This window comes from Iningainema tapete BLCC-T55, from assembly GCF_014698965.1.
GTDB lineage: Bacteria > Cyanobacteriota > Cyanobacteriia > Cyanobacteriales > Nostocaceae > Iningainema > Iningainema tapete.
The window spans coordinates 1-49690 of sequence record NZ_JACXAE010000125.1 but is presented as its reverse complement, the minus strand read 5'-3'; the positions used below and the strand labels follow the sequence as shown (position 1 = coordinate 49690).

Here is a 49690-nt window from a genome sequence, read left to right as displayed (position 1 = left end):
TTTATGTCATGAAGACATAGGAGATTTTGACAAGAATTTTATTCGAGTTATCAAAAGGCTAAACAATCCTAATGGTGCAAGAGCAAAGGGTGAAGAAAGAGTTATTCCTGTACCGAACGAACTATTGCGATTGTATAACGATTACTTAATTTATGAATATCCAGAAGTTGAATCAGATTATGTATTTGTGAATATTTGGGAGGGAAACATAGGTGCGTCAATGAATCCTAAAGTTCTAAATACAATGTTCAGTAGATTAACCGAAAAAACAGGAATTAAAGTTTATCCACACCTATTTCGTCATACTTATGCGTCTCGTCTTTTAAGAGCTAAGTATCCAATAGATAGGGTAAAAAATTTGTTGGGACATGCATCAGTTCAAACAACTTTGGATATTTATAGTCATATTATTAGTGAAGCTGACTTATCAGAAGTCGTTAATCAAGAGGAAGAAGATAATGAGTGAATTCAATTTGTCATCAAATTATCAAAGCCTATTGTATAACCAAGCAGCACAAGCACTTTTACAGAATCCACTTATTGCAAAAGATGTTTGGGATATGAAAAGCGATTTAGGGTTAGAAGTTCCCTTACATCAAAGTGAATTGATTTTAAATTTTGAACCTTTAGATCAAGAATGGCTAAAATTGCTAGCGAAACTTTATATTTTAATCAAGCATAAGTTACTTAAAAGTACAACTCTTACTAGACATTTATCTACAATTAGAGTATTCTGTTTATTTTTAAAAGAAGCGAGCATTGATAATCCGGAAAGTATTAACAATCAAGTATTTGAAGATTTTGATTATTACTTGCGTTCTCTTCGTCAAAAGTTATCAGAACGTACAATCACTATTCACTACATCTATCTTAGTAGTTTTTTTAATACTTGTCGGTTTGAAGGATGGCTTAATGTTAATACTTATTGGTTTAAAGGAAGGTATGTCGTCAGTAAACCAAAACTTGATCAGATTGATTATATTCCTGAAGAGGTTTGGAATCAACTTCAAGAAAATCTACATCTTTTACCCGAACAGTTGCAAAGAATGGTATTAGTGATTAGAGCAACAGGTTTGAGAATTGGGGAGTTACTTAATTTACCAATTGACTGTCTTAGAAACAGAAACGAGCAATGGCGGTTAAGACTTAAAGAAACTGAAAAATATCAAATATCAGACGAATTACCAATAGAAGCATTGGAATTAGTAATGGTAATTCAAGAACAACAAAACTATATAAAACAATTATTTGGTGAGAGTTATAAATCTTTATTCTGTAGTAACGTTAGTAAAGTAATTAAAAAAGATGAGGGATGGGAATTTAGACAACCAGTCCCAAAAGTTATGAAAACAGTAACTTTTAACAGATGGCTTAATATCTTAGCCATCAAAGCTAATATTTGTGACAAATCAGGTAAACTTTGGCACTTTACATCACACCAATTTAGAAGGACTTTAGCAACTGTTCTTACTAATGCTGGTATTCGAGATTTAATTATTCAAAAATATTTAAGACATCGCTCTCCAGATATGCAACGTTATTACAAACATCTTCTAAAGCAAGTAATATCAGAAGAATACTCAGAACTAATTAAGGTTCATAAGTATGTAGATATAACTGGTAAGGTAGTTGCCACCGTTCAACCTAGTAATCCGATAACTGAATTGATGCGACGCAAGATGCATCAAATTACTACTCAGTATGGAGAATGCCATCGTCCAAATATTAAATCACCATGCCAAACTATTAATGCTTGTGGAAAATGCGAGCATTGGCGTGTTACAAATGATGATTTACCTTATCTAAAAGAAGATTTGCAGCGAGTCGAAGAAGAATTAAAAATTGCTCAAGAATTAGGAATGATTAGGCAACAGCAAGGTTTGTCCTGCGACCGGAAAAATCTCCAAAATTGCATAAAAGGGTTAGAGGATAGTAATCATGGAAATTGATTGGAGTCAAGATTACAATAATGAATTTATTTGTCCTAAATGTGAGTTAGGATGGTTAAATTTGTATGCGAGAGCAAAGACTATAATATTTAGATGTGGTAGTTGCTTAAGAAAAACTAATAACTTGTGTCAAGTGAAAAAATGCCAACCATATATTGACTTAGATACTAATACAACTTGGTTTCATGGACAAAGAGTTGATGATTTTATTTGTCCTGAATGCGGTGTACAACATATTGTTTTTGATAGGAGCAGACTAGGTAAGAAACATTTCTTCTGCAAAAATTGCCAAAAAACTACTTTAGATTCTATTAATCTATCGCGGATAATTGTCAGTAGATATAGTCAGCAAAAGATGAGTGTTAAAAGATTTACATTTGAAGATGATATTTGGGATTTGAGGGCAATTCATTCTTTAATTGATGAGCAAAATTATAAATATATTATTTACTTTCAATCGATTAAGTCACAATGGTTTAAATCTTTAGTTAAGCGGTATATTCATCATTTGTGTAAGCTTGATACGCCGTTGAACACGATTGACCAACACATGACAAGTTTTCGTTTTTTATCTCGCTACCTTGTGGAAATGGATATTAGTAGCATAAACCAAATAAATCGTAGTGTTATTCTTGATTTTATTAGTCACCAATCAACTGAGGATGCGGTCAAGTCAAGATTATGGACTTTGAGAGATTTTTTTACTATAGGACAACTTCTTCATTGGTTCAATATTGACCAAGATCTTGTCCGTGATGATGACTATCCAAAAGTAAAATTACGGAATCCAGACCCCCTAATTGACATAGTTCGCGAGCAAATAGAGAAGAAATTACATTTATTACCTGACCCGATCGCCCGAATGTGGATTATTGCCTTTTTTACAGCAATGCGTTCATCCGAACTAGCCTTATTGAAAAAAGATTGTTTAGTGCAGTCAGGAGCTAATTGGAAAATTATCTGGAATCGCAAAAAAGGGAAAGACCAGCATGAAGTTCCGATTACAAGGATAATTGCTAAAGTTATACAAGAGCAGCAAGAGTATATTAATAGTTTATGGGGGGAGGATTGGAATTACTTATTCTGCCATTATCAAGGTATTTCTAGAACCGACCTTACCCAACCGAATATAAAACCAGTTAAAAAGGTAATTCCTGTAGTAGATTCTCCACTTCAAATAGCTATTCGCTGTCTTATTAAAGTGGAAAATATTCGGGATTTAAATGGAGAGCTAGCAACCTTTAGTCCTCGTTTAATTAGACCAACTCGTTTAACTCAACTTTTTGAACAAGGACATGACCTCGCTGTTGTGAGTGCGTGGGCGGGACATAAACTGTTATCAACAACGAGCCTCCATTATACAAAAGTTAGTTGCGAACTAATAGGAAAAGAGGCAGGACATATTCAAAAAGCACTTTTGAATATAGATGGTAAGCCTTTACATTATGAATCAATGCCCAAATCTTTTTGGCAAAATCCTCGCGCTCATGAATTAAATATTCCCAGCGACCATATAAATACTCCAATCTACGGTTATTGTGGACTTCCACTAGATGAAGATTGTAATAAGTTTCGTGCTTGCCTAACTTGCGGTTGTTTTGCTGCCATACCTGAAAAATTACCTCTTTACATTAAAAATCGGGATGAGCTAAGAGCAAAAGAATCAAGAGCTAGAGTTAACGGACATGATGTATTAGTTGAACAATTTTCACGACAAGCTGACCAATTAGATAAAATTATTGCTAGTTTAACTGGAGGTGGAGAATGAGTAATTCCGAACGGAAAGAAGCTCGGATTAAAACCCTTATAGACACCCAAGCGACAAGAAAACAACAGACAAGTGAGAAAGTTCATCTCGCCATTGAGCGTCTACAAAAAATCGGGGCAAAAATTAACTTTCAAACTATTGCCAAAGAAGCGAATGTTAGTGTTCCGTATTTGTACAAATATCCGGAACTAAAAGCACATATTGTACAATTGCGTAACCAACAATCATCAATGCCTTCCGCATCAGTGGTACAACCGTCTGTGACAGCGCTCGCTCACTCTCAAGTAGTGGAACGTCTGAAAAAACGCATCCATGAATTAGAAGCGGATTTGAGCGAGCTTAGACGTAAAAATGAAGCATTAGCAGGGCAAGTTTATAGAGTTCATTCTTTAATTGAGCAAGTTGAACGTCAAAAAGAAATTATAGAAACCTTAGAAAATCGTTTAAAATCAGCTAGTCAACAAACAACTGATAATAAAGTTATTCCCCTAACTAAAAAATCACCTATTGTCAGTGACCGTATATTAGATGAACTAGATAAACTGGGAATACAACTTAATGACAATTTAACCTTAATAATTAAAGCAGCAACAGAATCAGATGTTTTAGCAGCTATTGAATATTATAAATATGAACAAGAGCGAACAAATATTGATAATCCTGGTGGGTGGTTAGCTCGTGCAATAAAAGGTTGTTGGAAGAAACCTGATAACTTACAACAAAGCTTTAAACCTGAAAAATCATCACCCGAACTAAAAATATTTTCATCACCCACACTATGTGATAGAGATTTAGCATCTTTAGAAGAACTGGCGAATCTTAGCACTATATTTGACGCTAAATTAGATGACTGATAAAATCCCTCCACAAAACATAGAAGCAGAAGAAAGTATACTTGGTGGTTGCTTGTTAGACCCAGATGCTATAAGCAGAATAGCTGATATTTTGACACCAGAAGCATTCTACTTTTCTGCTTACAAACAAATTTATACAGCAATATTAGAGTTGTACCGTCACTCGTTACCAACAGATTTATTAACAGTAACTAGCTGGCTATCTGACCAGAAATTGTTAACTAAAGTTGGTGGCAGAAGTCAGCTAGCTAAGTTAGTGGATAAAACAGTATCGGCAGTAAATATAGACCTTCTAGCACTTTTAGTTTTAGATAAATACCAACGTCGCCAGCTAATTAGTGCTGGCAACGAAATTATTGAGTTGGGATATGATGCAACAAAAGAAATACAATTCGTATTAGAACAATCAGAGAGCAAGATTTTTAATTTAACAGCAAGAGCCGCCGACAAATTTAAACCACAAGTAATAAGTGTTTGCCTTCATGAAGTATTTCAAGAGTTAAAACAAGGATATACTCCTGGATTTTCTACTGGTTTAACTGATTTAGACGCATTGATAGGAGGATTAAATAAGCAGGATTTAATTGTAATTGCAGCTAGAGCATCAATGGGGAAAACTTGGCTTGGCTGTCACTTGGCAAATTATATTGCTATGCAGCAACAACTACCTGTTATTTTCTTCTCTGCCGAAATGTCGAAATCACAATTAACTAAAAGATTTTTAGCAATGCATTCGGGTATTGATTCTAGTAGGCTAATGAGCCATCAAATATATCGAGACGAAATAGAAAACTTAAAACAAGCTTTGGTTACTTTAAACAAATTAACTATTATTATTGATGATACACCTGCTAGTATTCAAAATCCTGGACGTATATCTTCTGTACTGCGAAAAGTTAAGTCATCCCGAGGTAATTTAGGTTTAGTAGTCATGGACTATATTCAAAAGTTAGGTGATAGAGCAGCTGGGAATCGAGCGCAAGCTATTGGTAAATTTTCTGGTGCATTTAAAGACATTGCTAAAGAATTTGAGGTCCCATTTATTGCGTTAGCGCAAATTAATAGAGGTGTTGAAAACCAAACAAATAAACGTCCTTCAATGGCTGATATTAAAGACTCAGGAGATATAGAACAAGATATGGATATAGGGTTACTTCTTTATCGAGATGAATATTATAATCCCGACACACAAGATAAAGGAGTTATGGAAATTAATGTAGCAAAAAATCGTAACGGTACTACAGGAATTTGCAAAGTATTATTTTCTCCTTCTGTTGGAACATTTTGTAATACTGCAGTTTCTCAAGACTAATAACTGCACTTGGTAAAAGGATTCATTTTATGTTGTATAAAACATCAACAACAATGAAAGCATTATCTAACTTGTGTTGTATACGTTGTGTATTACATAATATAGATGAAGATGGAGTGCTTCTTATTGATGAGCTGCGCCTGGGGAGAGATCCTTTTCATTATGAATCGCCATCTAAGAAGCAACAGAATCAATCTGTTATAGCAAAAAAAACTGATATTGAGTTGTAGTTTCTTTGGCTATGTAGGGTTTAGTACTGTGCCATTCGCTTGTAGTGCTTGTGGTGTTATTTTATAGTTTAATATTTGGACTGGGGATAGATTGCGAGTGTGAAGAAACTAGTTGCTGCCAGTACTGTGTACCGCTTATCTTTTGGTATGAGGGTTGCACCTATGACAGTATTATTTTCCAAGTCATAGAGTGCAATCTCTCTTCTGGAAGCCCTATTTACTACAGCAAGAGTTTGACTGTTGAATGGTTTCGTTTTCTTATGATATCAAAGCTTTACTCAGATTGATTTGGGTGCTATGGCAGCAGGACAAATCAACACCATATTTTTCTTGGGCATAGGCTAATGCCTTATCCTTCGGAACATGACCGCGCAACTCATAATATTCACCGGGATTACTCCAACATTGGTCGTGGTAGAAGAAATGTAACGTCACGGTTTTAGTGTTTGCGCGATATACCTGATACCAGACTCCGCGATATAACACCCAGTCGCCCTTTTTGACATTATCTTTGGAGTACTGAATGCCGCCACTCACGTCAATCAACTCTTGCCAAGTTTGAACTTGCTCTTCGTATTGCGTTTTGAGAAGCAACAGTCTTTCTAGTTGTTTTCCTTCAGCCTTTTTGAAACCGCTACGGCTGCTCGTACCTTCGATATCTGCAATTACACCTCTTAAATTAGTTTTAGCTTCTTCCAGTCTGTTTCCCAAGTATGTGAGATTATACTCGCCGCTTGCTTTTTCTCGGTTTAACTCTGCCCTTTCTCGTAAATGTTTGGCGTAGTTAGATTCATCAATATATGAGCGCATATTTCGATGAATTGTAGCTAGGTCACGCCTGTGCCTTCTTTCTGAGTGGTGTCCGATTAGAATCGGTTGACCGAGCGGGATGGAGTCGGCAATTTGCTTCTGAGTTTTATATGCAGTATCAGCAATTTTTTCGTGTTTGTCAGCACGTTTGTCGAGTCGATCTGCTCTTTGTGCGGCTCGTTCTTGCTTTACTTCTAACTGCTCTTTAAAGGATAAGGCTCCCTCGGATTGAATGCGCTCTACCAACTCCTCAGTTGGATCTTCAAAACAACTGAGGGTACCGTGCCACTTCTTAACTTTTACGCTCAAATCATAAATAATATGTTCGTAAGGTTTAGTATTGCCCAGAATATTCCAAACAGGAATTGGTTTCTTTCCAGGTTTTGTGGGTTTGGTTTGACTCTCAACAATTTTGATTCCGACTGATGCTAGGGTGAATTGTTTTTCTTGCTGTTCTGACATTTTGTTACTAAGATTGATTGGGAGTTATAGTAAGTAAAGTGAAGTTATAAGCCTGGGTCAAATATTGTGAATTGGAGCCTAAGTTATTACGCATCGACCTGCACAAAATTTAGTAGAGGCGCTTAATTGGGAATAGGGAATAAGGTAAGCGATCGCTTCTGTTTTATCGTTGGTGACTTCACGATAGTGCAGTGTAGCGCTATCTTCATTTTTGTGCTGTGCCTTAGTGTGGAGTGGCAAGCAATTGCCACTCGGATGGTTACATATGCTTAAGTTTGATGTTGCTTTAGCATTTTGCTGATGTACTGCCGCCATGCGTTGGTAACACGCACGGCTAGTGTTTCAGGGTTCTCTGCTTTAATTTCTTGGGGTTCAGTGTCAAATTGGTCATCAAAATCAATGCGGCAATGGTATTCCATGCCATCGTGGTAGATGCTAAAACTTGGTGTGATTTGGAAATCTTGTAGCTTCATGATGTGTGTTCCTGTTGTTGCGCCTGGAAGAGATTGCCAGCTTTAAACGAAGTGGCGGATGATGTAAGTGCCTTCGTTGAAACCGTGTCAAGGTACTGAGTAGCGGACAAAGAAGTTGAATTTGGTTTTGGGAATGTTTTTCATAGTTAAGGTTCGAGATAAAGTTTTGAACCTGCGATTAAGTCGATGCCATCATCAAACCATTCAGGTTCGTAACTGTAGTTTTCTAAAATCATGGTTTTGAATTCTTTTCTTAGTAATGGCAAATCGCGGAAGAGTTTGTTTGTGGGGTAGCAAAATGCACTTATCTTGACGGCTGTAGAACCAAATGAGTTGCTGAATACCGTATTGATCGTCGTAATCAAGTAAAACATAGCTGATTTGTTGATAAAAGTTTTCCAGTGTGAAGGGACAACGTTTTACAGTTGTTCTGATGTCAATAAGCGCATCACCGCATACTAAGCAGTCTGCACCACCAATGTAGTTTGACAAAGTGAAGGTGGCGTGAGGAATGATTTTACCTTGAACTTTGTCGTCTACAACATGCCAGGAGTGTGGAACTGACTCTATGATTGCAGACACGTCCCGAATAGTTGGCAACCATTTCTTGAAGTACTTAGTTTCGAGGTTTAGCTGATTTTGACCTTGCAAAAATGGTTGCAATATTTCGTGTTTTATGCCCGAACGTTTGTATCTTTCTAAACTACCTAGAAGTATGCATTTTAGCGCTTCAGAGTCGAGAGCATTGTCGCCTGTGGCGCAGTATTCAATTATGTGTTCTACGTTGAGCATTTTAGCTCCAGCGTAAGCAAGAGTGTTATATATCCAGTTTTCATCCTTTGTTTTGAGAGAAAGATACTTCTTCAGGAAATAAGAGACTGCGTGACCGCACAAGGCAAAGTCTACTTCTTTAAGTGAAGGAAGTATGCGTGGTTGTTGTGCCATGATTTGGTTGTGGTTAGCTAAGAGCTTGGCGATTGTGCTGTTGAATTTACTCTCAAACCATTTTCTGATAGCTGAATTTTTGTTGTTGATTTCGGACGTGAGGCTCATGTATGTTGTTATTAATTTAGTCAGGCAACTTTTGCATAAGCACTTGTTGTTGTCTTAACTGGGACTTTAGGTTTATCATTGCCATGATTTTTGAACTTATGCTTATTTCCTTTTGTTCTCCTTGTTCTAATTTGTCCCAATTTTCAGCTAAAAATATTATTTCAAAAACCTTGAGGTTGAAAATTTGAGCGTATTTTTGGATGAATTGTAAGGTTGGTGATTTTTTGCCTGATTCTATTTCTGATAAATACGATTTAGAACAAAGGAGTTGCAATGCTAATTCTGATTGTTTCAGGTCGTGAAAAACTCTTAACGTTTTCAATACTTTTTCTATTTTCATGTTTTCCTAATTGCTGATATTTGCCTCTATTTTGATGGCTAATGAATGCGTAGCATAGTCGTTGTATGTTCTCATTGCCGAGAATAGTTTTGACATGAAAAAGGGGTCAAGATGCAACTGTTCTGACCCCATAATTGCTATTCCAATGTCTGTTGGTATGCAAGAAGCAGTGTCGTTTGCGATTTCATTATTTGAGAGTAGCAAGCTTGTTGCCCGTGTAGAAATGTGCGAGGATATTCTGCTAAAGAATTGCAGCGCCAGTTAGTAACCGAAGAAACCCGACTGCTCAAACCACAAGGGAAGCAACCCATTACCTCCAAGCTTGAAATTGGCGGGATTGTACTGCCAAACTACTTAGAAAATCTGTCATTCGGCTTTTTTGGCGCTCCCGGTTCGGGCAAATCCCAATCCATCTTACAAGTACTACACACCCTACGCCAAAGGGATGACTGGAGGGTGATAGTACTGGATCGCAACGGCGAATTGATGGAGAAGCTTTACTAAGGCGACATCATCTTTAATCCGAGGGATGCACGCAGTGTTGGGTGGAGCCATCGCTCGGAAGGCACACAGTTTAGCACAATTGCAGCAGGATTGATACCAGACGACCCCAAAGAAAGATTCTTCAGCGATGCAGCCAAGAATCTCATAGCCGATGTATACGAGCGCACTTATTCTAATACTGAGGTATGGGAAGTCTTGACCCGCTTCAGTTTGGAGCAACTGAAGGATTTCTTGGCTGGCACGGTATCCATGCGTTATTTCGAGGGCGAGTCGGGCAACACCGCAGGTAGCGTACTGGCGACGGCAATCAACCAACTCCGCTTCTACCAGTCCTTAACTAAATCCCCAGCACCAGCAGAATTTAGTTTTAGCAAATGGGGTAGGGATGACGTAAGCCGCTGGATATTCCTCCCGCTGTTTGAGGATGACGCGGAAGCTTTCAAGCCACCGATCACCACTTGCTTTGAGTTGATGCTCAGGGGCTTGCTCAGCAATGAGAACCGACGATTAAAGACAGCCCTGGTGATTGACGAACTGGGAGCTTTGAGTCAATTGAAGAGTTTGCCCCGGCTACTATCAGAAAGCAGGAAGTTTGGCGGTAGTGCCTTCATTGGGAGGCAGACGACTGCCCAGATGGAGGAGATTTATGGGGAAAGGGGAGCCAGGATTATTCTTCAAGGTGTGGCCACCAAGCTAATTCTCATTATATGGAATATACAAAAAGAACAACAACAACAGCATGAACCATTACTGTTCTTTGACTTCACATTGTTTACATGACATCAATGTATCCTCCACAGTAATTACATAAATTGAAATTGTTCATAACGTCAACAAAGAAAGACACTGCTTTGTAGATACTTTCTATAACGTAGATTATCTTCTGGTGCTTTCAAGCAAGTATTCTAACGTCCAACCTTTTTCTAGCATAGCTTCAAATGGTGTCCATTCTCCCGTAGGTTCGAGAACTATGATACCTTTTTTAGTACCTTGACTGGCTTGCACAATCCCCTCTTCTTTAGCTAATTTATACCACTCAGAAAAAGTATCTTTGGTTTGACTAATAACCCGTTCAGAGTCAGTTAAATTAGGTGTCCATGCTTCCTCCAATGCTTTTCTCAGTAATCCAGCTTTAGACGTAATCTTTTTTCCAGTAGCAAGATATTCTTCAACTGCGGATACTGCATTTTGTACTTGTTCCTTTTGAAGCGATTCTATTAATTCGTTGATTTTTTTATTAAGTCTAACCCCAAGAGCTTTAATCCGAGGTTTAATAGTATCGAGCATTGAATCGCTACTGATTAATTCTTCCTTCTTATGCTCCAGCACAATTAAGTTAGGTTTACTACTATCTTTACTTTGCTGATATTCATCAAGTTTTGCTCTTGCTAGATTCAAATCTATTTGAAGTTGTTCGATTTGTTGATTTGCTTGTTTGAGCTTCTGATTTTCGGATTCCAGGCTTTGAATACGCTCTGATAGCTCTTGTTCAACCTTATTGTCATTACCCTTTATTCTCTCTTTTAAAACTTCATTTTCTTGTTGGAGAATTTTTACTTTTTCTGCTAACTGAGGAGCAGCCATGCCATAGACAACCTCTAGGTGATTTCTCAAGGCATAATTCTCAGTTTCTAATTTTTTGATTTGAGTTTTCAATTCATTTATTTGCTCTGAGTCTATTCTTTTATTATTTAATGTATTCTCATCATTCTTTTGGCGACGCTCTTTACTTATTTGCTGGGTTTTTATCTGATTAATTTTCTCTTTAATCTCTAGTTCTTTATAGAGCCAAGTTCTAGATACCCCAGACTCTTCTGACACAGTTTTAAAATTAACTGGTTTGTTTTCTTGGATTAGTTTAGTAATAGCTTCTCCTACTCTCTCTAATGCTGATTCTCGCTTTTGTTGAGCATGAGCTTCTAACCCTGATGTATTCCTTTTAAGCATTCTTTCTTTCCTCCTCTAACTGTTTGGGAGTTTGACCTGATGGAGTGGGAACATTGGCTAATTTTTGTTTGAGTTTAGTAAGTGTTTCTATTCCCTCGGTTACTGCCAGTTGTTCTTCTTCAGTTAGAGGTATTTCTTGAAGCATTCGCTCTAAATTACCTTTGGCTTCTATTATTTGTGCTTTACTAGAATTTTTAGGGATATAGAAGCCACACCCAGCACAAGCCATTCTATGTTTACATTGTGAAAAGAAGTCATAAGTGCATAAGCCATGCCCTAAATCATAATATTTCCAAGGTTCTCCATTTGTAACTGCACCAGTAGTAATTGCGTCTTGGTCAATTAAGACTTCGATATTTCGCAAATTGCGTTTAAAATATTCGGCATCCTGATAAGATTTAGCTAATTTTGTAGGAGTTACTTTGGCGTAGTTTATTGTAGAATTAATATCAGAATGACCAAGCCATTCTTTCAATTCAAATAGAGTCATTGGGTCTTTGGCTGTAGATAATTGAGTAGCAATAGTTGACCTAGCTCTATGACTTGTAATCTTACCTTTAACGTCTTTGCTTGCTATTCCTGCTTTTTTACATAGAAGCGGAATAATTGAATCATTGATAAATAAATTTCCAATTTTTCTGCCCCGGTACATAAATAGAAAATCAACCAATCTACCATCTTTCTTATCTATTAAAGGCGATTGTGCTGGACGTACTCTTTTCCAAGCTTCAATTGCTTCTCCTAATACCCTATCAACTGGCTTTGTATAACCTGGACTTGTTTTATTTACTGGAATTTCTAGATAACAAATTGCGTCTTTAGATACTATTTCATTAGTACCTGAAATAATTACATCGTCTTTTTGCCAACGAATACAACCTACTCTCAAACGAATTATTTCATTGTTACGTATTCCTGCCAACAACCAAGTAATAGTTACCGCTTGAACTAATGCAAGAGGATAAGGATACTTACTTATTCCAGTAAGAGGCAAATCTTCTTCTTTTAAATTTAATCCAGCCCACAATAATTTCGCCCAGATATCATCAGCAATAACTCTAGGGTTGGGTTTAATTAAAGCTCTAATAGAACGCGGAGTAACTAATGCTCTGTCTGGACTAAATTTTCTTGATATCCAGTCCCATTCTTGACAATCTTGAAAAAACCTTCTTACACTACTAATGAAGCCACTTTTTGTTACTGGAGTTAAAGGCTTACCCTGTTGATCGCAGTTTCGATTAATGTTTTCTACATAATCTCCTATCTTCATTTGATTGACTTCTGCTATAAACTCAATAGCTAATTGACGAGTCCACTGCTCAGGGGAATTTATTTCAGGATGTTTATGAGTTAGCCAACGTCCTACTTTAAGCACGTCATAATAAGTCTTCTGCTGAGTTCTGAGTGAAAGAGTGGAAGTATTGTACCAACGTTGACACCATTTAAACCATTCAGGAGAAACATTTTTCCTTGCGTCTTCATTACCAAAAAATTCTCCATCTTTAATCACGACATTAAGAGGTTCACTGATAATTCCCATGTTTAATAAAACAAGAGATATTGAGCTCAACTCTGTTTTAATATAGGATGGTATATTTTGGTTTTCTCTTAAATCTTGAAGAATGTCAATTGTTATGTCTTCAATATATGGACTACGATTTGCCAATAATAAATCTGAAATAGCTGCTCTTATTTTTTTTTCTTGCTTTGTTTTGCTATAGCCAAGAGCTAAGTAAGCTCTTGTAATTTTCTCACAAGCTTGTTGGATTAGTTCTTTTCCAAATACTTTTGTTGCCACTAAATAAGAAGGAAGCCTACAATCATCTGTACAATGAAAATCCAACTCAAATAATAAATAAATAACGGCTGCTAAATTTACTTGGATACCGCTATACACCCCATATTTTTTATTAAAAATACTATTAGGACAATCAATTATTTCCGCCCAGTCTTCTTCTTTCCAGTCCCAATAAGTAGTCTGTCTTTTATTTATTTCTTTTAAAAGAACTCGAATTATAGGGCTTCGTCTTGCAATATCTGGATTAAATATATCTATAGCATCATTAAGTGGTTGCAGTAACCTGTCTAATATTTTACATGTTTTCTGATGCCAATTTGTTGTCTTCTTGATAACAAGTCTTATTTCTTCTTTTTCAGTTTTAGTTAAATAAGGACTCCGATTATACTTGCTAATATCTATAGGCGACTGCCATTTTTCTTTTTTTGGTTCAACTACTTTTACTTTTCTTGCTGCTTTCATTTTAAGAGTTCCGTCATCATTGCTATGCGCCAAGCATGAATCTGATTCATACCTTTCTCCAATTTCTCTGCTAAATCTTTACCACTGAGATGAATGTATATTTTGGTAGTTTCTAAACTTCTATGACCAGCAAACAGAGCTATTTCATGTAAGTCCCATCCTGCTTTTGCTAAATCAGTCAAACAAAGATGCCGTGGTGTATGAGTTGTCAACTGTTTTACTCCAGAATTTATAGCAATTCTTTCCACTACCTTTGACCAAGTAGAAAGGCTTATGGGACTACTTTTATTCCTTTTAGATTCAGATAAGAATATTCCTCCTTTTTCTCTACTTAAAGTTTGTCGATGACTTAAATAACTGGCATACAAAACTCCAGTAGATTCTGAATAAGGAACAACTCTAGATTGTCTGTTCTTAGTCATCTCTGCTCTAATCGTTATTAATCTAAAAGCAGGATCAATATCATTAATTTCTATCGAGCATAATTCTTCACGTCTTAAAGCAGCATCATAAGACATTGCCAACATGAATCGATTCCTCAATGATTCTGATTTAGTAGCTTCTAAAATCGCTTGCCACTGTTCGTTATTAGGAATCCAAGGTAACTTTCTATAACGTGGGATTAATGCCCTATCTCGATGTCCAGCAAAGCCTTTTCCTGGTGTATATTTTCCTCTTCCTACTGGATTGTCTTGTCTAATGTTTTCTTCTATTAAATGGTCATAGAATAGCCTGATAGCCGTAATTTTTAGCTGCATAGTAGCATTAGCAAGACCTACCCCAGAATCAAGAGTAATTACGTTTTTTCCGCGAGGATTAGGGCGGTTGCTTAGGTATCTGACGTAAGTAGCTATATCTGCTTTTCGAGCTGTTTCTGGAATAACCTTGTAAATCTTACAGAACAGTAAGTAATCCTCTAAGCTTTTGCCATAGGCTTGTATAGTATTTTCAGCGAAACTTAAATCAGCCTGAATTTGTAACCATTTTCGAGGCTGTTCTTGTTCTGCTAGTAGTGGAAAGAATTCCCATCTTGGTTCGACCATCTGTACTTTGTTAACACTCAACCACTATGAGAACAGTTTACAGGAGTTCTTCAACAATGTCAAATGCCTGTACAGTCTTTTTTTGTTGTTGTTTACATGTATGTTTATTCTAAATAACTTATAATATTAGGGATGGAGCCACGGCAGAACAATTCTCCAAAATGATTGGGGTGCAGGAGCGGATCGATGTCAATCTCTCGAAAAACTACAGCCAGAGTAATGACGGTGGGATCAGCCAAAGTGAGCAGATTAGGGAGACAGCAGCAGTATTGCCCAGTGAACTGTCATGACGGGATGCCTTACCAAAATACCTTGAAAGCTTAGGTAATGAACTGAGGTATTTAGAGTTAGTAATTCTGATTTATCACTATATATTTACCATTACCATAAATTTTAACACATCGTGACCGAATAATTACTAATTCGTAAATTATGCTCATCGAGAATAATGTATTAAATCATACATTATAATACCTGGTTACTGAGGCTAGCAGTTAATTTTCATAGTATATTTTGACGCTATTGATTATACCCGTACTTGCAATACACACAGCAGTACCCTCACGGGTACTATTATTGCCACTAATTTTATAAGTTACATAAATTACAAATTTTCTTTGAGAAAATCAAAAAAATCTTCCGGGTTTTTCCGGAGCGAAGAAGATACGAGACGTAGGTAAGCTATAGCAAATAATATATTACTTACTTTATTTATGTGTGGTAATTATATTCAGTAGTTAGATAAGTACCAAAAAACGCTTGGTAATAGACCAGCCAGAAGTCAGCAAGCTCATTCGTACCTTGCTTTTCACGCTTGCTAACACAAGAAAAGTTTGCAGCATTTGTTGGTGTTACCTATGCCAGAATCAACCGATGGGAAAATGGACGCGCCAAGCCAAGTACTGAAGAACCTAATTAGATAAGAGGAAGGTTGAAATCATGAAAACGGTTAGACTGATTGGTGCTGAAGGTTTAGATGAGTTTGCTCAATTTGCCTTGAATGAAGCGACTTTGATTGTACAAAACTATTTGAGCGAGAGCATAATAGACGGAAGTTTATTAACAACAGTTAATTTATCCTTTGGCAACCTTTTTGATGCTGAGAAGTTAGAAAACTTGCGTCAGCAATGGGCAACTGGCAACTTTGAAGGACTTCCAGCGATTGAAATCCGCCCAGCCGCAGAAATTAACGGGGCTAACGGGGCTTTTGCTGAAGCGACCAACAAAATTTATCTATCTCGGGAATACATCATCCAGAATACTTCTTATCCCCAAGCAATTACTAATGTTTTATTAGAAGAAATTGGGCATTTTGTTGATGCACAAATTAATGCATCAGATGCACCTGGGGATGAAGGGGCTATTTTCTCGGCACTGGTTCGGGGGGAAACGGTGGATGAAGGGCGGTTGCAGCAGTTAAAAGCAGAGGATGATACAGCGACTATCACTTTAGATGGACAAGTCATTCAGGTAGAGCAGGCAGATGATGAGGTCACAATTTCTGGAACCATTCTTTGGACGGATAGTGCTGGTTACCAACATCCGGTTCGTGAAGCAACCGTAGAAGTCTGGGATGCTGAGGACTTATATACTAACTACGAGCTTGTTACGACTGTAAGGACTAATACTGATGGAGTTTACTCTGCCATTTTCAACAATGATCGCAGTGGTGGAGGCAAGCGAAATATCTATATAAAAGTGTTAGCCGATGGACCAGCACACTTTGTGGAGAAATTAAATTCAATTGTTGATGAGACCTATTCACAAAGAACTAACACTATTGACGAAATTTCTGATGGCGCTCACACCATAAATCTTACAATTGGCAACGGTACTGATGCAGAGCGTGCGTTTTCAATTAGCGATGCATTGTATGTAGGGGAAGTTTATGCAAAAGCTGTACGTGGAGAACTGCCAAGGAGACTGGAGGTAAACTTTCCAAACAATACCAATAACAATACTTCGTATTTTGATAACTTCTTTATTGCTAAAGATCTCAACATCACTTCACGTCGCGCTTGGGCTTGGGATGTGATTCTCCACGAGTATGGTCACTTTTTAGCAGATTTGGATGATTTAGACGATTCTCCTGGTGGCGATCACAGTAGTGGGAAGAGCAACATCCCTAAATATGGGAAGGATAAAGGTGTTCGACTTGCATGGGGTGAGGGACTTGCAACTTATTTGGGGATTGCTGCTCAGCATGTCGCCAATGATGCATGGCTGTTGCAAAACGTTCCAACCGTGGGTAACACGTTTTACGAAGCTACAGATGCAGATAAAACAAGCCAAACATACATTGAATATGATCTAAGATATGACTTAGAAACAAAAGATGGTGCAGGAAACGTGGGTGAAGGTGACGAGGCATCAGTGATTCGGATTTTGTGGGATCTTGCAGATGACAATAAAGACACTTTCGCCAGCGGATTGAAAGATGAAATCGCATTAGGACACAAGGATCTCTACGACATCCTCAACAACAAAATATCTGATTTGGATCAACTCGATGATGTTTGGGATTACTTCTTCGATATTACACAAAACAACTATGCTGAACGCGTGAAGTTTGGAGCTATCTTTGAGGAATACGGTGTATCACCAGAACCTATAAAGGGAGCGATTAAACCAACTTATGGCGCAAAAAGTCCCCCCCCAACTTTTAAGTGGCTTGAAAAAAACAATAACGCCAACGATACATTCAACGTCCTTGTCTTCAACAGTGACTTCTCAAAGATCGAGCTGGCAAGCTCGGTGCTGGGGAGCATAACAGAATGGACACCCACCCCAGACGAATGGATGCTGGTTACAAACACTCTGGGGAAGCATCACTTCATTGTCGCTGGCACTGACACTAGCGACTTTCTGACTGGTGAATATTGGAGCGGTGCCCGTACTTTTTCTGTAAGTCCTAGCATAGGTCTTCAACCCTTGAAGGATGGTTTAGGTAAGACACTGTCTGCCATTCAAAATGCTGTGACTGAGAAGATTTTTAGGGCAACGGGTTTCCAAAACCTTGGTAACTTAAAAGACTTACCTTTGCTGGGCGACACACTCAAAACTGCTACCGGGGCGCTGTTCATACAGGATTTATCCACTCAAATTAGTGAAAAATTTAGTCAAAAGTTTGCTAGTGCGAGAGATGCATCTGTTGATGAAATTCAGGAAGCTTTCTTTGAATTGTTTGAGCCGACTGGTTTGCTCAAAGACTCTGATGATGTTGGAAATGAAATTACTAAAGAAGACATTATATATAGCGGAGAGGGTTCCTTAGTTAAATTTAACTTTAAACTAGGCGGTACGAAGAAATTTGAAACTTCGCTGCCGTCCGAAATTGGCTTTGGCTTGTCACAGCTCGGCTTAAAACTCGGTGAAAACGCCAAGGCATCTGTTGACCTTGACTATACATTCGATTTTGGTTTCGGTATTGACACTGCTACCAATGAGTTCTTCTTCGACACCTCTCCTAATAAAGACTTAAGCATCTCACTCAAACCATCACTGCCAAAGGCAACAGCCACACTTGGGTTCCTCCAAGTTGATGCAAAAGATGTTGGTAGCCAACTTGACTTTTCGCTCAACTTAGAGGATGGCAACGACAACCAGTTAACAATTGGCGAACTGAACAGTAACAGTTTTACAGTTACGCCAAAGGGATCTGCTGACATTAAGCTTAATCTTCTCTCTAGCGTTAACGGCTCAAAGGGGTTACCCCAACTTGGTGCAGATTTGGTTGTAAACTGGGATTTTGTTGAGAATCTAGCACCTACAGTTGCCTTCAACGATGTTGAGTTAGACGTTGGCTCGTTTTTAAGCAACTTTGCTGGTCCAGTTTTGGAAGATGTTCAAAAAATAACTAAGCCAGTACAACCAGTTATCGACATTCTGACCAAAGAGATTGATCTCAAGGTTGTTAAGCTTAGCCTCTTGGATGTAGTGAAGAAAGCTGGGTATGATACCAAATTCATAGATTCAGTTGCCACAATTGTCACAATTGTCAATAGTATTCCAAATATTTCTAAAGATAGTAATATCAAAATCGACCTAGGTAGCTTCAATCTGGGTGACGCAGACATCCGTAAGTCAGGTTTCCAGCTAATTAACGAAAACCCAAATATTACTAGGAAGGCTGATTTTGTTAAAAACCAAATCGCTGCCTTTGACGACAAAAACGCCAAGAAAGAAAAAGAAATCATTACTAGCTTCCTCACAATACCCGGTGGAGGACTGCAATTCCCCTTCCTGACCGAACCAAAGGAGGTTTTCAACTTACTGCTGGGTAAAGAGATCAATCTCTTCACCTACGATCTACCGAAGCTGGACTTCGGTTTTACATACAGCCAGTTCTTCCCCATCGTGGGACCGTTCGGAGTTCGACTCGGAGGAAACATCGGTGTAGAGATAGATTTCGCGTTTGGGTACGACACCAAGGGGTTTAGGGATTTCAGTGATTCCAAAAACGCAGCGGATATTTTCAACGGTTTATATGTTAGCGATCGCGCCAACGCTAATGGAACCGGAGATGATATTTCGGAAGTCAAGCTCAATGTCGGTCTTGAAGCCTCTGCTGAGTTGAACGTAGGAGTCGCTTCAGGTGGGGTCGGCGGCGGAATTTACGGCAATATTGACTTCAACCTTAACGACCCCAACAAGGACGGTAAAGTTTACTTTGACGAGATAGCATATCTAATTAATAAAAATCCCCTTTACTTATTCGACACCTCTGGTAAAGTAACTGCTGGTCTGAACGCTTATTTCAAAATTGGGTTTAAGCCTTTTCAAATCAAAAAGCGCTACGACAGCCCCAGGAGAACCCTAGCCGAATTCAATAGTAAGTACGACGACAGCCATAACGGTGGCGGCGGTACACCACAAAATGTGCCGATATTGGCAACAGATATTGGCAGCGGCGTTCTCCGGTTGAACATGGGACTAAATGCGGCAGCTCGCACATACGGTAATATAACCGATGATGCTGAAATCTTTACGATTGAGCATCAATCGGGGTCATCTGGTAATGAGAAAGTCTTGATTTCCGCATTTGGCACCAGCAAGGAGTACAACGGCGTTAGTAAGATTGTTGCTAACGGGGGAGAAAAAAACGACATCATCCAACTAACAGATAACGTCCTAACATCGGCAGAACTGGTAGGTGGTAACGGTGACGATCTGGTTCTGGGCGGTAGTGGTAATGATTCTCTAGAGGGCGGTAGTGGCTTCGACCTACTAGATGGTGGCAACGGCAATGATACATTGCGTGGCGGTGATGATGATGACTTGCTAGTTGGGGGAGCAGGTGCTGATGTTCTCGATGGCGGTCTTGGTGACGATACAGCCAGCTATGAGACTGCCGCAACAGGCATTTTGCTCAATCTGGCTACTCTTGAGGCTACGGGGGATGCACAGGGAGATGTGTTTGTGTCAATCGAGCAATATGAGGGTTCCTCGTATGATGACACTTTAGTAGGCGATGCTACTAACAATATACTAGGGGGACTGGGTGGCAATGACTTGCTCTCTGGAGGAGAAGGAAATGATTTCCTAGACGGTGGCGATGGAAATGACACGTTGCGTGGCGATGCTGGTGATGACTTGCTAGTTGGGGGAGCTGGCGCCGATGTTCTCGATGGCGGTTCTGGTATCGATAAAGCTAGCTATAGGACTGCCAAAACAGGCATATTGCTTAATCTAGCCACTCTTGAGGCTACGGGGGATGCACAGGGAGATGTGTTCGTGTCAATTGAGCAATATGAGGGTTCTCCGTATAATGATACCTTGATCGGAACAGACGGCGATGACGTTCTCATTGGTGGCGGTGGTGCTGATATCCTGCGGGGGGGATTGGGGAATGATACTTATGAGCTAGACGCTAATACAACTTATGAGCTAAACGCTGAGACAACTATTCAGGGTCCTGCCCGCGCTGCGGGCAGCCGAATTCAGGATACCAATGGCACTAATGATACCCTCAATCTCTTAAACATTAACCTCTCCTTATCAGCTCCTGTTTCCGGTCAAGCAGGACTGGCGCGATTTGGCAGCACGCTAATAATAGACATCAACAAAAACGGAGTTGCTTCCCAGGCTGAAGACCTATCTATTGAAAACTTCTTTTTACCCCGAGAGTTCTCCATTAATGATGTCACTCTCACCGAAGGCAATAGCGGCACCACCAACGCTTTATTCACTGTCAAAGGTCTAGCTGGGACTGGTGGTGCTGGCTTCATCGAAACGGTAGACAACCTTTCAGGCACTGATATTCTCAACTTCCTATCGACGGTGACGGTGGACTACGCCACTGTTGATGGTACAGCCACAACTGGTACAGATTATAATCCCACTAGCGGTCAACTAACCTTTACCCAAAACGAGACGGAAAAAATCGTTAGCGTACAGATCATCGCTGACACCAAAGTAGAGCCTGACGAGACTTTCTTTGTCAACCTAAGTACGGCAAGCAATACAGATATTGCTGACCTCCAGGGCGTTGGAACAATCCTCAATGATGATCTTCCTTCACCATCTACCAATGTCTCCTTTAGCAATGCCCCCAACTCTCCCTTTAGTGTGGGAAGTTCTCCCCGTTCCATTGCGCTAGGAGACTTCAACAGAGACGGCAACCAGGACCTAGCTGTGGCGAACGAAGTCTCTGACAATGTCTCAATACTGTTGGGAGATGGCAAAGGCAGCTTTGGCATTGCCACCAACTTTAATGCGGGAGACTATCCCACGGACATTGCTGTGAGTGACCTGAACGCAGACGGCAACCAGGATCTAGCTGTAACGAACTTCAATGGGAGCAACATCTCAGTGCTGTTGGGAGATGGCAAAGGCAGCTTTAGTACTGCCACCAACTTTAAAGTGAGGTCATTTGCCAATTCTATTGCTGTAAGTGACCTAAATGCAGATGGTTTTCCCGATCTAGCCATGACGAACAATACCTTTGACGATATTTCAGTACTGTTGGGAGATGGCAAAGGCAGCTTTGGCACTGCCACCAACTTTAACGTAGGATCATATCCCAGTTCCGTCACTGTGAGTTACCTGAACACAGATAACTTCCCCGACCTTGTTGTGGCGAACTATTTCTCTAACAATGTCTCAGTGCTGTTAGGAGATGGTAAAGGCAACTTTAGCACTGCCACTAACTTTAACGTAGGAAGGAATCCCAATTCTCTTGCTATAAGTGATTTGAATTCAGACGGTTTCCTCGACTTAGCTGTAGCGAACCAAGCCTCTGACAACATTTCAGTGCTGTTGGGAGATGGCACAGGTCGCTTTGGCACTGCCACAAACTTTAACGTGGGGTCATATCCCTCTGACGTTGCTGTGGAGGACCTGAACGCAGATGGCTTAAGCGACCTACTAGCCAGAACATCTCCCAGCGGCAACATTTCAGTACTGTTTGGGGATGGCACAGGCAGCTTTGGCGCTGCCAACTTTTACGTGGGGTCAGGTGGCGGTTCCGTTGCTTTCGGGGACTTCAACAAAGACGGTAAACCGGATCTGGCAACGGCGAACTATAGCTTTAATAACGTCTCAGTATTTCTTAATACCACCACGGTCAATGCAGCAATTGGGGGAGATAGTAGCGCTACTTTGACTGGCAGCAGTAGCAATGACACCTTCAACAGTAGTATAGGCAGAAATACGATCATCGGCAGTAACGGTGACGATATTCTAGTGAGTGGCAAGAGCGGTGACATTATCACAGGCGGTGCAGGCAATGAACCGATTTTTCTATGAAAGTTATAGGGATTTCGGCGACACAATCACTGACTTTGACCCTACTAGCAATGTCCTCGACTTGAACCAAATCTTTGCTCCTCCAAGTTATAGTAGCTCGATCCCACTCGATGACTATGTGCAACTTACTCAAATTGACTCAAGTACTGCTGTCCAAATCGACCCGAACGGCGCTCCTGCTCGCAATATTTTCAGGACGCTAGTCATGGAAAACGTTGTAGCTACTAACTTCAGTACCAGTACCAACCAAAATGGTGACTCTACCGGGGTTGGTGGAATTGGTCAACTTTTGTGGTAAGCGGAAAAAGGTTGCTGGTATTGTCGATTTATATCAAGTTCGGGGTTGCCAAGACAACCTCGGCTATCTGCCTTGCCTCACTGTTTTGTGAAGATGGTGCAACCTTGGTCATTGACACTGACCCCAATCGCGTAAGCTTCGACCTGGGCAAGACCTAGGGGATTACCGTTTCAGGTTTGTGGGGAAAAGGAAGCAGCAAAACTGATGCGATCGCCTCCGGTGGGCGCTTTGCGTCATCGCACTCAATTGGGAAGGTCGATTGTATGTGGCGGTAATGATTGATATTTTCATCGTTCAATATCTCCCGATTGTTGGTTATCTAGCTGTTGGTTGCTTATTTGTCTTGAGGCTTCAATTTGCTGCCATCGGGCAACATCCTCTGCCGTTAGTTCTCTGGCAGTTACTAATAATTTGTCATTACTTTATCTTTACTAAAAATATTAATGTAAATCAAAAAAATGCTTGCACTAACTTCTTGGTGCAAGCGATTACTGCATATTTTCTTTTTGGTAGTTATCTACTGTGCGGATGGTGCGGATGCAAAGTTTATGTTGATTATTGAGCCTGACTTGAGCTTGAGTTTGCCCACTGCTGTATGGGCGGGAAGTTCTATCAATTTGTCAACTTCTTGGATGGAATTATAAAAAGGACACTGGTCCTTGCAAGTCGGGACATTTTCAATGATCTTGACTACGTTGTTGTTGCGTACAAACACCATGTCGAGCGGAAAGCGTACATCTTTCGTCCATATCTGGATGGGTTGTGCCTTCCCTGGAATAACAAACAGCATTCCTTGATTCGCAACTAATTCTGAGCGAAACTTCAGACCCTTTGCAATCTCATGGGGTTTGCGTGCTACCTCTAGTTTAACAGTTTGATTGTTAGCATTGAGCGTGGCACCAATTGGTAGTTTTTGAGGATGGTGGTACAAGCCTATATAAACTAGAGGTGATATTGCTGCCACAAATCCTGCTATTGGTCCTACAATTTTCAGTAAATTTAAGAGAGTTTTTCCAATGACAACATTACTTTGTTTTTGAATTTGATTGTTTTGTGCTGTAATTGTCATGTCTTTAAACCTTGTAGATTAGATTGGAATGTTTAAGTTAAGTACAAAATATCGACTAGTCCAAAATCTAGTTATTAGTGACTAAATTTCACCTCCTGTTATCAAGGTGTAAAAGCTTCAAAGTTCAACCCCTCCCGATTTGGCTTTAGGTGCTGCTGCTGCGGTGGTGACAGTTTGCCGTTGGGGAAAGGGTATATTTTCAGTGGGGGTATACTGCTGCAAGATTTCTTCCCCTCTCCACTGTTGAAGGTCTTGCATAATGTCTTTGAGGGGTACAAACTCCATAGTGTTTTCCCCTTGCTTTTCGGCAACGGTAGCTTTGTAAGTCATAACTTTGAAGTACATTTCCCGCTGGTCGGCAATTGGTAACTTGCCGGAGTTGTCTTTTATCCGCAGGAGAATTTCTTCATTACCTTGGTTCATTGCTCCCCCCCAGTCAGGACCGCCATGCTTGACCATGTTTGCCCATTCCTCAGCAATATAAGGGTGAACTTTGACGGGGATATCGCCTGCCGTTTGTATTGGTTGTTCCTTGGGAGGTGCTGCGGAAGCTGTAGGTTGTTCGTTACCGAAGATTTGCTCCAAGTTGAGTTTTTGGGCATTTTGGGCAATAAATTTGACTTGGTTGATATCGTAGTCAGAGATATTCATCTTACTGACTTCTTTAGTGATGCCAGCTTCGGTTTTAGTCAGATCAAACCGGACAAGTTCTTGGGTTCCCTTTTCTTCAGTGGTTTTAAACAATTGCAGGCTTGCTCGATTGTTTTCGGGGTCACGCGATCGCTTGATGGTAAATTCACCAACCGTAAGTTCTTCCTTATCTGCCTGGATGAGGACGTTGTTAAGGGTGAGCAATATCTCGTTTTGTTTAAATACTTCCAAGGTTTTAATTGTCCCTGCTGGTGCTAAACTCCCTAATGAATTTGCGACATCGCGAATATCGGCACTGCTAAGATCGGGGAGTTTGCCATTATCATTTAGATGTTCTGCCACCATGAGAAATTCCTGACGTTCTACAGGTAACATCTGGGTGGGCTTTTTCGTTATTTTAGGTTCTTCCTTTTTATTAAGTTTAAACTCCATCAAGGAGTTTTCCCATCCAGATAGTTCATCACTGCGGCGGTGAATGCCGATGGTATCTCCCTCAAGCCGAATTACAAACGCATCGCTACGGTAAATACGCGATCCATCTTGCTCAACGGTGCCGTATTTTTTTAAGATTGCCGTCGCGGTTTCAGCAATGTTCTTATTTTCCCCCTTGTAGCGTTCCTCCCGTGCTTGTTTGTTGTTAATCTGGTAGATGGGTACTTCTACCTGACGCGCCCACTGCTGCGCTGCTGGCTCTACCCCTTGGGAGTTGGCTACCTCTTGGTAGGTATATTGAGGTGCGTAGGTAGTTTCTAACTCTTCTTCTGGCGTGAAGAATTGATTGCGAGTAGAGTTTTCTTCAACTTCTTCAACCTTTTTTTGAGATAGCTTGTTATTAGAAACTTCTTCAACTTCAACTTCCTTTTGAGTACGGGGAGTTTGTTCTACTGATGGAGTTTCTTGTTCTAAATTATCAGTTGCTTGATTTTCAGCTTTTACGAATACTGCTTCAAAATCGACTGTTTCGACAAGTTCGTTTGTTTCTGCTGACTCTACAGATTGAACTTGATTAACTTCTTCTGACGTAACAGATACAGCTGATGAGGAATTTTGTTCTGCATAAGCCCGGTAATTAAACTCTTCATAATTATCTGGTGGCAAATCGACATCAGGAGGGTTACTGATATCTATATCATCTAAAAACCCTACAGTATATTCATCTGACTCGTAATAACTAACTGCTTCGGGTTCAACTTCAGGTTTAACTTGATTGTTATTTTCATTCAACAGTTCTGACAACATATTGTCGGCAACTGCTGACAGATTTTCTTCTATCTGTCTGGTTTGATTTTCAATAGTATTATCTGTTTCAGTAGTCAGGTTTTCACTATTCAATAATTCTTGCCGCCCTTCAGAATTTTTAATTATTTCAGCAGAAGGAGGTAGTAGCTTTACGAGTGGTTCGCTTGCTATCTTCATAATTTCATCTTGAGTAAGCGTTTCAGTTACAAGATTAGTTGTACACTTACCTTCGCTATTTTGCTCGTAGATGACGATTTGCTTGTCCGAACCTTCTGACTCTATATAAGCAGTAATTCTGAGAGGGCTTTCACCTGACTGCTGGTAATTATTCCCTAAATCTGGTACATCTTCCACTAACCTAGCACCAATAGTTTGAGCTTGATAGTCAGTTAGTTCGGCACTAACTCCATCATTAATTACTTTTGGTTCCAGGGGGTTGGTTAAATCTACCTTCTCCCATTTATACGCCCTTGGTGTAGATTCATCGGGTACGAGATTGTAAGTATCCTGACCAACTTCAACAGCTATTTTACTAGCTGAGTGAGCTTCTTTGAGTCTATCAAGAATTTCTTTTGTTATTTCGGTAACAGCATAAACGAAAGCTTTGCTTATACTTAAGAGCGCTTTTTCTGTACTACTAAGTGTCGCTAAATACGATTCTTGAATTTGGGTTTGTCTAGGGTCAAACATAGTAAATTTAATATTTATTAAGGAGTTTTAAGTTTTAAATTATAGTTAACTTTCCTAAACCATTGGGTGACAACAAAGAAAAATATCCAACTTTAAGGATGGATAATATTGACTTACAGTTCAATGTCGTTACGGTTAGGTTATTCGACTTGAGATTGTTGGCTTCTTGAGAGCCAGTACTGTTTATCTTGTGCGGTAGGATTGGCGGCAATGACGATACTTTCTGCTAAGTCATAAGATGCAACTGTCCGATTGTCACCAACTGATGAAATGGTAAGAGTTTCGTTGTTGCGGTTTAGCTGCAACTGATAGTTATTCTCTCGTACAAGTTCGATTCCCCTACTTGGGTTTTCTACTCGGTTTTCAAGTCGTTCAACTTGGAGGATATTACTGGCGATCGGCAATATACTTTCAGCCCATTGTTGATTTTCCTGGGTGGGTTGTACCGTAGCTACCACGTTACCATCCCGATAGGCAATCCTGATATTGTCCCCCGATTCAAACTCACCCTTAACGATACTACGGTCGTGAAGTATTCGCCTATCCCCTGTTTGCTGCACAATATAGTTGTCGGTGGTTTGGCTAACCGTCCCCACGTACTTCCCACTGTCAATATTGGCTGGTGTGGTAGGATTGGTTGCAATTTGAGAGCGATCGCTTGCTCTTTGTTCTAGTTTCGTGAGTGTGGTTTGTACCCAGGTAGGTATTTCTTCTAACTGGTAGGTAATTTGACCATTTTCGATAATGACAGCTTGTTGGGGAATGGTGCTGTTGTCATATATGCGAACCCGGTCTGCTATTTCAACTGCTGCGGGCAATAATTCAATAGTACGATTGTACCTTTCTCGAATTTTGTCAGCAGGAACATCGTGTCCACCCTCTGCTACGCGCTGTCTCACCCTATTAATATTAATTTCTGGGTCTTTTGTAGCAACAAACACTAATTCCACCTGGTAGCCAGATATGAGAGCTTGTTTCATTAGTTCTAACTTGCTTGGGTGAGACATCACTGTCTCAAAGGCGAACGATTCCCTTTGATCGATATAACTTTGGCGTTGCTCTTCCGCGATGATAGCGGCTTGGTATGCTTTGCGATTGGGGTTATTTTCGGTTAGGGTGAGTGCGATTTCATCTGGGTTAATGTAATTGGCAGGGAAACTTGCTGTTTCTCGAAGGGTGTTCGTAATGGTAGATTTTCCACTGCCATTGGGACCTGCAAAGACGACTAGTTTAGGTTGATTGTTCGGTTGTCTCATCTTCCTGGTTGATTGTAATTGGTGTTAGCGTTCCGTCTGGGTGACGATGGTGTAGTTGACCATCATTATCAACTTCGACTGTAGGTATTCCTCCTTTGTGCATTCGTGCGATCGCATCTCTCACTGCTTGTTGGGCTAGTGCTTCATGTTCTTGGGGAGTTAGCTCGAAATAATCTTTTTGGGAAATATTGTTGTTACTGTTAGTATTGCTCATAATTGAAAGTCTCAGGTTTACAGGTAGGTCTATGCGTCTATTTTACCAACCTCCCTCGATGAGCATTTGCTGCTGTGGTGATTTCATCCGCCGATACTAGAGATTTATTCCTAATTATCATAGTGCTGTTGGTAATCTATCAAGTAGTACATTATGTAGGTATTTGACAAAGACTAGCTGATTATCAAATCGAATGATAATAAGTTGGGGATAGGCACCATCTGGATAAAACTTATCGCAGTAAATATTATCTGGATTTGTGCGCTCGTAATGGTAGACGAGAATGTTATCGAAATAATGTTTTTCAACGTAGGGAGGAAACAGGTGATTCCAACGCGGGAAGGTTTTGTATTTATTGATTTCTGCTATAAGATGAGGTGATATCATTAGAAGAATTCCTTGTACGAATCAACGGGTAAAGGTGCATTACCTGCTTGTACGGGTGCTTGCGGGATTGGGAAACGCTTATCTACTTCTTGTACCCTGAGATCTAAATCTTCTTGGGTTGGTCTTTTTTGTGTACTTTTACGAGCGAGTTGCTTGATGAGTTTATCCCAATTATTCCCATTTTCTGACTCTAGTCCGATGAGATATTTTGGAACTTTAATATTCTTTAATAGGGGAACTGAACCCTCATTTTTATTGCTATAAGCAGGGTTAATAAATAAACATTTACCTGGTGGTAATTTGAGGAATTGGGCAGGCTCGAATAATTTTCGAGTGCGTTCTTGCTCAGAGATACTTGTACTAGCTTTCCCCCCTCCCGTTGACCGAGATTTTTGTTTATATTTAATTTCTTCTTCACCGAGGTAAGCAGAAAATAATCGTGCAGATTCTTCTTCACCAGGATTAAATACAAACTTTGTACCGCACGCACCAAGAATTGCTTTGGAGATTTCTTTACCGTAAATTTTCTCCAACTGTCCCATGTTTTGCCATCCAAGGATACCGCAGAATCCTTCACTTCGGGATTCGTTTAACCATTTGAATAGGTCAGGTAGGAAGATTGAGGGTAATTCGTCAACGCTAACTACCAGCGGACCAGTCTCAAACCGCTTTTTAGCAATACTTCTAGCGACAGTCATGTGCATTATAGAGGTCATCAAGGGACCGACTGCATCGCGGCGTTCGCGATCGAGTCCGAAGATAATCATTTGTTTCTTGTTTACCTCTAGGGGTAAGGTAGTCTTACCGACAAAGCAACCTAGAGTGTTTTTCGCCATGAAGCGGGTAAACATGAGCGAGGCGGTCCCAGCGATACCCGCTACAGTTTTTTCAGAGCCGGATGAGCTGAATAACTGACCAAAGGCAATTTTAATCCACGGATTAAGACTGGCAGCCATTAAGCGTTCGACCATCTTTTCACTTGATAAAATTGCCGCAGCAGTCATAATATCTGCTAGTTCACCGAATTCCTTGGTGAGCATGAGGATTGCCTGAGTTAACTGGTCGCCTGCAGGACCAAAGAATGCATCTTCGCTACCCCCTCCAAGCAAGCGGAAATTTTTGTTAATGACTGTAGCCAACTGTCGCGCTGTTTCAGCATCGCTACTATCGCGCAAGAAATCGATTGGATTGCATACCTCAGATTCAGGAAATCCCGGTGCAAATACGTGTACTTCGTAACCTTTAGACTTTGCGTAACTGGCTATCTTAGCCTGTGACGGGTACTTAAAATCATACAGGCAAATCCCAAACCCCTGGTCAATTGCCGAATAGAGCATGGGGTTGATAGCCGAGAATGATTTACCGCTACCTGGTGCGCCAATTACGGCAGTTCCACGTTGAACATCGGGTACGTAAACTGGGACTCCCCCACTTCCCTTGGGTAATTTTTGACCTTTGTATCTGTGTACTCCAATATACAAGCTGGCGCTATCGCACTTAGGAGAGGTAATTTGTTTCAAGGCTTTTTTCTTGGCTTGGGCAGTTTCCTTTGCTCCGCCCCAATAGCTGGTAGCAAGTTTGCCCTTCTTCCCCCCAGATAACATTTGCAGGAGAAATAGTGCTAATATCCCTCCTGCGAGTGCTAGTCCTTGAGGGGACATCAGTTGCTTGGTATACTTGCTGAAATCTAAGCTTGAAGTAGAGGGTTGAGCTTCTTGGGTTTGTTTAACTCGGACGGTTTTAGCTGTAGCAAAGTATAAATTATTCATAAAAGTTGGTGAGAAGAAAGAGTGTTGCTAGTACGGTTCAGATAAGAAGTAGAAGGAGTGAAGGTAAGCAGAGGAGCGGAGGGGCTTCAGGTGCAGAGGAGCCCAAGAGCAGATTCTTCCTTCTCAAGAGCACCCCTGCACAAGAGCACCTCTGCTGTCTCAACGAATAGACGTTTTAACCGAACGGTATTGCTTAAGGAGCTACTTTTTTAGGTACACTCAGAGGTGTACCAAGGATGATGGGGTCCATTTCTTTGTACGTAAAAAATGGCACAGGACCAATGAAGTAGGGCGAGCATCCCAAATCAATAAAGCCGCCGCGCTTGCAGATGCGGAAGAACATAGCTGTAGTAATGCTACCGGATGCTTCGTTAATGTCCCAGATTACTTGCTTGAAAGCTTTGCCAAAGGGGTGGCGACCAGTAGGTTCTTTGCCGCCGTTGAGGTTGCCAAGTATCCCGAAGCCCCCCTTAACTTTTTGGAACTTGCCGGACATCCACTGCGCCCCGGTGAGGTTATCACTGCCTGCAACTTCTATGTGAGCGCAATTTTTGGTACAGGGTACATTGAATCCTTCCTGGTAGCTGCCCGAAATTGACTTCCATCGGTTGGCTTCTACTTCCCGCAATGGTAGGTCAACCTTGCCAACAAAGCTCATGTCGGGGATGAGAATGCCGGGGAATTGATCAAAAGGCACATCAGCTAAACCCGGAACTAGACCAATTGTTGTATTCTGCCAGTTGTAAAATTTTTTGAGAGGGGCTGACTCGATGCCGGGGATGTCTGTGAGATTGTAATCGGAAAGTTTGATGTATTTGCCCAGTTCTGCTTGTTCCAGTTCGGGAAAAGTTTCAATTGCACTGCTGATTGTGCCGGAATATGGGCTTCCTGTTATTTCTTGGATGGCATCGTTAATAGGTGGGAAATCGCTGACAAGCATATCGCCCAAGTCTGGAATGGAATCACTCAAGTTGGCGATAGTTTGCCAGTTGGTTAATTCCAGGCTATCTAATTTTAACTCTTTAAGGTCGATGCCAGTAATTTTTGCAATGTCTTTAAGAGATAGCTCCTCTATTTTGAATTCGGTAGCTTCAAAATCACCAAGTTCCATAACATCAGCCAAGCTTTGTCCTGCTTCCCAACTGCGTGTTTCCTTCATGCCTGGGTTTTTGATGTTGGGGAATTCGACGCTACCAGCTTCCCCAAATTTCATGTCTTTGAATGTTATGTTGGTCCAATCAGGGGTTGGTGTGCCGCCGTTAACGTATTTGGTAGCGAAGGGTTGTTTTTTCTGATTGGCTGTTTCAGCAACTGCGCGATCGCCAAATATAAAACTGAGGATACTGCCATGAGCGGCAATGCTTCCTTGCGCTAGGTGTCTGATGTCAACACTCCCAATATTGTAGCTACCTCCAAACCGGATTAGTCCGTGTAAGGCGAGTCCTGCAACAAGTCCTGCTGCCATTAGGTAGCGATATGTGTTTAATTTTTTTATTCGATACTGAAGCGCTCGGTTGGGGACACCTGTGGTAATAGGCTGATTTAAAGATGCGACTGGTACTATTGCAGTTACTTCGGTTACTTCTGAAATTGAATTCAAGTTATCCATAGTTAGTTACTTAAAATTTTGATTTGAAATAAAGTCTGTTTCGGCTGTGGTTGGTGTTGTAGGTGGGTTATCGCGTCTTGCTGGTGGTAGTTCCAATCTTGCTTTTCCACCCAGTGACATGAGTTTTTCAACCAATTGCATTGATACTCCGGCGGTGCTGGCGGCGACGACAAGTTCCTCTCCAGAGGAACGTAACTCAACAAGTTGATTTAGCCGTTTCCAAAGCTTGCTATCAGTAGTAATCCACTGTTTTGAAACGGCAACTTGCATTCCTTTGGAAATATACTTGCTGTCGGATCTCGCTGCGTAATCAACTTTTGGTCTGACAATTTCTTCTTTAACTGCAGTATCATTAATAATTTTTAGTTCGCTGTATTCTGGTGTGCCGTTACCCAGTACTATGCGAAAATGATAGGTTTTTCTTTGCGACCCAGATTCTGTTATTACCGTCATGTGTGCGCCGTAGGGACTCTCAGGCAGACCTGGAATTTTTACTTTCTCAATTTGCCGGATATGAATGAGTCCTGCGCCAGTGTTGTTCTCTGAACACCTGCCTAACCCTTCGAGACATCCATCTACGTCAAAAACAAACCTTGACGGGTCATCTAACCAAATTTTTTTGATAATTTCTCTGGTGCTCAAGAACGAGATAGATACTCCATGTCCGGGCCACACCTTCACTGAAAGCAATTGAGCAGTTTCTCCCGATACCTGAGAAGCAGCGATTTGACGGACAGTATTTGCCAACACAGCTTGGTTTGGTGTAGCGAGTTGTGCGATCGCGCAAGGGATGATTAGACCGAAACAAACTATATATTTAGATTTCACAGTTTTAACGACCTATCGACTTTGACGGTGATTTTGGTATTTTTAGGAACAAACCAGACTACAGTCCGGTTCATAATTTCATCAGTGGCACGCTCTGTACGCTTGCCAATTGTTTCGCCTAGTTTGCCGAATGCGCCTTGAACAAAAGCAGCGCCAATGTTACGTCTGTTATTACTGCTGCGTGTTACTGTTCCACCAAAAGGTATGTATTGTGTTACCTGTTCATCTGGCTTGTTGATGATTTCTCCTACCTTGGCAATTCCTGCTATTGCACCAAGAGTGGTATCGTACTTTGCGATTTCTGGTCCTTTGTCCTTATAAGGTCTGGCGATCAGGGGTGAACCACCTTCACCCAGGACAGAAATAGTTCCAGGAGATACTGGATATTCAGTTTCATCTTTGATAATCGCTGTAACTTCAGCGTTGACACTGGACGAGCCATCTACTGAAGTTATGGTTACGGTAAGAAGCGTACCTTTCTCAAGTGCGATTTCATCAGTATTGCTGTAAATTGGTTCGTCAAGTTGAGCGACAAAGCGCTGTGAAAGTTGTTGACGGTTGCCTGCTAATGTCTGGGGTAGTACTAAGGGGGTAATTAACGTAGCACGGGCGAAAGAACCAATTACTAGATATTGTGCTTTCTTCTCCTCTAAAATTTGGGATTCTTCGGAGAGGTAATTATGTGCTACTTGCTGTCTGCCCTGATTTTCAGCTTGGCTTGTTGGTTGCCAACGGGGACGCAACTCTTCTACTTGATTGCTTGTATCGTTGCCGTTGTTAATATTTTCCTGGTTAAAAGAGCTATTTCGGCGGCGACGGAGGGAGGGAGATGAGGGAGATGAGGGGGGGAGAGAAGTACTAGTATCATCTTGTGCAACAGTTCTTTCAGTTGTTGAAGAAGCAGTAGTTGGTGTTACTTCTGTATTTTTAGTGCTTACATATTGTACTCTACCCACACTGCCGAGATTACGCAGGCGTTCAATTTCTGCCAGTGGGTCTAATGCCACCTGAAGATTTTTTGTTAATTGAGGGTTTATTGTAGAAGCGACAAGTCTATTAGAACGGTTGCTGACATTACTTGCTGGTTGAGGACGCTCTTGTTGAATTGGTCGAAATGTCACCTGACCGTGCCTGGGGGAAGTAGCTATGGCAGGTTCTCGGTAGATGGTGCGTTGCTGTCTTGGTGGTGGTTCTGTGACTTTCGCGACGACAACGCGCTGGGAGGCTTCTCTTGGGGGAGCCGAATTTTTAGTTGTTTCTCTGGTTGGGTTATCTTTTCCTTTAACAGTAGATTTTTCTGTTGGTAATTCCTGTTCTGGCTTCTTCTCTTCTTTATTTTTTTCCTTACCATTGAGAGCCTCTAATTCTTCTTGTTGTTTAGCAAGAGCCAATTTAGCGTAGACATCCCCATCTTTTTGCTCAAAGGTGGTACTGGTGGGAGTGGGAGTGGGGGTAGCTTCTGGTTTTTTGGCGGTTTGATTACCGCCGTTCATCATGCCGTTGAGGACAATGAACACGACTAGGAATGCTACTCCAAATGCGCCACCAATGATTCCTAAACGCGACCAAGGTGAAGTAACAAAATCGTGTTTATTGTTAACTGTTGCGGGGTCTTCTTCAGTTTCTAACTCTGATACATCGGGATTTTCAGTATTTTTTAAATTTTCTTCTTGCTGTACAAAAGTACTATTTATAGGTAATAATTCATCAACGGATTGAACTTTATGTTCGTTATGATTATTGCCATTGCCATTACCATTATTTTCTAAAAGTTGTGACATGGTATGAATATTTATAGAGGATAAAATTATTTTCTATTTTTCCCAAGGTCTAGCTCGACTATTTGGGTAATTTCCAATCCAGACTCTCTAGCAGAGTAAATTTTTTCTGCTAGCTCGGTTGTTTTTGGTGGTGATTGGGGAGTATCGATCGCTTCAACAGTAATCGTTTTATTAAAAGTAACGCCCCCACCTTGATTTTTATCGCGGTCAAATGTAACTAACGTAGCGATGAAATCTACTTCCCATTTACCATCACTAATTTTTCTTGGTTCAGACATGTGTCTGGGTATAAGAGATACTTGCGCGTTCCCATTAAATATTCCTTCTGGTACCATTAGAGCAAGCTTTTTGAGGAAGCTAGCGCGAAAGTCTTGACGTTCGGATAATGCAAATGCTGCTGACCAAGTTAGAGTTGGAATTCTTTTCCTAACGCCTTTATCAGTTTGAATCTCGATACCTTTATCAGGTTTTGTGAGAATTTCACCATTTTCTTTTGTTTCAATAAGTCCATTCCAATTGAAGATTTTTATCAGGCTGCCAGAGACAAATGTTTTAATTGTTTTGTCCGTGCGTTCGTTAGGACCAAGTGACGTAGCTCTTCTAGTAGAACCGTCTTCTAGTTGTACAAAAGTCATTCCTTTGACATAACGGTTAATGCTAGATATCATTCCGAAGTTGATAATTAGTATTAAAAAAGTTAAAATTTGGGCTGATAGTAATCCAACAATTGCAATAGCAACTAGTGCAGGAACTGTCTCACCGTAACTAAGAAGTCGTGCAGGTTGGGATTTAGATCTTGATTTGAGCATAATAACTATTTATTTTTTAAGACTTTTAATGGCATCGACTATTTGTTGGGTTTGTGCGGTTTGAGTGGCTTGTGCGGCTTGAGCTTGTCTAGCGTTTACGTATGAGCTTGCAGTGGCGCTAAGTGTGTTGGCAGTGAAAATAGCTGTTGCAGCAGCTGCTTTACCTAGTCCAGTCCAAACAGCGAGTCCACCACCTGCAGCTAATGCGGATGCAAGGATGGGGGATACCAACCCAACAAAAAGGAGAAATATCATCGGTTGGTTTTCTTGGGAATTAGCAATTAACTGCCCGCACAAACCGACAATAATGTTGAAGCAGAGTTTTGCCATTCCGACTGAGAAATAGCCAGTTAACCAAGCGAAAATAGGTTTAGCTCCGAAGGGGAGTAGGGAACCGCCGACTGCCAGGGGACCAAGTAGGGCAGTTAGCAGCATGGTGAATTCTATTCCCCACTGGTAGGCGTTATTGAGGGCAAGTAACAGCGCGGCTACAAACCCGGTTATCATTGCACCGATCGCACTGGTGATAGAATTACCTATTTTTTCGGCGATTTGACCGGGGGAAAGATTTGAGAGCGATCCTGCTGCATCTGATAGACTTTTGAGGGGGTCAAACTCCCAACTGTCGCTACCGGGTGCTTCTCCCTTAAATAGTTTAGGTGCAGAGGATTTGAGTTCGGCTTCTGCTTTCTGCAAGCACGTTATTGAGTCATTTGTGCTACCTGGAATTGAGCGGCATCTTTCCATTGCTGCTCCAACTTGCTGTTGGAGGGCAATATTGCCAACTGCTCGATTGAATGCAACTTCTAGGTTTGCGCCTGCTGCAGTAAATTCTAAAACATCATTATTGATAGTATTGATGTATCCTCGTATGGCAAGTGTTCCACTCCTGAGTAAAGTGCCATTGTTAGCTAGTAGCCCGATAACTATGATGGGCCATATCCAACTGGATAGGGCTTTCATGTCCTCTTGATTGATCCAGTTTTTACCTAACTCAACCATAAAAAGGGTGAGTGTGGCGATCGCAAAGAACTGACCAACTTTACACATCGAGCCATACAAGTTGCCGTTGAGCGTTTGATCCCAGAGATTGTTAAATCCTTCAGCTGTTAATTGCGCTCCGGCAGCGGCATTTTCTAAAATGTCTTGTCCAAAAAAGGGGTCGGTTGCAATTACGAGATGTTCTAACATGGCACTTTGGTTAACAGGCGTGGAGAATTGGTCATCTCAACTACAGAGATGACCTACCGATTAGAGCGAATTATTTACCTGCGGTAGTTTTGAGAGAGCTAAAGCCAGCAATTTCCATATACTGGGCAGTTATACCGTCCATCATTAGGTTTTGACGGCGGCGATCGCTTGCTCCTTGTTCTGCAATTTGACTTAGCATCAAGTTAGTCTGCTGCGCGTCGTGTCGTTGTTGCAGTCCATCAGTACGCGATTGCCCAAGCATCGAGACAATTTGGGCGTTTTGGGCGGCAATTACCTTAAGGATGTTTTGCGAAGCATCCATGTCTTGAGCGCCTTTAGCTAAGTCTTGTGCATCAGCTACTGTTTGTTGGGTTGCTTCAATTTCATTTTTGGTACGTTCCTGACCTGCTTCTCCCAAGATGCTTTCAACTGTAGCCCGAGTGGTTTCGCGTTCCAGTTTGTTACCTGCAGCTACCGCACCCTCAACAGTATTGCTTTCGTTCCAACTACCCTTGTCTTTAAGTTGGTCTTTTAGTAGGTCTGCACCGCTAACGGGGTCTGGTAAACCCATAGTTCCGGTCGAGGTGTTAGTAGCAGTTTTAGCTTCGTTTTTTAGTCCTCCCCACTTTTCATTTATTGCTGCGGTAAGTTCGCTTTTGGTTTCTTCAAAGTAACTGTTGAACTTGTTTAATACAGAGTTAAAGAAGCTGTTGATATTAAGCGAAATGGCATAACTAGGGGTTGCACCCAGTAGGGAAACCAGGACAATTGTTGACCCGATTATTACTCCCTTTTTTGGTTTAAATTTGAACAATGATTTCATACTTTTATCTGGATAAATTAACCAATGTGGCAATTGAAAATAAGCCACTTATTTATGAATTATTGATAGTTGTCATGTTGATACTTTACTTTTTGTTAATATTCCTTCTTTACTAGGTACTAGTTTTAATTGCTTATTGTTATTTTTATCCAGTAGTTCTTTAGCTTCTTCGCTTAGTTCATCCCCTCGAATCATCTGTACGTAGCTTTCTGAAAATCTCACCATTCCCAGCATTAAATTAGCAGCATATTTATTGAGGAACAGAGTGCGTAATTCTTGCTCGTTCGGGTTGTTTGCTACTGCGGCAAGTAAGCAATAAGCAGGGTAATACCTACAGAAAGTGAGCTTGCCATTGTCATCAAGCAACCACTGAGAGTAGATACTTTCGCGTTTGGGGAAAAATGCTTCGGTTGAGTTGCGTGAGATAATTTCATAGGGATACTTAAATCTAGCTACAAATGGGTCAACTGCTGATGTTTGAATTCGACCAATAAGTCGAGTGGTGAGGTTAGCAAATATTTTGGGAGCAGACTTACTTTGGAAAATACTTTCAGGTTCTTGAGCAGATAAAATCACACGAATACCAGCTTTAGCACCGTTAGCGCAAAGTCTTCCAATTAGCTCGGCTATACTCTCGAAAGAAAAGAGAATCGGTGCTTCATCCAGGAAGAAGATACTTACTTTAGATGACAATGCTCTACGTAAAGCTGCTGCATAGGCGCTTAGTGCGAGAACTGCTGCATCGGCTTCGCTACCAAGTGAACGTAGAGCAAATACGAGTAGTCGAGCATCAGTTCTAAAACTAGAAGGACGGGCGATTGATTGCCCTACTCGTGAGTTTAACCAGAACTTTAATCGTAAACGTATTTGGTCTAATGCGTCAAGAATCTCTTTACTATTATTTGCAATTGAATCAAGCTTGATAAATCCAGGTGAACAGTAGTTGTAAAAATCTTTGAGTGTTGGGATATCGTTCCACTCGCTTGTACCTACACCATTTTCTAGGGCAAGTTTGTATCTGAGTTTGATGTCCGAGTCGTTAAAGAAAGTCTCTATGGTTATAGTGATAATACTTTCGATATTTGAGATCATTATGGGACTAACACCAATTGGATTAGTGCCTAGTACCATCGTCATAAGAGTAGATTTTAAGAATTCCTTAAAATCTGTCATTCTTTCCTTAATAACTTCTGGTTCATACCCCCTTAAATCAGGTAACTCAAATAGGTTATTCGACTCTTTTGAAATATCAAAATACGCCCCTTCAGATCCCATAAATTTGGTATAGTCGGTAAATGTGGAACTACCATCAGGTTTGGGATAATCGAGCGCAATCACGGGAATACCCTGAGCAAGAGCTGGTGTTAATAAACCAGCTACCAGTACAGATTTACCAGCCCTAGTTGTACCAAATACGGCTAGGTTTTTATGTTGGTTGTAGAGGTCGATATGTACGGGGGTACCACCTTCTTTTGCAATGAGTTCAAACCCGTGTTTATCTCCTGTTGCTGTTCGTACTAGGGGCGCAAGTCCTGGTACTTCAGATGAGAAATAGGGAAGCCTGCGATTGAAGGGTTTAGTAAGCAAGTTTTCCCAGAAAATAGGAGTAGTTTGCAACCAAGTTTTCCAGGCGTATTCGAGTTCTCTATCAACAACGGCGGGGCGTAAGAAGCAGCTAGAAAGATATTTGCAAGCTTCGTCAAGTGAGGATCGGCTATCTCGGTGTATGCAAAAAACGACGGCGGTGTGGATGGGGATGTTACCTCTGAGGATGGTTTCTTGAGCACGCACTGCTTCCGAGATGTTCATGTTAGCCTTTACATCAATGCTGCCTTTATCACTGGACATGGCGCTTGATGTAATTGACTGTTTGGTGATGCGCTGGAGGGCAGTTTTGGCAAGTGCCTGGTTAGCTTTTGTAAGTTGGCAGATGATTTCGGTGTCGGAAATTTTCTCTTTGGATATTACTTCCCAGAGATAGCGTAGCTGGGCATATTCATCTACCCAGCCTTGAGGCTTCTCGCTAAATTGGAGTACGCCGATATACTTGTCTTGTAGCTTTACCCAATTGCGATGAAGAAAGGGAATAGATTTTTCGTTCAAGAGCATCAAATGACGAATGTGGAAATCGCTAGTTTGAATTTCTCGAAGCCCCTCTTCATCTAATACTAGAGGGTTAGGAACTTTGGGCGCGTCGCTACGGTTAAACTGATTCCAAAGAATTGACCATATTTCCTCACTTGTGACTGGTTGTACTGAAAGTCCCATTGAGTTGGTAAAAAGTTGCTCCCACCTTTGGAACCCAGAGGTAAAACTATCTCGTAGGATTGTTTCGATTCGTTTTTGCCGGACATCGTGAATTTGACCTGTAAACTGGAACCATGCGTTTTGCAACTGTTTGATAGTTTTTTCAATCGCGTCATTTGAGCGACTGTCCTCAGAGGCAAGAACGCTATAGGTACACCAGAAGCGTAAGAACTTATTTTTACGGGTTCCTGCTTTGGTGAGTTCTTTTGCTCGCAGGCGTTCCGCTCGCACTAGCAGGGTTAGTTGCTCTAGGTCACATTTATCTTCTATTTTCTTGAGTTCTTGCTGGCGGAGGAAGTCATCAGTAAACGAGCCAAGGTGAATTGTCAAGGTTTCGCGTTCGGGTAACTCCTTCAATCCGCCTTCAATATTTTCAAAAATGGGGATAATTTGCTCTTCGGGTAGAGATGGGTGAATTCCCTGAACATCAAAGCAAAACTTGATTTGGATATCTTCTTTTTTTTGTAGGATGAGTGCGCCAATATCCTTGCGTCCACCCAGCGAAATGCTTGCTATTCCTGCTATGTGGGTGATATCTTCAAAGGGTGTAAGGTTTTTGACTACTCCTAATTGTTCTGTATCTAAAGACTTTTTGCCAACTTTGTTTTTGGGCTGAGTCGAAGTCATAGCAGTCTATCTGCGATAATTACTGGAATTGATTAGGGTGCGTTTTTTGGGTTTACGCTTTTTCTTAGGTTCAAACCGTGGCGGGTTAACTAGAGACACAAAGGGTTTATAACCGCGAGATAGTCTAGGAGTACCAACAAATTTACCGAAGAAGGCTTTATTGGAACTTACAGTCCACCAGGTTGCCCATCCCCAGGCGATCGCTATTCCTGTTGCAAACCAAGATTGTTGCATAAAGCCCTTGACTACCATGTACATGATTAAGGCAATGGCGGACCAAGGGACGATTTGATCGGCAGGAAACGGTCCGAGGCGCGGCTGTTCTCCAAGGATGCGGTTGACAGTACGGAATTCGTATCGTGGCTTGTCCATTTTTGTTTTTTTTATAGGAGCGATCAAGCGATCGCTCCTATCAATTTCAAATAGACGTTTCGTTGTTTTGCTTAACCGCCAGCACCGCCAGTACCAACTACTAATCCTGCAAGAATGTCACCAACTACAACAGTTATAGCCACAATAATTGGTGTTCTAGCTATGGTTTGCCAATCTTCATCGTTTCTTGCTGCTTGCACAACCCTTACTAAACCGATTCCCAAGTAAATGAGGAACAAACCTCGTAATACAGCAAAGATAAAACCGATAACTTGGGTGTTAATGTTCGGAAAGTAGGAGGCGTTTTTGAAAAACGTTTCTGCGTTATTCATAAACTGGGCATTGGCGGGAGCAGTTGCAAAATCTAACATGAAGATTGTACCCACCAAGCAAAATAAAACGGTGTAGATATTCACGCCGTATTTGCGCTGCATACGCTCGAAATTGGTAAGCAGGCTGTTTGCTTCTTTCGGTAGCAGTGCAATGATTGCAGTTCCAAAAGCCAGTGATGCCATTAACATGTTGTTGATGGAAATATCGACAATCATCAAGCCAGTGCCAACTACCATTAATCCGGCAATTGTACTACTTTCTTTCCAAGTTCTCTTGCGGCGAACGGGAACAGAATAACCATATTCTTCTTCATAGCTAGGTACGCGCTCGCGTTCAAAATCTGGTTCGTAGTGCATTTTCATAGGTGAGTGATTCTAAAAAAAGAGTGCTTCTTCTGCTGAAATAATTATTTTCTAAAGCTTTGAAGCTTGTGTGTTTATTCTATGTGTTTGATGCTCGTATATACATCTAATCAATTTCTGATTTTTAGTAATTTTTAGGTTATAAAAAATCTCAATATTTATCAGAAAAATGTTGATATAGAATCAATAAAAACTAAAGCAATACACTTTTTTTAAATGTTTACCCCCGGTAGAATTCCTACCGGGGGTTATGTTTACGCTTTTGTATTTGAAGGTGAGTAAAATGCAGTAATTTTTACCTTGCACTAAGTAGTACTGGTCTTGATTCACTTCAAAAAAATCAAGTCAATTTTTTTACCTACTTGTAGATCGAGCGTTTTGATACTACCTGCTGGTAACTCAATAACCTGGTTAACAGGATGTATTGAACTATACTTTTGGCATTCTTGATGACAGGGAGGAGCGTTGGTGACAATGTTTCTAACTACTCCATCTTTTAGAAATATCATATCCAAAGGTACGTAGGTATCTTTCATCCATAATTTTACTTCTTCTGGTTTATTAATAACAAACAACATTCCGTGATTTTGCGGTATATGGGAGCGGAATTTTAGTCCATATGCAAGTTCCTTCTCACGACGAGCTACTTCTAATTGGATTGTTTGGTTTTTGGCTTTGAAGATTGCGCTAATGGGGAGTTTTTGTGGTTGGCAAGACCAAAAGTGTAGCGCTAAAGGTAAAGCTGCAAGGGCTATGCCAGCTACAGGACCAACAAAATTGAGTGTTTTGAGAAGGATTGGAATATTGTCTTTAAAGACTGCTTGTTTGCCAGTCTGATGATTTGTAGTTTGCATTGAATTAAAATTTTAAAAATTGTTACAATTATAGGTAAATAAGTTGAGGAATTAAGGTGTTTTAGAGTTGTTCTAATGGATAGCGTTTGGTAAACGCGAGGCAGTGCTATTACCTAAAGTTAGTAAAGAACTTTACAAGCCAGTAGAACTCTTATGGTGGTGAACACTAACTGAAAATATCAATGTTTCCAACAGCAAACTTGCTTTCATCAAGGGGGCTAGATGGTAAGGCTTGCTGGTCTGCTTTGTTACGCATAGATTCGACTCTATCAGCTTCTCTAATGGCAAGTGGGTTAATCTGCCGACGTTCTTCCAGTATTGCTTCAATAGTAAGTTCTAAGGGAGGGATATCTTTATTGGCATAGGTGTCTTCGGCTACTGTATCGCAAAAAATGCTGGCGGCGGCACGCTCAACAATTGTTTGGATCTCCGCTCCTACGCAGCGGTTGGTAGCTTTGAGGATACGCTGCCATTGTTCTTCGTTCCAGGGGTCGCCGTCGTTGTGGAAGCGCTCGTCGAACCGAGCAGCATGAAGCTTAAAGATGGTATGGCGTTCGCCGTTGTTTGGTAAATCAACTTTGTATAGGTAGTCGAAACGTCCGGCGCGGGTAAGTTCTGGGGGCAACCATTCCATGCGGTTGACGCTGGCAATGACGATCGCATCGCTCGTGCGCTCCTGCATCCAAGTTAAAAGCTGACCTGCAAGGCGTCTTGCTAAGTCATCGTCTCCGGCAAAACCCTTATCAAAGTCGTCAAAATAAAGTATAATTTGATTTAATCTATCAACTAGGTGTAAGAGGCGTTTAAGTTTTGCTTCAGCAGAGTTTCCGAAGCTGCGAAAGTTACCCCAGTCAACCACGATCAGGGGAATGCCCATATTTTGGGAACAGGCTTTAGCCGAGTGTGATTTTCCCGTCCCTGGTGGTCCTACAAGCATGATACCCTTGGGTACGTGTAAATTGTATTGTTTGGCACGCGGGGAGAGGAGGCGCTTGAACTTCTTGAATGATTCCTGCATGAGTTCTAAGCCTCCTAACTGGACTTTTGGCGGTGGTAAGAATTCAATGTTGTACAGGCGATTAAGTAGTTGAACTTTTTGCTGGAGGAGTAATTTGCCTACTTCTTCTGAATTTGAAACCGAACAGCTTTTTTTGATTTTTTTAAGGCAGGAAATAATATCTGATATATAGAGTCCCATTCCAGATTTGGCAACCTGTAACCACTCTTGCTCTGTACAATTTAGGTTTAGTATCTTGCTGTCTTTTAAAGCTTGAGTAATTTCTCCTACATTAGGTAATTCCTGTATCCACAATGGGATTTCTGCTGCTATTTCGCTTGCTATTTCGGCGTTTGGTCCCAGCATTATAGTAGTTTTACCGCTATCTTCGTTATAAAGCTTGAGGTTAATTAGCGACGACTTAATCCACTCCGATACAATAAAAAAATCGGTTTCTTGATGATTATTTTCTTTTATCCAAGGGTAGATATTCTCAACGATTAATATCCCTTTACCAGAATAATCCTTCCAGAAATTGAGTACTTTAAAATAGTCTTCTTTATTTTGTTTGACGGTAGGTTTGTAGTCGTCGAACTCCCGCAGAACGAGATTTTCTTTCGTGTTGACGGTTAATTCCTTAATACTGTCCTCATTTAGATTCCATATGTAAGCTTTTTTACATGCTTGCTGGCAGTAAGCAGCGATCCGGGTGAGGAGGCGGTAGCGTTCTTGGAGAGGGGATTCACAGGCGATTAGTGGGTAGTTGTCTCCAAGGAGTTCTTCAAGGTAATTGAAGCTTGATTGCATTAACAGGTTTGCATAACGTGACTATCCGTGCATCTTATATAAATGACGCTGAAAATGCATCGAACTCGATTCTGATTTTTAACTTCATAAAAATCAGAAAAATGTTGAGGGAGATAAGCAGTAGTTAGTAACAAAAATCTAAGTCTAGTTGGTTGTCTTGAATAATGTTGAGATGGCAAGATGATGTGACTAAGAAGTAAAGTGTATCAAGCTTTAATAAAGTTTTTTCCTTTAGATGTAAAGTTTTTTATTTTGGAAGTAGCAAATGGCAATAACTCCTATATTTCCTATCTTGATAATTCCTGAACTAGTAACTACTCGTTCTGAGTTTGCACCTTTAGTGTACCCATCCGGTACTGGTAATGCTCCTATCGGCGCGAGTGAGGGGTTGTTTGGTAATGTCCTAGCTCATTACTTTGGACAGATAGTTTTCCCGCAGCAGCTGATGCTACCATCAGGACACGAACTTGCATATACGGCTGATTTCCTGGTAGTTGAGCCATCTTTGGGATTGCATCTGGACATTGAAGTTGATGAACCTATCTCGTTTGCAACTGGTAAACCCACCCATTTTATTGGGGACGACGATTACCGCAACAAGTGCTTCTTAGAAGCTAATTGGGTTGTTGTTCGGTTTGCGGAAGAACAGGTTTCCAGTCAGCCGGAGCGATGCTGTCGTTTCATCGCCAACGTGATAGCTCAATTAACCGGGAATAAAACTTATTCCTCAAAATTCAAAGATATCCCGAAGTTAGATACTATCAAACAGTGGTCGTACCGTCAAGCTTTGAATCTAAAGAAAAGTAACTACCGCCAAGGTTACTTAGCAGCGAGGAAGTAGTAGAGTTTTTATTTTTTATCTTTGCATTTGAAACATGATTCAACATTTTGCTGGAGCGGAAGAAAGCTATAAGCTTCTGTGCAATCGCTCGTAAGCCAAAGGTAGCCTTCCGTAAGGAAAGGCTCTTCGGCTGCGTGCAAGAGCGATCGCCTGTAGTGCGGTATCTTTTTGGTAGCGGAGTTTCAAGATAACAATCCTACTTCTTTTAGTTTCAATTCATAATTGGTAATATTTTCCTTGCTTTCCCATAACTTTTGCATTGCCAAGTAAAATCTTTGGAACATTGCCGGATTTTCTTCTTTAAGTTGATTTAGCTTTGTTTCTAGGCTATCTGCTAAGGTGTCTGTATCTATATTTTGTAGTTCAATAGTGTTGAACCCTACGCCACAGACTATTTCCCTAATTAGAGAGTTCAATGAAGGAAAAGTTTCATTATTTTTCAAACTTAGACCAATTATACTTAATTCTTCTCTGGTAAAGGTTTCCATATTTTATGTTATTGATATTACTTTATAATATATTCGATAAGTTTTCCTTTGTCATTGAAAAAAAAATAAAGTATCGTGCATATAATCTGATACAAACAAACCGTTAAAATAGTTGAGTATTTGACGAATGGTTGCTTTTTGCTTGAGTGTGAACGGGTGGTAGGCTTTTGCAGTTTTCTGTTTGCTCATACCTGTTAACTATGCGCAAAAATCAGCTTTGTTACTTTCATCAATAAAGAAAGCTACCCCGGAGGCGAGGTAGATGCGTGGAAACATTAGTTAGCCTAAGAAGAAAAGCATATACTCCCCTACTCTGTCAAAATCTTGTTCTTCTAACAATGGTTCATCGTTGGGACAAGTGGTAGAAACATCGTTTCCTTCTTCGTAGTGGTATTGTGATTCATAACTATCTGTAGTACGGAGCGACTCAAAGTCTTTACATGGTGTACTACAAGGCGTACAGTAACTAGGATTAACAGCACAGAAGAAAGCAGAATCATTAAAGAAGAATTTACAGGAACTACAAGTCAGCATAACTTTACCTAACAACTATGTCTGGAGGATCGAATCAAAGCTTTAGTTCCATCTAATGTGACTGCTCTATTATTTCCCATCATGAGAATCCTCGTCCTGATTTAATACAAACCCACTTGTTGTCAGAGTGCCTTTCCCAAGTTGCATCCCATAAGGGCGCTTCCATTACCAGTTTCCAATTTCCTGGTTCTTTCTGGGCAATTTTCTCAAACTCGGCAAGTGTTTTTGGTTCACAAACTTCAGTCTCACCGTCGTAATAAGTTTTCCCGTTTTTGATGATTTTAGCTGCTCCAAATCCTACTTGAATTACTGTATCTAGAGGGCAAATACTGCCGATTGGATTGCGAGAAGTGCCAGTTGTGTTTTTATATCTATTAAAACAACAACAACATATACACAGCAAGCTATTTACGTTGTTTTCATTTTCTACAACGTTGCTCATTCCCCGAACTCCTTTTTCAATTCTTCAACGATTGCCCTAGCCGAGTAGTAATTTTCTGGCAGACCTGGGATGTTTTTGGCGCACCAATCAACCGACATACCACTGTCTAGGGCGGTTTTTATCTTCTGTAGTTATAACAAATTTTATTTTTAGATATTTTTTCTATAAAGACGGATAGAAAATATTGTGTTTATGGAAAGTAAATGCAAATCTAAATATATAAACAACAAATTCAAATATTTAAGATGATAAATAAGTTAGTCAAGCTGGGCGCTCAAATTGTAATCGACGAAGTGGAAGAAGCAGTAAAACATGGATCAATTCCATTCGACTGGAATACTATGGGATTGGATCAATCTCGTCCCGCTTTTACTCGTGAAAATGGAAAATCCATGCTTGAACCAAATCCAGAGCATATTCTTCGTAAAGTTAAGGCAGTACTCTGGTGATAGTCAAGACCATATAATGTTGGTGAGAAGATATTTCCTAATTACAATCCTTTTAAGGGGTATTTAGCAATCATCTCCTCAAAAGGAATCCATTCACCTTCAGAAGTGCAAACGTGCAGCACTCCTTCAATTTTTGTGGATGCTAAAACTAATCTTTTAGATTGAGCAATTGGGAACCATTCATTAAAACTATCAAGCTCTACTTTCTCCTCATACCCTTCATTGGGTATCCAAGTATTTCTGATAGCTTCTGCTAAAAACCCTGCCCTGTTATGAACTTTGGTTTTAGTTAAAGCTTCTTTGAGTGTATCAATTGCTTTTAGTACTACTTCTTCTGGAACCTGCCTTATCAACGAGGACAAAGTGGAGTTCATTTTGATTTTTAGTGCATCTAATTCAGATTTAATATTGTCACTGTCATCAGTATTTTTAGAACGCTTCAAATCAATTGATGTTACTTTTGGATTATCTTTTGGTGGTGGAGGTGGAGCATTACGGCGGCATTCTTCTAGTTGCTGTTTTAAGTCAGCATTCTCAGCCTTGAGTCGTTGTACTAATTCATCAGCACCTTGTAAATGATAGAGCCTACCAGTTAAACTCTCATTGATCCGACGTAACCCGTCTATTTCTACTCGTAACTTCTTGTTCTCTTCCCTCAATGTAGAAATAATTACTGATTTAGAATTGTCGGATGCTGGTGGTGGTTGTTTGATTTTAGGTCTTTGCTTCTGCTGCGAGCGTAGCGTTTCAATCCTATTTCTCAAATCTGACTGTTTGTACAAGTAAGCAGTCGATACATTAGCAGCTTGCGCTACAGATTTAAAACTAATTACTTGCCCTTGTTTAATCATCTTCTCAAGGGTTTTATCTACACGTTCTGCTGCTGACTTTGCTTTCTGTGCTGCTGCTTCAAGTAATGCTTCAATCTTCCTGTTAGTCATTGTCTACCTCCAAGGTTTTGATGACGAGTTCTAAATTCTCTTTAATAGGAGTGTTTTTATTAACCTGTAATTCCCAACCACAATTTTGAGCTTTCTTTATAACATTGTTAGTACGTTCTAAAGTGGACTTCAAAATGGGTAGGAAGTTTTTATTAGTTCTCCAGTGTGGACAGTTGTAACAACCATCAAAACCAGGAATATCACAATCACCTAACATTCTGGGTCTAGCGCAGTATCCATGCTCTAATGCTCTGGCTTGTACATTCTTTTTAAACCATTCCAGGTCATCGTTACTAGAAAGTACAGTTTCTTCTAATTCAACGACTTCACCAAAAATATTAACTACCCTTGAAGAGTGAAACTTTTCAATTTCTTTTCTAAGTGTTTCATCATAAATGTGAGCATACACGGCAGTCATAGCTGGTGTTTCGTGTCCTAAATACCTTTGAATAATATGTTGTGGTACTCCGTTGTTAATCATGCGAGTACCGACAGTATGTCTAAATTGGTGAGTTTCAAAATTCCAACGCTTACCGGAATTATCTTTAATGTCAAAGTCTTCAGCTAAGATTTTTAGAAATTTCATAAAAGACCTATAACCCATTACAGATGGTTTAGGACGAAAGTCATAAAATGATTTTTTAGTAGAGCTTTGTGATCTTGAACAAAATAAATACTCAAAGTTTTTACCTAAGTGTCCTTGAATGTATTTTTGTTGTTCAATAATTACTGCTGCTAACTCAGAAGAGATAGGAATAATATGTTCTTTACTCATCTTCTGCTGCATAAACTGAAGATACCAATTTCCTTTGGTATCTTGTTTTAAACAGTCAACTGGTAATTGCAAAAGCTCACCAACCCGTAAACCACACTCTTGAATGACTAACACCATCCGCATTACAGGCTCAGGTAATGCATCCAAATGTTGATTAAGTTGTATCATTACGGATTCTGGGATATAACGTGGAAGAGATTTAGATAGTTTAGGAAAGTCTTCTGGACGGATTAAATGAGGTGGAACAGAAAACCACTCATTAATTACACCTATATCAAAAAATGTCTTTAATAAGGATAGTACACGATGTTTAAAACCAGAACCAAATTTTTTCTCATTCAAAAAAAGTAAGTAATCAACAATAACTGAACGGTCAAGCGTGCTTAAATCAGTAGTAGAGTAATATTTTGTAAGAAAATCAGAAAAATTATTTAATACCAAAATATACACTCGTATTGTTGAGAATCTTTTACTACTTGCACTAAATAATACAAACTTTTTAGCTACTTTTTTATACCATTCTTGTTGAATTTTGGAGAAGTTTAAAGTGTATTGTTTTCTATAAACAAGTGATTTAAGTCCTAATTCTGAAGCGTGCCAAATATCCTTAGCCATTAAAATCTCTGTTGGTGTTAGCTGTTGGGCTAATTTTAGATGGGATTTCATTTTCTTCTATCTCCTAAATTTTGGTAATTTCTTGCTTGATGAATTATTTGTGATTCTTTAGACGTTCTAGATATTTTTGATATTCAGTATTCATGTCATCATCCGTTAGATGAATATAAGTATTAATCGTTGTCTGAATATTAGAGTGACCTAATCGTTTTTGAACGTATGACATATCCCAACCTGCTCTAATTAATTCAGTTCCGTGAGTATGTCTTAACAAATGTGGATTTACTTGAATGTTTGTTTTCTTTGATAATCTCCTAAATAAACCATCAACGCTTTTGTATGTCAAAGGTGTACCAATTTCGCCTTTACCTGGAGCGAGGATAACTACAAAAACAAAGTCACAATCAATATCTTCTGGGTACTCATCAATCAAATAAGCTGAGTACCATTGCATTAGTTCTTTACTTACATGAACTGTTCGCTCTACAAAGCCCTTAGCTCTCACAGAGTTAACGTTATCTAATCTTGGTACAACATGAATTTCATTTGTTTTACCCGTCACCATATCTTCATGTCTTAGC

43 protein-coding genes and 1 pseudogene are annotated in these 49690 nt (G+C 40.3%); 12 read left to right on the top strand and 32 right to left on the bottom strand.

The annotated features are described in order from the left end of the window. The 5 genes from ICL16_RS41020 to dnaB form a co-directional block, all read left to right on the top strand. Positions 1 to 466: tyrosine-type recombinase/integrase (locus tag ICL16_RS41020; protein WP_190837730.1), on the top strand; the 466-nt coding region annotated here is incomplete at its 5' end. Beyond that, positions 459 to 1949 carry a tyrosine-type recombinase/integrase gene (locus ICL16_RS41015; RefSeq protein WP_190837728.1) on the top strand — a complete coding sequence of 497 codons (1491 nt, stop codon included), beginning with the start codon at positions 459 to 461 and terminating at the stop codon, positions 1947 to 1949. The genes ICL16_RS41020 and ICL16_RS41015, both read left to right, overlap by 8 nt. After that, the gene (locus ICL16_RS41010; RefSeq protein ID WP_238361174.1) at positions 1939 to 3717 is read left to right on the top strand and encodes a tyrosine-type recombinase/integrase; all 1779 of its coding nucleotides are present in this window, start codon (positions 1939 to 1941) and stop codon (positions 3715 to 3717) included. The genes ICL16_RS41015 and ICL16_RS41010 overlap by 11 nt, the downstream gene beginning before the upstream one ends. Then, positions 3714 to 4571 carry a DUF6262 family protein gene (locus ICL16_RS41005; RefSeq protein WP_190837726.1) on the top strand — a complete coding sequence of 286 codons (858 nt, stop codon included), beginning with the start codon at positions 3714 to 3716 and terminating at the stop codon, positions 4569 to 4571. Before ICL16_RS41010 ends, ICL16_RS41005 begins: the two co-directional genes overlap by 4 nt. Beyond that, on the top strand, positions 4564 to 5883 hold the full coding sequence (gene dnaB, locus ICL16_RS41000; protein WP_190837724.1) for a replicative DNA helicase: 1320 nt from the start codon (positions 4564 to 4566) through the stop codon (positions 5881 to 5883). Before ICL16_RS41005 ends, dnaB begins: the two co-directional genes overlap by 8 nt. A 488-nt stretch (positions 5884 to 6371) precedes the next feature. On the opposite strand, the gene ICL16_RS40995 is transcribed toward dnaB, so the two are convergent. From ICL16_RS40995 to ICL16_RS40975, 5 genes are all read right to left on the bottom strand, one after another. Continuing rightward, on the bottom strand, positions 6372 to 7385 hold the full coding sequence (locus ICL16_RS40995) for a DUF3560 domain-containing protein (RefSeq protein ID WP_190837722.1): 1014 nt from the start codon (positions 7383 to 7385) through the stop codon (positions 6372 to 6374). Positions 7386 to 7463: 78 nt separating this feature from the next. Then, positions 7464 to 7625 carry a hypothetical protein gene (locus ICL16_RS40990; protein WP_190837720.1) on the bottom strand — a complete coding sequence of 54 codons (162 nt, stop codon included), beginning with the start codon at positions 7623 to 7625 and terminating at the stop codon, positions 7464 to 7466. A gap of 29 nt (positions 7626 to 7654) precedes the next feature. Further along, positions 7655 to 7858, bottom strand: a complete 204-nt coding sequence (locus ICL16_RS40985) for a hypothetical protein (RefSeq protein WP_190837719.1) — start codon at positions 7856 to 7858, stop codon at positions 7655 to 7657. 204 nt (positions 7859 to 8062) lie between these two features. Further along, positions 8063 to 8911: a hypothetical protein gene (locus ICL16_RS40980; RefSeq protein WP_190837717.1), complete on the bottom strand. Its 849-nt coding sequence runs from the start codon at positions 8909 to 8911 to the stop codon at positions 8063 to 8065. A 16-nt stretch (positions 8912 to 8927) separates the two neighbouring features. Further along, the gene (locus tag ICL16_RS40975) at positions 8928 to 9251 is read right to left on the bottom strand and encodes a helix-turn-helix transcriptional regulator (RefSeq protein WP_190837715.1); all 324 of its coding nucleotides are present in this window, start codon (positions 9249 to 9251) and stop codon (positions 8928 to 8930) included. 225 nt (positions 9252 to 9476) lie between these two features. Here ICL16_RS40975 and ICL16_RS40965 point away from each other — a divergent pair. Next, a pseudogene (locus ICL16_RS40965) lies at positions 9477 to 10535 on the top strand (type IV secretion system DNA-binding domain-containing protein). Between the two features lie 96 nt (positions 10536 to 10631). On the opposite strand, the gene ICL16_RS40960 reads toward ICL16_RS40965, so the two are convergent. From ICL16_RS40960 to ICL16_RS40950, 3 genes are read right to left on the bottom strand one after another with little or no spacing between them, the layout of a single operon-like run. Next, on the bottom strand, positions 10632 to 11702 hold the full coding sequence (locus ICL16_RS40960) for a DUF6262 family protein (protein WP_190837711.1): 1071 nt from the start codon (positions 11700 to 11702) through the stop codon (positions 10632 to 10634). Next, the gene (locus ICL16_RS40955) at positions 11695 to 13962 is read right to left on the bottom strand and encodes a tyrosine-type recombinase/integrase (RefSeq protein ID WP_190837709.1); all 2268 of its coding nucleotides are present in this window, start codon (positions 13960 to 13962) and stop codon (positions 11695 to 11697) included. Before ICL16_RS40955 ends, ICL16_RS40960 begins: the two co-directional genes overlap by 8 nt. Next, complete coding sequence (locus ICL16_RS40950) at positions 13959 to 15005, bottom strand: tyrosine-type recombinase/integrase (protein WP_190837706.1); 1047 nt, start codon at positions 15003 to 15005, stop codon at positions 13959 to 13961. Before ICL16_RS40950 ends, ICL16_RS40955 begins: the two co-directional genes overlap by 4 nt. 186 nt (positions 15006 to 15191) lie before the next feature. On the opposite strand from ICL16_RS40950, the gene ICL16_RS46515 reads away from it, so the two are divergent. The 4 genes from ICL16_RS46515 (at position 15192) to ICL16_RS40935 (ending at position 23049) form a co-directional block, all read left to right on the top strand. Continuing rightward, on the top strand, positions 15192 to 15329 hold the full coding sequence (locus ICL16_RS46515) for a hypothetical protein (RefSeq protein ID WP_238361173.1): 138 nt from the start codon (positions 15192 to 15194) through the stop codon (positions 15327 to 15329). 490 nt (positions 15330 to 15819) lie between these two features. Further along, on the top strand, positions 15820 to 15924 hold the full coding sequence (locus tag ICL16_RS47975; protein ID WP_190837705.1) for a helix-turn-helix domain-containing protein: 105 nt from the start codon (positions 15820 to 15822) through the stop codon (positions 15922 to 15924). 20 nt (positions 15925 to 15944) lie between these two features. Beyond that, entirely contained in the window at positions 15945 to 22751 is a 6807-nt protein-coding gene (locus ICL16_RS40940; RefSeq protein ID WP_190837702.1) for an FG-GAP-like repeat-containing protein, read from the top strand. Beyond that, entirely contained in the window at positions 22732 to 23049 is a 318-nt protein-coding gene (locus ICL16_RS40935; RefSeq protein WP_190837699.1) for a type I secretion C-terminal target domain-containing protein, read from the top strand. Before ICL16_RS40940 ends, ICL16_RS40935 begins: the two co-directional genes overlap by 20 nt. 154 nt (positions 23050 to 23203) lie before the next feature. On the opposite strand, the gene ICL16_RS40930 is transcribed toward ICL16_RS40935, so the two are convergent. The 18 genes from ICL16_RS40930 to ICL16_RS40845 form a co-directional block, all read right to left on the bottom strand. After that, complete coding sequence (locus ICL16_RS40930) at positions 23204 to 23347, bottom strand: hypothetical protein (protein ID WP_190837697.1); 144 nt, start codon at positions 23345 to 23347, stop codon at positions 23204 to 23206. A gap of 219 nt (positions 23348 to 23566) precedes the next feature. After that, on the bottom strand, positions 23567 to 24118 hold the full coding sequence (locus ICL16_RS40925; protein ID WP_190837695.1) for a DUF192 domain-containing protein: 552 nt from the start codon (positions 24116 to 24118) through the stop codon (positions 23567 to 23569). Between the two features lie 117 nt (positions 24119 to 24235). Next, on the bottom strand, positions 24236 to 26698 hold the full coding sequence (locus ICL16_RS40920) for a hypothetical protein (protein WP_190837693.1): 2463 nt from the start codon (positions 26696 to 26698) through the stop codon (positions 24236 to 24238). 140 nt (positions 26699 to 26838) lie between these two features. Beyond that, complete coding sequence (locus tag ICL16_RS40915; protein ID WP_190837691.1) at positions 26839 to 27954, bottom strand: ATPase; 1116 nt, start codon at positions 27952 to 27954, stop codon at positions 26839 to 26841. Continuing rightward, positions 27929 to 28168, bottom strand: coding sequence for a hypothetical protein (locus ICL16_RS40910; protein WP_190837689.1), 240 nt, complete (start codon positions 28166 to 28168; stop codon positions 27929 to 27931). The genes ICL16_RS40915 and ICL16_RS40910 overlap by 26 nt, the downstream gene beginning before the upstream one ends. A 117-nt stretch (positions 28169 to 28285) precedes the next feature. Beyond that, a complete protein-coding gene (locus ICL16_RS40905) occupies positions 28286 to 28555 on the bottom strand; it encodes a hypothetical protein (RefSeq protein WP_190837687.1) in 270 nt (89 codons plus the stop codon). Further along, complete coding sequence (locus ICL16_RS40900) at positions 28555 to 30324, bottom strand: type IV secretory system conjugative DNA transfer family protein (protein ID WP_190837685.1); 1770 nt, start codon at positions 30322 to 30324, stop codon at positions 28555 to 28557. Before ICL16_RS40900 ends, ICL16_RS40905 begins: the two co-directional genes overlap by 1 nt. Positions 30325 to 30517: 193 nt before the next feature. Continuing rightward, complete coding sequence (locus ICL16_RS40895; RefSeq protein ID WP_190837683.1) at positions 30518 to 31933, bottom strand: hypothetical protein; 1416 nt, start codon at positions 31931 to 31933, stop codon at positions 30518 to 30520. A 6-nt stretch (positions 31934 to 31939) separates the two neighbouring features. Beyond that, entirely contained in the window at positions 31940 to 32761 is an 822-nt protein-coding gene (locus tag ICL16_RS40890) for a hypothetical protein (protein ID WP_190837680.1), read from the bottom strand. Then, on the bottom strand, positions 32758 to 34542 hold the full coding sequence (locus ICL16_RS40885) for a TrbI/VirB10 family protein (RefSeq protein WP_190837678.1): 1785 nt from the start codon (positions 34540 to 34542) through the stop codon (positions 32758 to 32760). The genes ICL16_RS40890 and ICL16_RS40885 overlap by 4 nt, the downstream gene beginning before the upstream one ends. 26 nt (positions 34543 to 34568) lie before the next feature. Continuing rightward, positions 34569 to 35351, bottom strand: a complete 783-nt coding sequence (locus ICL16_RS40880; RefSeq protein ID WP_190837676.1) for a hypothetical protein — start codon at positions 35349 to 35351, stop codon at positions 34569 to 34571. 9 nt (positions 35352 to 35360) lie between these two features. Continuing rightward, entirely contained in the window at positions 35361 to 36542 is a 1182-nt protein-coding gene (locus tag ICL16_RS40875) for a hypothetical protein (protein WP_238361172.1), read from the bottom strand. A 70-nt stretch (positions 36543 to 36612) separates the two neighbouring features. Continuing rightward, positions 36613 to 37365, bottom strand: a complete 753-nt coding sequence (locus ICL16_RS40870) for a hypothetical protein (protein WP_190837674.1) — start codon at positions 37363 to 37365, stop codon at positions 36613 to 36615. Between the two features lie 72 nt (positions 37366 to 37437). Further along, positions 37438 to 40299: a hypothetical protein gene (locus ICL16_RS40865; RefSeq protein WP_190837672.1), complete on the bottom strand. Its 2862-nt coding sequence runs from the start codon at positions 40297 to 40299 to the stop codon at positions 37438 to 37440. A gap of 6 nt (positions 40300 to 40305) precedes the next feature. Then, entirely contained in the window at positions 40306 to 40671 is a 366-nt protein-coding gene (locus ICL16_RS40860; protein ID WP_190837670.1) for a hypothetical protein, read from the bottom strand. A 71-nt stretch (positions 40672 to 40742) separates the two neighbouring features. Then, positions 40743 to 41366, bottom strand: coding sequence for a hypothetical protein (locus tag ICL16_RS40855; protein ID WP_190837667.1), 624 nt, complete (start codon positions 41364 to 41366; stop codon positions 40743 to 40745). A gap of 326 nt (positions 41367 to 41692) precedes the next feature. Next, a complete protein-coding gene (locus tag ICL16_RS40850) occupies positions 41693 to 42220 on the bottom strand; it encodes a DUF192 domain-containing protein (RefSeq protein WP_190837665.1) in 528 nt (175 codons plus the stop codon). Between the two features lie 166 nt (positions 42221 to 42386). After that, positions 42387 to 44024 carry an ATP-binding protein gene (locus ICL16_RS40845; protein WP_190837663.1) on the bottom strand — a complete coding sequence of 546 codons (1638 nt, stop codon included), beginning with the start codon at positions 44022 to 44024 and terminating at the stop codon, positions 42387 to 42389. Positions 44025 to 44289: 265 nt separating this feature from the next. On the opposite strand from ICL16_RS40845, the gene ICL16_RS40840 reads away from it, so the two are divergent. Beyond that, the gene (locus ICL16_RS40840) at positions 44290 to 44865 is read left to right on the top strand and encodes a hypothetical protein (protein ID WP_190837661.1); all 576 of its coding nucleotides are present in this window, start codon (positions 44290 to 44292) and stop codon (positions 44863 to 44865) included. Between the two features lie 182 nt (positions 44866 to 45047). On the opposite strand, the gene ICL16_RS40835 is transcribed toward ICL16_RS40840, so the two are convergent. The 3 genes from ICL16_RS40835 to ICL16_RS40825 all read right to left on the bottom strand — a co-directional run bounded on the left by ICL16_RS40835 (position 45048) and on the right by ICL16_RS40825 (position 46329). After that, positions 45048 to 45353, bottom strand: a complete 306-nt coding sequence (locus tag ICL16_RS40835; protein WP_190837659.1) for a hypothetical protein — start codon at positions 45351 to 45353, stop codon at positions 45048 to 45050. Positions 45354 to 45632: 279 nt separating this feature from the next. Beyond that, entirely contained in the window at positions 45633 to 45887 is a 255-nt protein-coding gene (locus ICL16_RS40830) for a hypothetical protein (protein WP_190837657.1), read from the bottom strand. Positions 45888 to 45966: 79 nt separating this feature from the next. Beyond that, a complete protein-coding gene (locus ICL16_RS40825) occupies positions 45967 to 46329 on the bottom strand; it encodes a hypothetical protein (protein WP_190837656.1) in 363 nt (120 codons plus the stop codon). Positions 46330 to 46574: 245 nt separating this feature from the next. Between ICL16_RS40825 and ICL16_RS40820 the strand changes: the two genes are divergently transcribed. After that, positions 46575 to 46778: a hypothetical protein gene (locus ICL16_RS40820; RefSeq protein WP_190837654.1), complete on the top strand. Its 204-nt coding sequence runs from the start codon at positions 46575 to 46577 to the stop codon at positions 46776 to 46778. A gap of 41 nt (positions 46779 to 46819) precedes the next feature. On the opposite strand, the gene ICL16_RS40815 is transcribed toward ICL16_RS40820, so the two are convergent. The 3 genes from ICL16_RS40815 to ICL16_RS40805 form a co-directional block, all read right to left on the bottom strand. Beyond that, positions 46820 to 47719: a DUF6262 family protein gene (locus ICL16_RS40815; protein ID WP_190837652.1), complete on the bottom strand. Its 900-nt coding sequence runs from the start codon at positions 47717 to 47719 to the stop codon at positions 46820 to 46822. Next, on the bottom strand, positions 47712 to 49160 hold the full coding sequence (locus ICL16_RS40810) for a tyrosine-type recombinase/integrase (RefSeq protein WP_190837650.1): 1449 nt from the start codon (positions 49158 to 49160) through the stop codon (positions 47712 to 47714). The genes ICL16_RS40815 and ICL16_RS40810 overlap by 8 nt, the downstream gene beginning before the upstream one ends. 43 nt (positions 49161 to 49203) lie before the next feature. Continuing rightward, the coding region (locus ICL16_RS40805; RefSeq protein WP_190837648.1) for a tyrosine-type recombinase/integrase at positions 49204 to 49690 on the bottom strand (487 nt) is incomplete at its 5' end.

Excerpts from the sequence above, each read along its gene's own strand:
- ICL16_RS40940 (WP_190837702.1), top strand. The coding sequence starts at position 15,945 with ATGAAAACGGTTAGACTGATTGGTGCTGAAGGTTTAGATGAGTTTGCT.
- ICL16_RS40875 (WP_238361172.1), bottom strand. The coding sequence starts at position 36,542 with ATGTTAGAACATCTCGTAATTGCAACCGACCCCTTTTTTGGACAAGAC.
- ICL16_RS40895 (WP_190837683.1), bottom strand. The coding sequence starts at position 31,933 with ATGGATAACTTGAATTCAATTTCAGAAGTAACCGAAGTAACTGCAATA.
- ICL16_RS41015 (WP_190837728.1), top strand. The coding sequence starts at position 459 with ATGAGTGAATTCAATTTGTCATCAAATTATCAAAGCCTATTGTATAAC.
- ICL16_RS41010 (WP_238361174.1), top strand. The coding sequence starts at position 1,939 with ATGGAAATTGATTGGAGTCAAGATTACAATAATGAATTTATTTGTCCT.
- ICL16_RS40840 (WP_190837661.1), top strand. The coding sequence starts at position 44,290 with ATGGCAATAACTCCTATATTTCCTATCTTGATAATTCCTGAACTAGTA.
- ICL16_RS40850 (WP_190837665.1), bottom strand. The coding sequence starts at position 42,220 with ATGCAAACTACAAATCATCAGACTGGCAAACAAGCAGTCTTTAAAGAC.
- ICL16_RS40995 (WP_190837722.1), bottom strand. The coding sequence starts at position 7,385 with ATGTCAGAACAGCAAGAAAAACAATTCACCCTAGCATCAGTCGGAATC.
- ICL16_RS40845 (WP_190837663.1), bottom strand. The coding sequence starts at position 44,024 with ATGCAATCAAGCTTCAATTACCTTGAAGAACTCCTTGGAGACAACTAC.
- ICL16_RS40935 (WP_190837699.1), top strand. The coding sequence starts at position 22,732 with ATGAACCGATTTTTCTATGAAAGTTATAGGGATTTCGGCGACACAATC.
- ICL16_RS40925 (WP_190837695.1), bottom strand. The coding sequence starts at position 24,118 with ATGACAATTACAGCACAAAACAATCAAATTCAAAAACAAAGTAATGTT.
- ICL16_RS40810 (WP_190837650.1), bottom strand. The coding sequence starts at position 49,160 with ATGAAATCCCATCTAAAATTAGCCCAACAGCTAACACCAACAGAGATT.
- ICL16_RS40985 (WP_190837719.1), bottom strand. The coding sequence starts at position 7,858 with ATGAAGCTACAAGATTTCCAAATCACACCAAGTTTTAGCATCTACCAC.
- ICL16_RS40955 (WP_190837709.1), bottom strand. The coding sequence starts at position 13,962 with ATGAAAGCAGCAAGAAAAGTAAAAGTAGTTGAACCAAAAAAAGAAAAA.
- ICL16_RS40825 (WP_190837656.1), bottom strand. The coding sequence starts at position 46,329 with ATGAGCAACGTTGTAGAAAATGAAAACAACGTAAATAGCTTGCTGTGT.
- ICL16_RS40910 (WP_190837689.1), bottom strand. The coding sequence starts at position 28,168 with ATGAGCAATACTAACAGTAACAACAATATTTCCCAAAAAGATTATTTC.
- ICL16_RS40880 (WP_190837676.1), bottom strand. The coding sequence starts at position 35,351 with ATGCTCAAATCAAGATCTAAATCCCAACCTGCACGACTTCTTAGTTAC.
- ICL16_RS40855 (WP_190837667.1), bottom strand. The coding sequence starts at position 41,366 with ATGAAAATGCACTACGAACCAGATTTTGAACGCGAGCGCGTACCTAGC.
- ICL16_RS40905 (WP_190837687.1), bottom strand. The coding sequence starts at position 28,555 with ATGATATCACCTCATCTTATAGCAGAAATCAATAAATACAAAACCTTC.
- ICL16_RS40975 (WP_190837715.1), bottom strand. The coding sequence starts at position 9,251 with ATGAAAATAGAAAAAGTATTGAAAACGTTAAGAGTTTTTCACGACCTG.
- ICL16_RS40865 (WP_190837672.1), bottom strand. The coding sequence starts at position 40,299 with ATGACTTCGACTCAGCCCAAAAACAAAGTTGGCAAAAAGTCTTTAGAT.
- ICL16_RS46515 (WP_238361173.1), top strand. The coding sequence starts at position 15,192 with ATGTCAATCTCTCGAAAAACTACAGCCAGAGTAATGACGGTGGGATCA.
- ICL16_RS40860 (WP_190837670.1), bottom strand. The coding sequence starts at position 40,671 with ATGGACAAGCCACGATACGAATTCCGTACTGTCAACCGCATCCTTGGA.
- ICL16_RS40960 (WP_190837711.1), bottom strand. The coding sequence starts at position 11,702 with ATGCTTAAAAGGAATACATCAGGGTTAGAAGCTCATGCTCAACAAAAG.
- ICL16_RS40870 (WP_190837674.1), bottom strand. The coding sequence starts at position 37,365 with ATGAAATCATTGTTCAAATTTAAACCAAAAAAGGGAGTAATAATCGGG.
- ICL16_RS40900 (WP_190837685.1), bottom strand. The coding sequence starts at position 30,324 with ATGAATAATTTATACTTTGCTACAGCTAAAACCGTCCGAGTTAAACAA.
- ICL16_RS40950 (WP_190837706.1), bottom strand. The coding sequence starts at position 15,005 with ATGGTCGAACCAAGATGGGAATTCTTTCCACTACTAGCAGAACAAGAA.
- ICL16_RS40815 (WP_190837652.1), bottom strand. The coding sequence starts at position 47,719 with ATGACTAACAGGAAGATTGAAGCATTACTTGAAGCAGCAGCACAGAAA.
- dnaB (WP_190837724.1), top strand. The coding sequence starts at position 4,564 with ATGACTGATAAAATCCCTCCACAAAACATAGAAGCAGAAGAAAGTATA.
- ICL16_RS40830 (WP_190837657.1), bottom strand. The coding sequence starts at position 45,887 with ATGCTGACTTGTAGTTCCTGTAAATTCTTCTTTAATGATTCTGCTTTC.
- ICL16_RS40920 (WP_190837693.1), bottom strand. The coding sequence starts at position 26,698 with ATGTTTGACCCTAGACAAACCCAAATTCAAGAATCGTATTTAGCGACA.
- ICL16_RS41005 (WP_190837726.1), top strand. The coding sequence starts at position 3,714 with ATGAGTAATTCCGAACGGAAAGAAGCTCGGATTAAAACCCTTATAGAC.
- ICL16_RS40835 (WP_190837659.1), bottom strand. The coding sequence starts at position 45,353 with ATGGAAACCTTTACCAGAGAAGAATTAAGTATAATTGGTCTAAGTTTG.
- ICL16_RS40820 (WP_190837654.1), top strand. The coding sequence starts at position 46,575 with ATGATAAATAAGTTAGTCAAGCTGGGCGCTCAAATTGTAATCGACGAA.
- ICL16_RS40980 (WP_190837717.1), bottom strand. The coding sequence starts at position 8,911 with ATGAGCCTCACGTCCGAAATCAACAACAAAAATTCAGCTATCAGAAAA.
- ICL16_RS40915 (WP_190837691.1), bottom strand. The coding sequence starts at position 27,954 with ATGAGACAACCGAACAATCAACCTAAACTAGTCGTCTTTGCAGGTCCC.
- ICL16_RS40885 (WP_190837678.1), bottom strand. The coding sequence starts at position 34,542 with ATGTCACAACTTTTAGAAAATAATGGTAATGGCAATGGCAATAATCAT.